We start from the raw sequence: 54,928 nt of genomic DNA on the forward strand, positions 1-54,928 counted from the left end.
GGGCGTTGGGTCAGCGGGTGGGGGTGCGGACGCCTTCGGCGAGTTCGGTGCTGAGCGCGCGCAGGGCGGCCAGCCCGGACGCCTCGTCCGGCGCGTCGAGCAGGCACCGGATCAGCGCGCTGCCGACGATGACGCCGTCGGCGTACCCGGCGACCGTGCCGGCCTGCGCGCCCGTGCCGACGCCCAGCCCGACGCCGACCGGCAGGTCGGTGACCTCCCGCACCCGGTCGACCAGGATCGGCGCCGCGTCGGAGGTCCGCGCCCGGGCGCCGGTGACGCCCATGATCGCGGTGGCGTAGACGAAGCCCCGGCAGTGGGCCGTGGTCATCGCCAGCCGCGCGTCGGTGGAGGACGGCGAGACCAGGAAGGTGCGGTCCAGCCCGTACGCGTCGGAGGCGGCGAGCCACTCGCCGGCCTCCTCGGGGATCAGGTCCGGCGTGATCAGGCCGGTGCCCCCGGCCGAGGCGAGGTCCCGGGCGAAGGCGTCCACCCCGTAGCGCTCCACCGGGTTCCAGTAGGTCATGGTGACCACGGGCGCCCCCGTGGCGGCGACCGCCTCGATGATGCGCAACGTGTCGGCGGTGCGTACGCCGCCGGCGAGGGCGATGTCGCTGGCCCGCTGGATCACCGGGCCGTCCATCACCGGGTCGGAGTACGGGATCTCCACCTCGATCACGTCCACGCCGGCCTCGACCATCGCGGTCATCGCGGCGATGCTGCCCTCGACGGTCGGGAACCCGGCCGGCATGCAGCCGACCAGCACCGCCCGTCCGTCGGCCCGCGCCTTGTCGAACGCCACCCCGATCCGGCTCACGTTCTCACTGCTCCCTGTCGAGGATGCCGAAGTAGTCGCCGGCGGTGTGCACGTCCTTGTCGCCCCGGCCGGAGAGGTTGACCACGATGGTGGGCTCCCGGCCCAGCTCGGCGGCGAGCTTCGGGGCGATCTTGATGGTGCCGGCGAGCGCGTGCGCGCTCTCGATCGCCGGGATGATGCCCTCGGTGCGGCAGAGCAGCTCGAACGCGGCCATCGCCTCGTCGTCGGTGACGGGCAGGTAGGTGGCCCGCCCGGTGTCGTGCAGCCAGGCGTGCTCCGGCCCGACGCCGGGGTAGTCCAGCCCGGCGGAGATCGAGTGCGACTCGCAGGTCTGCCCGTCGGAGTCCTGCAGGACGTAGGTGCGGGTGCCGTGCAGCACGCCGGCGGAGCCGCCGGTGATGCTGGCCGCGTGCCGGCCCGTCTCCACCCCGTCGCCGCCGGCCTCGAAGCCGTACAGCCGCACGTCGGCGTCGCCGACGAACGCGTGGAAGATGCCCAGCGCGTTGGAGCCGCCGCCGACGCAGGCGGTCACCGCGTCCGGCAGCGCGCCCGTGCGGTCGAGGCACTGCTGGCGCGCCTCGTCGCCGATGCCCCGGACGAAGTCGCGGACCATCGCCGGGAACGGGTGCGGGCCGGCGGCGGTGCCGATGAGGTAGTGCGTGTCGTCGACGTTGGCGACCCAGTCCCGCATCGCCTCGTTCATCGCGTCCTTGAGGGTGCGCGACCCGGTGGTGACCGGCACGACGGTGGCGCCGAGCATCCGCATCCGGGCCACGTTGAGCGCCTGCCGCTCGGTGTCGACCTGGCCCATGTAGACCACGCAGTCGAGGTCGAAGAGCGCGGCGGCGGTGGCGGTCGCGACGCCGTGCTGGCCGGCGCCGGTCTCCGCGATCACCCGCCGCTTGCCCATCCGCCGGGTCAGCAGGGCCTGGCCGAGCACGTTGCGCACCTTGTGCGCCCCCGTGTGGTTGAGGTCCTCCCGCTTGAGCAGCACGCGCGCGCCGACCTTGGCGGAGAACCGCTGGGCCGCGTAGAGCAGCGACGGGGTGCCGGCGTAGTCGCGCAGCAGGTTGGCGAACTCGGCCCGGAACGACTCGTCCGCCATCGCCGCGCGGTGCGCGGCGTCCAGCTCGTCCAGCGCCGCGACCAGTGCCTCCGGTACGAACCGACCGCCGAAGCGGCCGAAGTGACCCGCGGAGTCGGGCTGCGGACCGGCCGGGGCGGCCAGCGCGTCGGCGCTCATGCCGGCACTCCGTCTCGCTCCGTGCCCCCATCAGGCACCACCGCGCTGAGCCTGATGGTTCGCTCGCTGCGCTCACTCATCGGATCGTCCTCTCGGTGCTGGCGAACCGGCGCGGATCAGCGCACCGGGCGGGGCGTGGCCGGGTGGTTGCCGGCGTTGACCAGCTCGGCTACCGCCTCGCGGGGGCTCTTCTGGGTGACCAGGCCCTCGCCGACCAGGACCGCGTCGGCGCCCGCCGAGGCGTACCGGATGAGGTCGTGCGGGCCGCGCACCCCCGACTCGGCGATCTTGACGACGCTGCTGGGCAGGCCGGGCGCGATCCGCTCGAACACCGAGCGGTCGACCTCAAGGGTACGCAGGTTGCGGGCGTTGACCCCGATCACCTGGGCCCCGGCCTCCAGGGCCCGGTCGGCCTCCTCCTCGTCGTGCACCTCGACCAGCGCGGTCATGCCGAGGGACTCGATCCGCTCCAGCAGGCCGACGAGCGCGTTCTGCTCCAGGGCGGCGACGATCAGCAGCACCAGGTCGGCGCCGTGCGCGCGGGCCTCGTGCACCTGGTAGCTGGAGACGACGAAGTCCTTGCGCAGCACCGGGATGTTCACGGCGGCGCGGACGGCGGCCAGGTCGTCGAGCGAGCCGCCGAACCACCGCCCCTCGGTGAGCACGCTGATCGCCCGCGCGCCGCCGGCGGCGTAGTCGCCGGCCAGGTCGGCCGGGTCGGCGATCTCGGCCAGCCGGCCCTTGGACGGCGAGGAGCGCTTCACCTCGGCGATCACCGCGACGCCCGGCTTGCGCAGGGCCGCGTACGCGTCCAGCGGCGGCGGCGCGGCGGCGGCCAGTTCGCGGATCCGCTCCAGCGGAACCTGCTCCTGTCGCCGCGCGACGTCCTCGCGCACGCCGGCCAGGATCTCGTCGAGCACGCCTACGGACGCCGCCGGACCGGCCTCGTCCCCCTCCGCGTGCGCATGCTCAGCAGTCACCAACGGACTCCCCTCTCCGGGTGTCATGGGCCGATGCTAGGGGGCGCCACCTGGCGACGGGTGCCGGGGGTATGGCGTGCCTCACGAGATGGGCTGCGGCATAATGGCCGACTTCCGGTGAACGGGGTGTCACGCAGGGCGACCGACCCCATCGACGCTCGTCACCCGAACGCGCCACCCCCACCCCCCTCACGCATCGATCTGATCCTATCCGTCGCCGCCCGGCTCCGCGCGGTGGCGGGAAACCCGGCCGCTCCCTGTGACCTAGCTCAAGGACGAACGGCCCTTTCCCTGGTGGCGGCCCCGGAGGCAGAGTTGACGTGTCGGTCACCACGGCGAAACGTGAGCCAGCCAGCATCGTCCTCGGGCAGACTCGATGTCGCGCCCGACCCCACCGACACCGACGATCTCCGTGCGAGGCGATCATGAGCACTGTCGAGCCCCACCAGACCATCGGACTGACGACCCTCTCGCGTACCGTCGCGTCGCTCGCCGTCGGCGTGGTGCACACCCTCGAGCGCGCGGTCGTCGGCGAGGCGCGGATGCGGACCGCGCGCGGCAACGCCTGGGAGGCCGTCTGCGCCGACCGGGCCCGGGCCGAGCAGCGGGCCGAGCTCGACCGCCTGGTGGCGGAGCTGGCGGCGGCCCGCGCCGCCGCCCGGGCCCGCCAGCCCGTCAGCTGACCGTCGGGTCCTCGCCGCGGTCCAGCGCGTCCCACGCCTCGGTGGTGCGCCGGCCGGTGACCCGGCCGTCCGCGTCCCGGGCGACCGGCGCGCCGGCACCCCGGGCCGGCCGTTCGTAGCGGGCGCCCATCGCCGGCCAGCGCCGGCCCCGCAGCGCCGTCAGCAGCCCGCCCGCCACGGCGAGCACCCCGCCCACCAGGCACAGCGCCGGCCACTGCCGGCTGAGCTCACCGTCGAACGCGGCGACCAGGCCGTAGCCGCCACCGGCCGCCACCGCCGCGCCGAGCGCGGCGAGCAGCCCGCCCAGCAGTCGCCGCGCCCGCCCCCGGGTGGCGAGCACCGCGCCGCCGCCGGCCAGCCCGACCAGGGCCAGCGCCGGCAGCCAGGGCAGCAGGTCGGTGCCCGTGCGCGTGTCGCGCAGCGGCGGCAGCGGGGTGGGCCGGGCGGTCAGCTCGACCGCCCAGGTGCGCGTCGACGCCCACAGCGCCAGGCCCGCGCCGGCCACGCAGAGCAGCACCGCGTACGTCAGCTCGCGCCGGCCCGCGACCGTCCGGGCGCGCTCCTCGGCCTCGGCCGCCGCGGCCGTCGCCGGCTCGCCGCCGCGCGGCGCCGCGGCCGTCATCGGGCGGGCCGCAGGGTCTCGGCGGCGGCGATGGCCGCGAGCACGGCGGCGGCCTTGTTCCGGGTCTCCTGGTCCTCGGCGGCCGGGTCGGAGTCGGCCACCACCCCCGCTCCGGCCTGCACGTAGGCCCGCCCGTCGCGCATCAGCGCGGTCCGGATGGCGATCGCCATGTCCAGGTCGCCGCCGAAGCCGAAGTAGCCCACGGTGCCGCCGTAGAGGCCGCGGCGGACCGGCTCCAGCTCCTCGATGAGCTCCATGGCGCGCACCTTCGGGGCGCCGGAGAGCGTGCCGGCCGGAAAGGTCGCGGCGAGCGCGTCGAAGGCCGTGCGGTCCTCGCGCAGGGTGCCGACCACGGTCGAGACGATGTGCATGACGTGGCTGTAGCGCTCGATGGTGGCGAACTCCGGCACCTCCACCGTGCCCGGGCGGCACACCCGGCCCAGGTCGTTGCGGCCCAGGTCGACCAGCATCACGTGCTCGGCCCGCTCCTTCGGGTCGGTGAGCAGCTCCGCGGCGAGCCGGGCGTCGGCCTCCGGGGTGCCGCCGCGCGGCCGGGTGCCGGCGATCGGGTGCAGCAACGCGCGCCGCCGCCCGTCGGCGTCGGTGGTCACCTTCAGGTGCGCCTCCGGCGAGGAGCCGACGATGTCGAAACCGTCGAAGCGCAGCAGGTACATGTACGGGCTGGGATTCGTCGTGCGCAGCACCCGGTAGACGTCCAGCGGGTCGGCGTGCGTGTCCCGCTCGAACCGCTGGGCGAGCACGATCTGGAAGCACTCGCCGGCCCGGATCGCCTCCTTGGCCGCCTCCACGGCCTTCGGGTAGCCGCCCTCGGGGGTGCGGCTGCGCACCTCGCCGGCCGGCGGTCGGTCGACCGTGGAGACCATCGGCGGGATGGGCCGGGACAGCGCGGTGGTCATCGCGTCGAGCCGACCGACCGCGTGGTGGTACGCGGCCGCGACCCGGGCCTCGCGGTCGGGCTCGCCCAGCGGCGGCAGGATCGCGTTGGCGACCAGGATCGCCGAGCCGTCGTAGTGGTCCAGCACCACCAGGTCGGCGGCGAGCATCATGCCCAGCTCGGGCAGGCCCAGGTCGTCCTCGGTCAGCTCGGGCAGCCGCTCGAACCGGCGGATCAGCTCGTAGCCGAGGTAGCCGACCATGCCCCCGGTCAGCGGCGGCATCCCGCTGGCCGCGTCCCAGGCCGGGCCGGCGAGGGCGTCGACGGTCTCGCGCAGCACCCGGACCGGGTCGCCGGAGGTGGGCAGGCCGGCCGGCGGCTGCCCCGTCCACACCGCGGCGCCGTCCCGCTCGGTCAGCGTGGCGCTGCTGCGCACGCCGATGAACGAGTACCGCGACCAGGCCAGCCCGGCCGAGCCGACCCCCTGCTCGGCGGACTCGAGCAGGAAGGTCCCCGGTCCGCCGGCGAGCTTGCGGTAGACGCCGACCGGCGTCTCCGCGTCGGCGAGCAGCCGCCGGGTCACCGGGACGACCCGCCAGCGGGCGGCCAGCTCGGTGAAGGTGGCGACGTCCGGGCTGACCGCGCCGTCGGACCGGGATCCGGTCGCGGCGCCCGGCGCCGCCGCGCGCTGCGCGCTCACCGGGCCTGCGCCCCTTCCCCGCTGACCGGCAGTTCGGTGAAGAAGCAGGTGCGGTGCCCGGTGTGGCACGCCGCGCCGACCTGGTCGACGTCGACCAGCAGCGCGTCGCCGTCGCAGTCCAGGGCGACGGAGCGGACGTACTGGTGGTGCCCGGAGGTGGCGCCCTTGACCCAGTACTCGCGGCGGCTGCGCGACCAGTAGGTGGCCCGCCCGGTGGTCAGGGTGCGGTGCAGCGCCTCGTCGTCCATCCAGGCGACCATCAGCACCTCGCCGGAGTCGTGCTGGCGGACCACCGCGGCCACCAGGCCGTCGGGGGTGCGGCGCAGCCGGGCGGCGATGGCCGGGTCGAGCCGGGACGCACGGGCCGGGCCGGCCGCGGGCTCCTGCGGGCTGGGGTGGGCGCCGGTCACCGGCGCGTCAGGTACGGGCACAGTGACCCATTGTCCCGCACGCGGGGCGGGCACCGGCGACGGCTCCCGCCGGGGGCGCGGCGGCGCGCCGGCGGGCCGGGTCAACTGGTCGACGTGGCGGTCCAGCCGGCCGTCGACCAGGGCGTCGGCCAGCTCCGCGCCGGCGGTCGCGGCGATCTCGGCGGCGTACGGGCGGATCAGGGGCAGGGCGCCGGCGACCAGGCGGGCCGCCGCCGCGTAGACCTGCCCGACGGAGCCGGGGCGCAGCCCGAGGCAGAGCAGCATGTCCTCCCGGTAGTTCGGCGGCGCCACCGGCAGGTCGAGGGCGGCGGCGAAGGCCGCCCGGCGGGACACCACCCGCACCGTCGGGTTGGCCGGCCGCAGCACGGACGGGCAGAGCCGGGCCAGGTCGGCGGCGGCCAGCCGGACGCCGAGGTGGTCGTCGGCGTCCCGCGCGCCGGCCACCTTGCCGAGGGTGGCGATCAGCTCCTCCAACTGCGGCTCGCCGGCCGGCTGGCACAGCACCGGCAGGTCGATGCGGACCCGCCAGTGCGGGTCCGCCCAGAGCAGCCGGGCCGGCGCGGTCACCGGCAGCCCGAACGCCCAGTCCGCCGGCTCGCCGAGCCGGGTCAGCCAGGAGCGCACGTCGCGGGCGGCCACCGAGACGTGGGTCAGCCGCCCCGCGTGCTCCGTCAGGTAGGCGTGGCGGGCGGCGTACGGGGCGCCGCCGAGCAGCACGTCGACGTCGACGTCGCTGTGTGGGGTGGCGGCGCGCCGGGCGTGGCTGCCGCGCAGCATGATGCCGACCACGGGCTGCTCGGCGCCGGCCCGCAGCCGGGCGGTCCATGCGCGGAGGAACCCCTCGTCCGGTGACGGAGCGTGACCCACGGCGCCATCGTGCCGTACGCCCGATCGGCGCGCAATGCCCGTTGGCGGACCTGGTGTCCGGTCCGAAGGCTAATGCCCGACGAACCTCATCGACGCCTCGGGGTACCGTTCGCCCGCCACGGCGCCCGGCGGCACCGCCCCGCCCAGCCGGGACCGCTGCTCGGCGGTGAGCCGGATGTCGGCCGCCGCCGCGTTCTCCTCCAGCCGGTGCGCTCGCCGGGTGCCGGGGATCGGGAAGACGTCGTCACCCTGGGCGAGCAGCCAGGCCAGGGCGGCCTGGGCCGGCGTGCAGCCGATCTCGTCGGCCACCGCGCGCACCTCGCCGACCAGCTTCAGGTTGGCGTCGAGGTTGGCCTCGGCGAAGCGCGGCGCCGCGGCGCGCCAGTCGCCGGCGGCGAGCTGCTCCCGGCTCGTGATCGTCCCGGTCAGCAGCCCCCGCCCCACCGGCGAGTACGCGACCAGCGCCACCCCCAGCTCCCGGCAGGTGGCCAGCATCTCGGCCTCGACGTCCCGGCTGAACAGCGAGTACTCCATCTGCACCGCGGTCACGGGGTGTACCGCGTGCGCCGCGCGCAGGGTCGCCGGACTCACCTCGGACAGGCCGATGTGGCGCACCTTGCCGGCGGCGACCTGCTCGGCCATCGCGCCGACGGTGTCCTCGATCGGGGTGCCGGGGTCACGCCGGTGCAGGTACCACAGGTCGATGACGTCCACCCCGAGCCGGCGCAGGGAGGCGTCGCACGCCTCGCGCGCCCAGGCGGGGCTGCTGTCCACGTACGCGCCGGGGCCGGCGGTGCCGCCGGTGCCGTCGCCGTGCGTCCGGTTGCCGAACTTGGTGGCCAGGAAGACCTCGTCGCGGCGCGCCGTCACCACCGGCGAGAGCAGTTCCTCGTTGCGGCCCCAGCCGTACATGTCGGCGGTGTCCAGGTGGTTCACGCCGATGTCGAGCGCCCGGTGCAGGGTCCGGGTCGACTCGGCGTCGTCGGCCGCGCCGTAGGCGAAGCTCATCCCCATGCAGCCCAGCCCGATCGCCGAGACCTCTGGCCCGGTCGCGCCCAGTCGCCGGCGGATCATGAGCATCGCTCCGCGCGGCGGTAGTGGTCGATCTTGTAGTCCAGCACCTTCAGATCCTCCTCCAACTCGGCCATCCGGTTCAGCACGCGGGCGCGGTGCGCCTCGAAGAGCGCCCGTCTGGCCGCCAGGGTGCCGTCGCCCTGCCGAGCGAGTTCGGCGTAGCGGCGCATGTCCCGGACCGGCATGCCGGTGCGGCGCAGCCGGGTGAGCAGGAACAGCCAGTCGACGTCCCGCTCGGTGTAGCGGCGGCGCCCGGCCGAGTCGCGCCCGACCGGGGCGACCAGCCCTTCCTGCTCGTACCACCGCAGCGTGTAGGTGGTCAGGCCGACCCGCTCGGCCGCCTCGCCGACGGTGAGGGTCGTCTCCAGCGTGCTGATGTCCACGCCGTCCAGACTCCCAGTTCGAGTACACGCGAAGTCAACCGTTGCGCGCCGGGGAACATCTCATCTAGCGTTGAGTTCATCGAGTGTTGAGTTTCGCGGGGAGGTGGGCCATGGAGGAGGCGATCGCCGTCCGGGACCTGGTCGTCGACCGGGGCGGGCGGCGGGTGCTGCACGGCGTCACCGCGACCGTGCCGCGCGGCGAGGTCACCGGGTTGCTCGGGCCCAGCGGCAGCGGCAAGACCACCCTGATGCGCGCGGTCGTCGGGGTGCAGGTCGTCGGCGCCGGCTCCGTCACCGTGCTGGGGCGGCCCGCCGGGGCGCCGGAGCTGCGCCGCCGGGTCGGCTACCTCACCCAGGCGCCCAGCGTCTACGCCGACCTGACGGTGCGGGAGAACGCGCGCTACTTCGCCGCCCTGCACGGCCGGGGCCGGGCCGACGCCGACCGGGCGGTCGCCGACGTCGGGCTCGCCGGGGCGGCCGGCCAGCTGGTCGGCACCCTCTCCGGCGGGCAGCGCAGCCGCGCCTCGCTGGCCTGCGCGCTGGTCGGCGAGCCGGAACTGGTCGTCCTCGACGAGCCGACCGTCGGCCAGGACCCGGTCCTGCGGGCCGACCTCTGGGCCCGGTTCCACGCCATGGCCGCCGCCGGCACCACCCTGCTGGTCTCCAGCCACGTGATGGACGAGGCGGCCCGCTGCGACCGGCTGCTGCTGATCCGCGAGGGGCGGCTGATCGCCGACGACACCCCCGACGCGGTCCGCGCCGCCGCCGGCGTCGACGACCTGGACGAGGCGTTCCTGCGGCTGATCAGGGCGAGCGAGGCGGACACCGCCGGACGGGAGGCGTCGTGAACCCCCGGATCCTCGCCGCCACCACCGGCCGCATCCTGCGGCAGCTGCGGCACGACCGACGCACCGTGGCACTGCTGGTGGCGGTGCCGTCGGCGCTGCTCGCCCTGGTCTACTTCATGTACGTCGACCAGCCCGCCCCGCCGGGGCAGCCCTCGGTGTTCGACCGGGTCGCCCTGGTGATGCTCGGCTTCTTCCCCTTCGTGATCATGTTCCTGGTGACCAGCATCGCGATGCTGCGCGAGCGCACCACCGGGACGCTGGAGCGGCTGCTCACCACCCCGCTCGGCAAGCTCGACCTGCTCTTCGGCTACGGCATCGCGTTCGGGCTGGCGGCGGTCGTCCAGGCCGTCATCGCGGCCGCCGTGGCGTACGGGGTCTTCGACCTGGACACGGCCGGCAGCAGCGGTCTGGTGATCATGATCGCCGCGCTGAACGCGGTGCTCGCGGTCGCGCTCGGGCTCCTGTGCAGCGCCTTCGCCCGCACCGAGTTCCAGGCCGTACAGTTCATGCCGGTCGTGGTGGTGCCCCAGTTCCTGCTCTGCGGGCTGTTCGTGCCCCGGGGCGAGATGGCCGGCTGGTTGCAGGCGGTCAGCGACGCGCTCCCCCTGTCGTACGCCGTCGAGGCGCTGCAGGAGGTGGGCGCCAACGCCGAGCCGACCGGCACCATGTGGCGGGACGTGGCGGTGGTCGCCGGCGCGGCGGTCCTGGCGCTGGTGCTCGCGGCGGCCACCCTGCGGCGGCGCAGCGGCTGACGGCGCCGGAGACGACGGAGCGAAGGGCGGCGATGGCACGGCGGACCGGACGGCGACCCGGCAACCCGGACACCCGGCAGGCGATCCTCGGCGCGGCCCGCGCCGCCTTCGCCGAGCGCGGGTTCGACGCGGCCTCGATCCGCGCCATCGCCGCCGCCGCGCAGGTGGACCCGGCCCTGGTACACCACTACTTCGGCAGCAAGGACCAGCTCTTCCTGGCCGCGATGCAGGCGCCGGTCGACCCGGGCGAGCTGCTGCCCAAGGTGCTCGCCGGCGACCGGGAGGGCATCGGGGAGCGGCTGGTGCGCACCTTCCTCGGCGTCTGGGACTCCCCGGCCGGCACGGCCGGAGTGGCGCTGCTGCGCTCCGCGTTGAGCAACGAGTGGACCGCCCGGCTGCTGCGGGAGTTCCTGGTCAGCCAGGTGCTCCGCAGGGTCCTCGACCAGCTCGACGTCGACCCGGCCGAGCTGCCGCTGCGGGGCTCGCTGGTGGCCAGCCAGATGATCGGGCTGGCCATGATGCGGCACGTGGTCCGGCTGGAGCCGGTCGCCTCGGCCGCCCCGGAGACGCTCGTCGCGGCGGTCGGCCCGACGGTGCAGCGCTACCTGACCGGCGACCTCGCCGACGTCTTCCCGGGCTGACCCGCGCCCTCCCGAGGGCCCGCCGGGTCAGGCGTGGTCGGCGTGCCGGGCGGCGGCGTGGCGGCAGAGCAGCGGGTGCAGGAGACGGGCCAGCTCCTCCCGGCCGGCCAGCGGGCGCGGGAAGGCCAGGCGGGCGCGGCGGCGCGCGCCGGGCCGGCCGTGGGCGACCAGCAGGCCGTACCGGTCGATCCGGACCACCCGGGGCGCGCTGTCGGGGCCGGTCTCGGGCAGGCCGAGCTGCCGGCGCAGGTAGCCGGCCACCTCGGTGGCGTGGTGCTCGGCGAGGTCGGCCAGCAGCCCCGCCTCGACCGGGTGCAGGGGATCCGGCTCGGCCTCGGCGTACGCCGTGGGGTCGATCCGGCGGACGGCGTCGCCGCGCTCCCAGCGGGCCTCGACCACCTCGAAGCGGTGCAGCCGGAACCGGGTGCCGACGTCGAGCAGGTCGCCGGTCGGCTCCACCGCCGCGAAGTCCAGCGCGGCGCGACGCTCCTCCGCGCCGTCCAGGCGGGTCGCCCAGCCGGAGACCCAGGCCCGGCCGAGGCTCGGGGCGCCGGCGGCGGGTGGCAGGTCGAGCACGTCCAGCACCAGCGCGACGTCGGACTCGCCGTCGGCGGGCCGCAGGGCGGCGGCGAGGTCGCTGACCACCGGCACCAGCAGCAGCACCCGCCCGTCCGGGTCGGTCACGTGCCGCACCTGGTGCGGGCCGGGCCGGTGCGCGACGTGGGCCAGGCCGGGCAACCGGCCGGCGACGAGGGTACGGACGATCTCCGCCGGGCTGGGCCGCATGGCACGACCTCCTTAATAGGTTAGGCTTACCTAACTCGGAGACTAGAGCACCGGATCGGAGACGTCCAGCGTGAACCACCCCAGGCCCAAGGCCCGGCTCTCCCGCGCCCTCGGCATCCCGCTCACCCGCAAGTGCGTGCGGTACCTCGAACGGCGCCCCTTCCCACCCGGCGTGCACGGGCGGCAGCGCCGCAAGACCTCGGACTACCAGGTGCGGCTGCTGGAGAAGCAGCGCCTGCGCCACCAGTACAACGTCAGCGAGACCCAGCTGCGCCGCGCGTTCGACGAGGCCGCCCGGGGCGCGGGCAAGACCGGCGAGAGCCTGGTCGCCCTCCTGGAGCGGCGGCTCGACGCGGTGGTGCACCGGGCCGGGCTGGCCCGCAGCATCTACCAGGCCCGGCAACTGGTCGCGCACGGCCACTTCACCGTCGACGGGCGCAAGGTCGACCGCCCGTCGTACCGGCTGCGGCCGGGACAGGTGGTGGCCGTGCGCGAGCGCAGCCGCGCGTCGGCGCCGTTCCAGCTCGCCGCGGCCGGCGCCAACGCGGCCGAGGGCCCGGCCCGGCCGTACCTGTCGGTGGAGCTGCCCGAGCTGCGCGCCACGCTGCTGCGCGAGCCCGCCCGACACGAGGTCCCGGTGCTCTGCGACGAGCAGCTCGTGGTGGAGTTCTACTCCCGCTGACCGGCCGACGCCCCCGGCCGGGCCGCGGCGGGCGCCTCACGGCGCGCCGGCCGGGCCCGGCCGGGTCCGTTCAGCGGGTCTGCTCCAGCCAGGAGGCGTAGAGCAGGCCGTAGATGGACTCCGGGTCGCGGACCAGCTCGTCGTGCGGGCCGCGCTGCACGATCCGGCCCCGGTCCACCACGATCACCTCGTCGGCGGACTGCGCGGTGGAGAGCCGGTGCGCGATGGCGAGGGTGGTGCGCCCCCGGGTCACCGCGTCCAGGGTGCGTTGCAGCCGCACCTCGGTGGCCGGGTCGACCGCGCTGGTCGCCTCGTCCAGCACCAGCAGGTCCGGGTCGGCCACGTACGCGCGGGCCAGCGCGACCAGCTGCCGCTCCCCCACGCTCAGCGCCTCGCCCCGCTCCCCCACCGGGGTGTGCAGGCCCGACGGCAGCCCGTCCAGCCAGTCCGCCAGTCCCAGCTCGGTAAAGGCCGCGGCGAGCTGCTCGTCGGTCAGCTCGGGACGGGCGAAGCGGACGTTCTCCGCCACCGTGGCGTCGAAGAGGAAGCCGTCCTGCGGCACCATCACCACCCGGGAGCGCAACGAGGCGAACCGCACCTGCTCCAGCGGCACCCCGGAGAGCAGCACCTGGCCGGCCGTCGGGTCCATCAGCCGGGTGAGCAGCTTGGCGAACGTGGTCTTGCCGCTGCCGGTCTCGCCGACCACCGCCACCCGGCTCTTCGCCGGGATCTCCACGTCGATGTCGTGCAGCACGGGCGGGCCGCCCGGGTAGGCGAAGCCCACCCCGGCGAAGCGGATGTCCAGCGGGCCGGCCGGCAGCTCGCGCCCCTGCTCGCCCGGGTCGGCGACGTCCGGCGCGACGTCCAGCACGTCCAGCACCCGGCGCCAGCCGGCGATGGCGTTCTGCGCCTCGTTGAGCACCTCGGTGGCGATCTGCACCGGCTGGATGAAGAGCGTGACCAGGAAGAGGAAGGCGGTCACCTCGCCGACGCTCAGGGTGCGGTCGGCGCCGAGGACCACCCCCAGCACCACCACGCCGGCCAGGGCCAACCCGGCGGCCAGCTCGCCGACCGAGCTGCCCATGATGCTGATCCTGATCGCCCGCTGCTGGGCCCGCCGCTGTCCGTCGATCGCCTCGTCGAGCCGGCGGGCGGTCCGCCCGGCGATCCCGTACGCCCGGATCACCGGCGCGCCGACCACGCTCTCCCCGATCGCGCCGAGCAGCGCCCCGGTGCGCTGCCGGACCACCCCGTACGCACCGGCGAGGCGGCGCTGCAACAGCCGGATCACCAGCACGGCGGGCAGGAAGGCGGCGTAGACGACGAGGGTCAGTTGCCAGGAGTACGCCAGCATGACCAGCGTGGTGACCACCAGCTGGCCGAGGTTGATCACCAGGATCACGCCGCCCCACTGGAGGAACTGGGTGATCTGGTCGACGTCGCTGGTCACCCGGGACACCAGCGAACCGCGCCGCTCGGACTGCTGGTGGAGCATGGACAGGTCGTGCACGTGCCGGAACGCCCGCACCCGCACGTTGGCCAGCGCGGTCTCGCTGACCGTGAAGAGCCGGCGCATCATCAGGTAACCGCAGACGGTGGTCACCACCAGCACCGCGGCGGTGGCGGCGACCACCGTCCAGACCACGGTCAGGTCGAGGCCGCCGACGATGCCGTTGTCGATGCCCTGCTGCACGGCCACCGGCACGGCCGCCCGGCCGACCATGTAGACCAGGGCCAGGCCCAGCGTGCCGGCGAGGCCGACCCGCAGCTCCGGGGAGAGCGCCAGCCCCCGCCGCAGCGTCTGCCAGGTCGTCTCGGTCTCCTCGGCCGTCTCGGCCGACGCCGCCTTGCTCGTGGTCGTGGTCGCGCTCACCGGGCCCGCCTCTCGTTCGCGACTGCGGGGCTCCGCTCCGCTGCACTCCTCGCGCTCACCGGGCCCGCCTCTCGTTCGCGACTGCGGGGCTCCGCTCCGCTGCACTCCTCACGCTCACCGGTCCACCTCGATTTCCAGGCCCGAGCTCAGCGGGGCGACCTCGTCGTACGTCTCGTCCCCGGCGGGGTCGACCTCGGCCTGCTCGTAGGCCGTGACCAGGTCGGCGTAGCCGGGCACGGTGGCGAGCAGCTCGGCGTGCGTGCCGCGGGCGACCACCCGACCCTGCTCCAGGTAGACCACCTCGTCCGCCAACGCGATGGTGGCCTGCCGGTAGGCGACCACCAGGATCGACGCGGCGGGCGCGCCGGGCTCGCCGGCGGAGGAGCGCAGCCCGGCCAGGATGGCGGCCTCCACCCGCGGGTCGACGGCGCTGGTCGCGTCGTCGAGGACCAGCAGGCGGGGCCGGCCGGCGAGCGCGCGGGCCAGGGTGAGCCGCTGCCGCTGGCCGCCGGAGAGCGAGGTGCCCCGTTCGCCGACCCTCGTGTCGAGACCGTCGGGCAGGGCGGCGACGAAGCCGTCCGCCTCGGCCAGCCGCAGCGCGGCCCAGACGTCGTCGTCGCCGATGCCCGGCCGGTCCAGGGTGATGTTGGCCCGCACCGTGTCGTCGAAGACGAACGGCACCTGGGCGACGAGCGCGGCGGTGCCGGCCAGCGACGCGGCGGTGAGCCGGCGGACGTCGACCCCGTCCAGGCACACCGTGCCGGCGCGGGGGTCCACCAGCCGCACGGCCAGCGCGGCGATCGTGGACTTGCCGGCGCCGGTCGGCCCGACCAGGGCGACGGTCTTGCCGGCGGGCACGGTGAAGGAGACCTCGCCGAGCACCTCGGTGCCGGGCAGGTGCGCCTCGGCGGGCTCGTAGCCGAACCGGACGCCGGCGAAGGTGAGGGTGGCCGGGCGGGGGTCGTCGGGGTCGAGCGTCGTGTCGCCGTACGCCATCTCGCCGGTGGCGTCGAGCACCCGGCGGACCCGGTCCCAGCCGGCGACGCTGCGCGGCAGCTCGGCCAGCACCCAGCCGATGGCCCGGACGGGGAAGGCCAGCACGGTGAAGAGGAAGGCGACGCTGATCAGCTCGGCGACGCTGATCGCGCCCTGCCGCAGCCGGAAGGTGCCCACCACCAGCACGGCGAGGGTGCCGAGGCTGGGCAGCGTCTCCAGCACCGGGTCGAAGACGCCGCGCAGCCGGCCGACCGACACCAGCGCGTCGCGCAGCTCGCCGGCCCGGGCGGCGAACCGGTCGGTCTCCTGGGCCTCGCGGCCCATCGTCTTGACCACCAGGGCGCCGTCGAAGCTCTCGTGGGCGATGCCGCTGACCTCGGCGCGCAGCCGCTGGGCCCGGGCCTGGCGGGGGGCCATCCGGCGGGAGTAGGCGACGTTGAGCGCGAAGAGCGCCGGGAAGACGGCCAGGCCGACGAGGGCCAGCGCCCAGTCGGTGACGAAGAGCGAGGCCACCGCGCCGACCAGCATCACCAGCGTGCCGACCGCGAACGGCAGCGGCGCGATCGGGTGCCAGGCCGCCTCGACGTCGGAGTTGGCGTTCGACAGCAGCGTGCCGGTGGCGTTGCGGTGGTGCCAGGCCAGCGGCAGCTCCAGGTAACGCCGGGTGACCCGGCGCCGGTAGGCGGCCTGGAGGCGGTACTGCATGTAACCCGCGCCCAGCCGGCGGCCGAAGATGCCGGCCACCCGCAGCACGCTGATGCCGAACAGCGCGGCGGCGGCCAGGGCGAGCGCACCGACCCCGACCGAGCCCCGTTCGATCGCCGGGACCACCACGTCACCGACCACCGCGCCCACCACGAAGGCGCTGGCCACCGTCATGGCGCCGAAGAGCACGCTGCCGGTCACCGCGACCGCGAAGATCCGCGGTTGTTCCCGGATCGCCCTCCCGAGGACGGCCAACCCCCGCCAGAGCACGTCCCGACCTGCCTTGCTCGTCACACTCTCCCCCGCCGTAAGCCGCAATTATCTCCCTCATCCTTACCGGTCGGGGCCAGCTCCGCCGCCCCGGGCCGGTATGTCCGCCGTCACGGACGCGGCCCGCCCGCGTCGGGCGCGCCGACGGGTGCCTCCGCGCCTACGATCGGTGACATGCCGCGGTACGCCCGATCGGAGCGCGAGGCGCTCGCCGACCTGATGCTCTCGCTGGGACCGGACGCGCCGACGGTCAACGAGGGGTGGACGACCCGCGACCTCGCCGCCCACCTGGTGCTGCGGGAACGCCGCCCCGACGCCGCCGGCGGCATCCTGCTGCCGCCCCTGCGCGGCTACGCCGAGCGGGTGCGTCGGCGCATCGCGGCGCGCCCCTGGCCCCGCCTCGTCGAGCAGGTGCGCCGGCCACCGGTGTGGAGCCCGGTCAGCAACCCGGTGACCGACGAGCTGACCAACACGATGGAGTTCTTCATCCACCACGAGGACGTGCGCCGCGCCCGCCCGGGCTGGCTCCCGCGCGACCTGGCGGCCCGGCTCCAGGCGGCGCTGTGGCGGCGTGCCGCCGGGCTGGCCCGGCTGGCGCTGCGCCGGTTCCCGGCCGACGTCTTCGTGCAGGCGCCGGGCTACGGCGAGCTCTCCGTCGGCCGGGGCGGCGAGCCGGTGCGGGTGGTCGGCGCGCCCGGCGAGCTGGTCCTGTTCCTCTCCGGCCGCCAGCGGGTGGCCCGGGTGCAGATCGACGGGCCGGCGGCGTTGGCCGATCGGCTCCGCAACGCCCACCTGGGCATGTGACGGACTGCACGGAAACGGTCACAGACAGATCTGAACGGGCACTCCCCCAACGATCGCCGCCGATCCCCGCTCCCGTACGCTGTCCCGCGCCGTCCCGCCCGGGACGGGTGACAGGGGAAACCATGCGGACCTTTGCGGTCTCGGCGCTGCGGGAACCCCCTTTCCCCGCGCGCCGGCACGACGCCACCGATCAGGTGGCGCAGGAGAGCACCGACTGGGCACTCGGGCACGGCCTGATCACTAACGGGCACCGACTGCGCCGGCTGCGCCGGGCCGACGCCGCCGGGCTGGCGGGGCGGGCCTGCCCCGAGGGGCCGGTCGACCGGCTACGCCTGCTCACCGACCTCGTCTCCTGGCTGTTCGTGGTGGACGACGCGTGCGACGAGGACGGCCTCGGCGACGCCCCCACCCGGCTGGCGCCGACGGTCGCGGCCCTGCTGGACGTCCTGGACCGGCACGGCGAACCGGCCGGGGGGCCCGCCGCCGCGGGGCCGCTCGGCGAGGCGCTGGCCGACCTGTGCCGGCGGGTCCGCGCCGCCGGGACGCCCGCAGCGCTGCTGCGCTTCGTCAGCGAGGTGCGGGAGTACCTGCTGGCGCTGCTCTGGGAGGCCGCGAACCGGGAGCACGGCCGGGTGCCGGAGCTGGCCGAGTACGTCCAGATGCGCCGGCACACCGGCGCGGTGCGCCCCAGCTTCACCCTCACCGAACTGGCCTCCGGGGGGCAGCCGGGGGCGGCCGACCGCGCCGCGCCCGCGCTGGTCACGCTCGACCTGCTCGCCGCCGACCTGGTCTGCTGGTGCAACGACGTCTTCTCGTACGGCAAGGAGGCCGCCGCCCAGCCGGACGGGCACAACCTGGTCGCCGTCATCGCGGCCGGCAGCACCGGCGGCGACGAGTCGTCGGCCCTGCGGGCCGCGGCCGACCGCTTCAACGACGCCCTGGCGGCGTACCTGGCGACGGAGACGGCGCTGCTGGCGACCGGCGACGACAGCCTGCGGCCGGCGGTGACCGCGCGGCGCAACTGGATCCGGGCCACCTACGACTGGTCGCTGCGGGCCGCCCGGTACGCCTGACGGCGTTCCACGTCACGGGACGTGGCCCAGCCGTGATCGCCGGGGGCTGGCCGACGCCCCGGCGCAGGCAATACTCTTCGGTAACGAACACCGACGTGACGACCGTCACGCCTCCACCCCCGAAGGCGGCTACAGCGATGGCTCTCGATGTACCGTACCGCTCCATCCCTGACATGTTCCTCAAGCGCGTGGCGGCCTCCCCCGACCGCGACGCCTTCGCCCACCCGGCCCCCGACGACTCCGGGCCGGTCTGGCTGACCTGGGACCAGGTGGCCCGTCGCGCCAAGGCGATCGCCGCCGGGCTGCACGGGCTCGGGGTCGGCCAGGAGCATCCGGTGGCGATCCTCGCCAACACGCGGCTCGAATGGGTGCTCGCCGACCTCGGCATCATGTGTGCCGGCGGGGCGACCACCACCGTCTACCCCACCACCGAGCCGGAGGACGCGACCTACATCATCGCCGACTCGGGCTCCCGCGTGGTCTTCGCCGAGAACCCGACCCAGGCCGCCAAGCTCGCCGGGGCGGACCTGCCGGCCCTGACCCACGTGGTGCTCTTCGACGGCGCCGCCGACCCGTCCGCCGCCGTCCCGCAGCTCACCCTCGCCGAGCTGGAGGAGCGGGGCGCGCGGGCACTGGCCGCCGAGCCCGACCTGATCGAGATGCTGGTCGCCGGGATCGGCCCCGACCACCTGGCCACCCTGATCTACACCTCGGGCACCACCGGGCGGCCGAAGGGCGTGGAGCTGCTGCACGGCGGCTGGTGCTGGGAGGGCGTGGCGCAGGCCGAGCTCGGGCTCCTCCGCGACGACGACCTGCAGTACCTCTGGCTCCCGCTGTCCCACTCGTTCGGCAAGACGCTGCTCTGCGGGGCGATCCACGTGGGCCTGCCGACGTACGTCGACGGTCGGGTGGACAAGCTGGTCGAGCTGCTCGCGGTGATCAGGCCGACGCTGATGTGCGGCGCCCCCCGGGTGTTCGAGAAGGTCTACAACAAGGCGGTGACCACCGCGCAGGCCGGCGGCGGCGCGAAGGCGAAGATCTTCGCCTGGGGCGTGCGGGTCGGCAAGGAGAAGGTCGCCCTGGAGCAGGCCGGCAAGCCGGTCCCGGCGGGGCTGCGGCTCAAGTACGCGGTGGCCGAGAAGCTGGTCTTCAGCAAGCTGCAGGCCCGTCTCGGCGGCCGGATCCGGGTGCTCGTCTCCGGCGCCGCCCCGCTCAGTCCGGAGATCGCCACCTTCTTCGCCGCCGCGAACCTGCCGATCTCCGAGGGCTACGGCCTCACCGAGACCAGCGCCGGCAACTTCGTCAACCCACCGGACGGGCTGCGGATCGGCACCGTCGGCAAGGCGATGGGCGACCTGGAGTGCCGGATCGACACCGACGGCGAGATCCTGGTCCGCGGCCGGCCGGTGATGCGCGGTTACCACAACCTGCCCGAGGAGACCGCGGCCGCGTTCACCGAGGACGGCTTCTTCCGCACCGGTGACATCGGCACCCTGGACGCCGACGGCTACCTGAAGATCACCGACCGGAAGAAGGACCTGGTCAAGACCTCGGGCGGTAAGTACATCGCGCCCTCGCACATCGAGGGGATGTTCAAGGCGACCTGCCCGTACACGTCGCAGGCCGTGGTGATCGGCCAGGCCCGCAACTACTGCACCATGCTGGTCACGCTGGACCCGGACGCGATCAGGGGTTGGGCCGCCGGCACCCCGCTGGAGGGCCGCGACTACGCCGACATCGTCGCCTCGCCGGAGGCGCAGGCCATGGTCGAGGAGTACGTGGCGGAGCTCAACGCCAAGCTCAACCGCTGGGAGACGATCAAGAAGGTCGCGATCCTGCCGCGCGACCTGACCATCGAGGACGGCGAGATCACCCCGTCGCTGAAGATCAAGCGCCGCGGCGTGGAGAGCAACTTCGCCGCCGAGATCGAGAAGATGTACGCCGGCACGCTCGCCGAACTCTGAGCACGGCGCGCCGGTGGCCCGTGCCCGGTCGGGCACGGGCCACCGGCCGTCACAGGTGCTGTCCCCGCCACCTCGTCTGCTCGGCCTCGGAGGCGACCTGCTCCTCCAGTGCCACCTGGCGTACGTGCCGCCGGCGCGGGGTGTCGACGGCCGTCTGCGCCGCGACCGCCGCCACGATGGCCACCGCCAGCACGGCCAGCGCCACCAGCTCCGGCAGTCGACCGGCGATCGGGACCAGCGCGACGAGGAGCGCCACCCCGGCGGCCGACGGCCACCGGGGCGCGCCCAGCACCCGCCGCCCGAGCAGGATCAACGTGACCAGGTAGAGCGCGACCCCGCCGTAGAGGGCCAGCAGGTCGAACCCGGGCAGCGGCACCCCCCAGCTCGGGGTCGTCGGGTCGGCCCCCTCGTAGATCAGCCCCTTGAGCCCCAGGGCGAAGAGGATCACGCCCGCGATCAGCGGCAGGTGCAGGAACGTGTAGGCGTCCCGGGCCAACGCGGCGCGGGCACGGGGCTCCCGGGTGCGGTGCAGCGCCTGCTCCATGGCGAGGGCGAGGGTGTCGAAGTACGCCCACCACAGCGCCGCGACCACCGCCACGCCGAGGACCGCCGCGATGATCACCGGCCAGGTCAGCGGGAGCCCGGCGGTGGTACCGGGCCCGAGGCCGAGCGCGATGATCGACTCGCCGAGCGCCACCATGATGATCAGGGCGTGCCGTTCCGCCCAGTGTCCCGCCGAGAGCACCGTCCACCCGGCGCCGTGCAGGGTCGCGCCGGCGCCGTACTCGACGCCGAGGGCGACGAGCCACAACGCCAGCCGGAACAGCTGCTCGGCCGTGCCGTCGAGGAGCCGCTGCGGCAGGAGCGCGGCGGTGAGGAGAAGCGCCGTCGCCACCGGCACCGGGAGCACGAACGGCAGCGTCCGCCGGCGCACCTCCCGGTCGGCGCGGGCCAACCACAGGAAGATCGTCACCTCCGACGCGCGGACCAGGAAGTAGCAGATGGCGAAGACCACCGGGCCGGACAGCCCGCCGGGCCGGTCGACGAAGGCCTTCGGCAGGGTCAGCGCGAGCACGAAGACGGCGGCCGAGGCGGCGAAGCCGACCAGCGGCGCGACCCCCTGGTCGGTGCGGACCACGTTGCCCAGGGCCGCGAAGCCGCTCCAACACCACCAGAGCAGGGCGAGCACCACCAGGCACTGGACCAGCCCGCGGACGGTCGGGTTGCCGGCGGTCGCCGTGGTGACGTTGAGGAAGGCGAAGACGAAGACGAGGTCGTAGAAGAGTTCGAGCCGGGTGGTGCGGGAACCCGGCGCGCTCGGCCGGATCCCGCGCGGCCACCGGACGCCGCCCGTGCTCTCCACCAGGGCAGTGTTTCAGCCGACGCGGCGCCCGGGGACCGGATCGGCGGAGCCCGTCCGGCCCGGTCACCGAGGTGCCGGGCCGGCACCGCGGTGACCGCGCCGCGTCGGTGACCGGCCAGGTCGGGTGGCCGGCCGGGGTCGGCGGCCGGGCCCCGCGCCCAGGGCCGGTCAGTGGCCGGGTTCGGCCCCGGCGCCGTGCGAGGTCAGCGCCGCCTCCCGCAGGGCGCGCCGCGCCTCGCCGAAGAGCAGCGTCTCGGCCACCACCATGCCGACGCAGACGGCGGCGAGCATCGCGAGTGCGGCCAGCGCCGGCAGGCGGTCGGCCAGCGGCACGAGGCCGACCAGGAGCAGCACGGCCGCCGCCCGCGGCCAGTTGACCGAACCCATGCTGCGCAGCCGGAAGCCGAGGTGCGCGAGCAGGTAGAGCGCCACCCCGCCGTAGAGGGCGTAGAGGCCCAGGCCGTGCAGCGGGTCGGTGAGGTCGTGCTCGGCGCCGTCGCCGACGTACGACAGCACCTTCTTGAAGCCGAGTGCGAGCAGGATGATGCCGAGCACCATCGGCAGGTGCAAGTAGGTGTACGAGTCCCGGGCCAGCGCGGCGCGGGCCGCGCCCTCGGCCCGGTGCAGCACCTGCTCCGCCGCGATGGCGACCACGTCGAAGTACGCCCACCACAGCGCGGCGGTCACGGTGAGGGCAAGCGCGGACGCGACGATGATCGGCCAGGAGATCGGCAGGTGCGTGACGCCGACGCCGATGGCGATCAGCGACTCTCCCAGCGCCACGATGACGATCAGGCCGTGCCGCTCGGTCCAGTGCGCCGCCGAGAAGATCCGCCAGCCGTCCGCGCCGATCAGCATGATGCCGCCGTAGTCCACGGCCAGCGCGAGCACCCACAGCGCCGTACGGATGCCGGAGATCCGGGCCGGGTCGTCGCTGAGCTGCTGCGGCAGCAACGCGGCGGAGAAGAGCAGCACCGCCCCGCCCAGCATGGGCAGCGCCGCCCGCAGCAACTGTCGGCGCAACCCCTCGTCGCCGCGCGCGGCGTGCCAGTAGATGACCAGGTGCAGCACCCGGACGACGAGGTAGCAGGCGGCGAAGACCACCGGTCCGGAGAGCCCGCCGGGCAGGTCGTCGAAGGCTTCCGGGATGGTCACCGCCACCACGAACATGGCGGCCATGACCGCGAACAGGGCGACCCGGACGACGCCCTCGTCGGCCCGTGCGGTGTTGCCGAGCCACGCGTAGCAGCACCAGCACCACCAGAGCAGGGCCAGCAGCAGCAGGCCCCGCAGCATGCCACGCCCGGTGAGGTCGTCGGCCATCAGGGCGGTCACCTGGGTGAGCGCGTAGACGAAGACCAGATCGAAGAAGAGCTCGAGCGGGGTCACGGTGGACCCCTCCGTCATGACCCGAATGCGCGGCGCGCGCCGCGTCGTACCGCCGATTGCCACGGCGCACAGTCTGGCAGCCGACGACGGCGCCCGGCGTCCCGGGCGGGCCCGTCCCGGGGTCAGGCGATGACGGCCGGTTCCCGCCACTGCGGCCGGCCGCCGCGGTCCAGGTCGTACCGGACGGCGGCGATCCGGCCGACCGCCTCCACCAGGTCCGCGACGGGCAGGGTGAACGGCAGCCGCAGGAAGCGCTCCAGCGTGCCGTCCAGGCCGAACCGGGGGCCGGGCGCCAGCCGTACGCCGACCTCCTCGGTGGCCCGGGCGAGCGCGCTGGAGATCGGCCCGTCGAGCTCGGCCCACAGCGTCACGCCGCCGTGCGGCACGGTGACCCGCCACTCGGGCAGGCGCCGCGCGAGCTCGGCCAGCAGCGCGTCGCGCTGGGCGGTGAGCTGCGCCCGGCGCGCGGCGACGATGGCCGGGGCGTCGGCGAGCAGGTGGACCGCGACCAACTGGTCCAGCACCGGGCTGGCCATGTCGACCCCGACCCGGGCGGCGGCCAGCCGCTGCACCTGCGGGGCCGAGGCACGCACCCAGCCGATCCGCAGGCCGCCCCAGAACGGCTTGCTCATCCCGCCGATGGTGATCACCCGGGAGTGCCGGTCGAAGCTGGCGGTCGGCGGGGGCAGCACCGTCCCGTCCAGGGGCAGGTCGACGAAGGACTCGTCGACGACCAGGTCGGTGCCGACGGCGTGCGCGGTGGCGACCACCCGTTCGCGCAGCGGGGCCGGCATCAGGTGGCCGGTCGGGTTCTGGAAGTCCGGGATCAGGTACGCCAGCTTGGGGCGGGCCTGCCGGAGGCTGCCGAGCAGCAGGTCGGCGTCCCACCCGGGCTCCTCGACCGCCAGACCGTGGGTGGTGATCCGGGCCCGCCGGGCGGCCAGCGCGGCCAGCGCGTTCGGGTAGCTGGGCGACTCCACCAGCACGTTGCCGCCGGGCGCGAGGGCCAGGCGGAGCACCAGGTCCAGGGCGTGCTGGGTGCCGTTGGTGACCATGATCTGGTCGGGCGAGGTCGGCAGGCCACGCTCGGTGTACGCGCGGGCCACCGCCTCGCGCAGCTCGATGACGCCGGTCGGGTGGTAGCCGGCGCCGCCCAGGTAGCGCGGCAGATCCTCGGCCGCGGCCCGGGCGGCCGGCAGCAGCTCCGGCGGGGCGGCGAGCGCGGCCACCCCGAGATCGATCATGTCCCGGTCGTCCAGCGGGGTCCACAGGCCCGTGCTCGCCACCCGGTGGGTGCCCGGGAGCATGGTCCAGCTACCGGCGCCGCGCCGGCTGGCCAGGTGGCCGCTCTCCCGCAGCTCGCGGTACGCGGCGGTGACCGTCGTCCGGCTGATCTTCAGGGCCTCGGCGAGTTCCCGCTCGGCCGGCAGGCGTACGCCCAGCGGCAGCCGGCCGTCGGCGAGCAGGCCGCGGACGGCGCCGGCCAGGGCGGCGTAGTCGGGACTGCGGCGGCGGCCCGGGAGCGCGTGCCACTGCCCGAGGAGCCGCGCCAATTGGACACCCCGAACCTGACTCGTCATGGCCACTCCTCGGATATTGGCTCTTCAAGCCCGCCAATTGGCCTCTAGGGTGGCATGAGTGACAGCAATTGGCAATCTCCGGCATCGTCCCGTGCGGCGGCTGACCCAGCTCTACGCGGGGCTGGTCCTCTACGGCCTGAGCATGGCCCTGATGATCAGGTCAGGACTGGGGCTCGACCCGTGGGACGTGTTCCACCAGGGCCTGTCCGAGCGGACCGGCCTCTCCTTCGGCACGGTGACCATCGCGGTGGGTGCGCTGGTGCTGCTGCTCTGGATCCCGCTGCGGCAGCGTCCGGGGCTCGGCACGGTCAGCAACGTCCTGGTGATCGGGCTGGTGGTGGACGCCACCCTGGCCCTGCTGCCGGCCGGTGGGCCGCTCGGCGTACGGATCGGGCTGCTGGTCGCCGGCATCGTGGCCAACGGCGCGGCGACCGGCCTCTACATCGGCGCCCGCCTCGGCCCCGGCCCCCGTGACGGCCTGATGACCGGCTACGTCGCCCGGCGTCCCGGGCGGTCGATCCGGCTGGTCCGCACCGTCATCGAGGTGACCGTGCTGGCGCTGGGCTGGCTGCTCGGCGGCACGGTCGGCGTCGGCACGGTCGCCTACGCGCTCGCCATCGGCCCGCTGACCCAGGTCTTCCTGCCGCTGTTCACCGTCGCCCAACCGGCGGGGACGGCCCGGGGCCCGGTCGAGCCGCTCCCCGCGACCTGACCGGTCCCGGCGGGGGGGCGGCCGCTTCCGACGGTTTGCCCCGCCCGCGCGGAGCCGGAAGGAGGCGCTGCCCGCGAGCCCGGTCCGCCCGCGCCGGGTCGGGCCGCCCGACCCCTGTTCGTGGACGTCGGCCCGGCGTCGGTGTTCCCTTCGGCCGCGACGCCCGGCAGAATCCTGGCATGGGGGAGAACGGTTGGCGCCGGAGCGACGCCTGGATCTTCGTCTCGCTGGTGATCGCCAGCGGTGCCGGACGGCACCGCCGGGCGGCGTCCAGCCGGCGGCCCGAAGGCGTGCGCCTGGCCGACGTGCTCTCCACCGCCGACCACCTCAACCAGGCGATCCCCGAACGGCACGAGGTGGAGGCGGCGGTCCGCCGCCTCGTCGGGGCCGGGCTGGTCAGCGTCAGCGACGGCTGGTTCCGGATCACCGCCGACGGTGAGCGCCTCTGGCGCACCCGGCCGAGCGCCGGGCTGGCCACCACGGTGGACACGGTGCAGGGCGTGCTCAGCCGGCGGCACACCCCGGGCAGCGCGGAGTGGCACCTCGACGAGGAGGAGCACGCCGCGGCCGTCCAGGAATACGTGGTGCGGTCGATCCCGGCACCCCGGCGCTCCCCGGAGAACCGGCCCCGCCCGGACTGACCCGCCGGCCGAGAAGGGGCGGTCAGCGGACCGGGTGGCCCGCCCCGCGCAGCGCGTCCTTGACCTCGGCGACGGTCAGCTCGCCGAAGTGGAAGACGCTGGCGGCGAGCACCGCGTCCGCGCCGGCGCCGACCGCCGGCGCGAAGTGCCCGACCTCGCCCGCGCCGCCGCTGGCCACCACGGGCACGTCGACCACCCGGCGCACCGCGCCGATGAGTTCCAGGTCGAAACCCGCCTTGGTGCCGTCGGCGTCCATGGAGTTGAGCAGGATCTCCCCCGCGCCCAGCTCGGCGCCGCGACGGGCCCACTCGACCGCGTCCAGCCCGGTGCCGCGCCGGCCGCCGTGGGTGGTCACCTCGAAGCCGCTGGGCGTGCCGCCGGCCGGCGCGCGCCGCACGTCGAGCGAGAGCACCAGCACCTGCCGGCCGAACCGGTCGGCGATCTCGGCGATCAACTCGGGGCGGGCGATCGCGGCGGTGTTCACCCCGACCTTGTCCGCACCCGCCCGCAGCAGGGTGTCGACGTCGGCCACCTGCCGGATGCCGCCGCCGACGGTCAGCGGGATGAAGACCGACTCCGCCGTGCGGCGGACCACGTCGAGCATGGTGCCCCGGTCGCTGGAGGAGGCGGTGACGTCGAGGAAGGTCAGCTCGTCCGCGCCGGCCCGGTCGTACGCCGCGGCCAGCTCCACCGGGTCACCGGCGTCGCGCAGGTCGAGGAAGTTGACCCCCTTGACCACCCGCCCGGCGTCCACGTCCAGACAGGGGATCACCCGTACCGCCACCGTCATGCCGCGAGCCTATCCTCCCCGGCCACGCCGGCGGCCGGCCCTGTGAGGCCGACCACCGGCGTCGCCGAGGAGCGCCGCCGCACCGGAGGCGTCGGCGCTCACAGCCGGACGAGCATCTTGCCCAGGTTCTCGCCGCGCAGCAGGCCGAGGAACGCCTCCGGGGCGTTCTCGATGCCGTCGACGACCGTCTCGTCGTACGAGATCTTCCCGTCCCGCAGCCACCCGGACATCTCCCGCACGAACTCGTCGCGCAGGTGGCCGTGGTCGCCGACCAGGAAGCCGCGCAGGGTGATCCGCTTGCCGATCAGCAGCGCCAGGTTGCGCGGTGCGGCCGGCGGGGCGGTGTCGTTGTACTGCGCGATCATGCCGCAGATCGCGGCGCGCCCGTGCGGCCGCATCGCGGAGATCGCCGCCTCCAGGTGGTCGCCGCCGACGTTGTCGAAGTAGACGTCGATGCCGTCGGGCGCGGCGGCCTTGAGCGAGTCGCGCACCGGGCCGTCGTGGTAGTCGAACGCCGCGTCGAAGCCGAGCGCCCGCAGCCGCTCGACCTTGGCCGCCGAACCGGCGCTGCCGACCACGTGCGCGGCGCCCCGGAGCTTGGCGATCTGCCCGACCAGGCTGCCCACCGAACCGGCGGCGGCGGAGACGAAGACGCTCTCCCCCGGCTTCATCCCGGCCACCTCCAGCAGCCCGGCGTACGCGGTCAGGCCGGTCATGCCCAGCACGCTCAGGTAGGCGGAGACCGGGGCGAGGTCGGGGTCGACCTTACGGGCGGCCGTCGCGTCGAGCAGCGCGTACTCGCGCCAGCCGAGGCCGTGCAGCACGGTGTCGCCGGGCCGGACGCCCTCGGCCCCGCCGGCCACGACCTCGCCGACCGCCCCGCCGTCGAGCGGCGCGTCGAGCGCGAACGGCGGCAGGTACGACTTGACGTCGTTCATCCGCCCCCGCATGTACGGGTCGACCGACATGTACTGGTTGCGGACCACGATCTGGCCCGGGCCGGGGGTGGGCACCTCGGTCTCGACGAGGCGGAAGTTGTCGGCGGTCGGCCAGCCCTGCGGGCGGGCGGCCAGGTGGATCTCCCGGTTGCGGGTGCTCACCGCGCCTCCCGGACGGTGAGGGCGACCTCGACGTTGCCGCGCGTCGCGTTCGAGTAGGGGCAGACCTGGTGGGCCTGCGCGACGAGCTGCTCGGCGGCGGCCCGCTCCACCGCCGGGAGGTCGACCACGAGGGCGACGGTCAGCCCGAAGCCGCCGCTGCCGTTCGGGCCGATGCCCACCTCGGCCTCGACGACCGAGCCGGAGACGTCGGCCCGGGCCTTGCGGGCGACCAGGCGCAGCGCCGAGTGGAAGCAGGCGGCGTAGCCGGCGGCGAAGAGCTGCTCGGGGTTGGCGGCGTCACCGGCGCCACCCATCTCCTTCGGCACGGCCAGACCCAGGTCGAGGGTGCCGTCGGAGGTGCGGACGTGGCCGTCCCGACCGTCGCCGGTGGCCCGGGCGGACGCGGTGTAGAGCACCTGCATGGTGGTCACTGCTCCTTCTGTCGGTGGATCGTCTCGGTGACCCGGGTGAGGGTGTCGCGCAGGGCGACCAGCTCGGCCTCGGTGAGGCCGGTGGCGCGGGCGACCCGCAGCGGCACCTCGTCCATGCGCTGCCGCAGGGCCCGGCCGTCGCCGGTCAGGCCCACCTCCACCCGCCGCTCGTCGCGCGCCGACCGGGTCCGGACCACCAGGCCCGCCGCCTCCAGCCGCTTGAGCAGCGGGGAGAGCGTGCCGGAGTCCAGCCGCAGCGCCGCGCCGAGCTCGGAGACCGTGGGGGCGTCGTCGCCGTGCTCCCAGAGCACCAGCAGCACCAGGTACTGCGGGTAGGTCAGGCCGAACTCGTCGAGGATGGGCCGGTAGACGTCGGTGAGGGCGCGCGACGCGGCGTAGAGCGCGAAGCACACCTGCCGCCGCAGCACCAGATCATCGGTCACGCCGAAAACATAGCCCGCAATTCAATTGCGCACAACCGATCGGGGCGCGCTGTGTCCGTCCCCACCGCGCCCGGGACCGTCAGCGGTCGCCGAGGTACGCCTCCAGCTCCACCTCGACCAGGTGGTCCGGGTCGATCAGGCCGGCCACCACCACCATCGTGGCGGCCGGGCGGACGGCGCCGAAGACCGCGTTGTGCGCCCGGCCCACCTCGTCGGCGTACGCGCGGTCGGTGACGTACATCCGGGTGCGGACCACGTCGCCCGGCTCCGCGCCCACCTCGGCGAGCGCGTCCAGCCCGATCCGCAGGGCCTGCGCGGTCTGCGCCGCCGCGTCCCCGACGTGGGTCACCACCCCGTCCACCGTGGAGGTGCAGCCGGCGGTCCAGGCCAGGTCGCCGGCCCGCACCACCCGGCAGTAGCCGTACAGGGACTCCCAGGGGCCGCCGGAGCCGAGCCGGGTGACGGTCACGCCGCCGCCAGGGTGGCCAGCGCCTGCGCCACCGTGAAGGCGCCCGCGTACAGCGCCTTGCCGGCGATCACGCCCTCCACCCCGATCGGCTCCAGGGTCGCCAACGCCCGCAGGTCGTCCAGCGTGGAGACGCCGCCGGAGGCGATCACCGGGGCGTCGGTGCGGGAGCAGACCTCGCGCAGCAGGTCCAGGTTCGGCCCGCGCATCGTGCCGTCCTTGGTGATGTCGGTGACGACATACCGCGTCGCGCCGGCCTTGTCCAGCCGCTCCAGCACCTCGTAGAGGTCGCCGCCGTCGCGGGTCCAGCCCCGGGCGGAGAGGGTGCGGCCGCGCACGTCCAGCCCGATCGCCACCCGGTCGCCGTACTCGCCGCAGACCCGGTCGCACCAGACCGGATCCTCCAGCGCGGCGGTGCCGATGTTCACCCGGGCCGCGCCGGTGCCGAGCGCGGCCTGCAACGACTCGTCGTCCCGGATGCCGCCCGAGAGCTCCACCTTCACGTCGAGCTGGCGCACCACCTCGGCCAGCAGGTGCGCGTTGGAGCCCCGACCGAACGCCGCGTCGAGGTCGACCAGGTGGATCCACTCGGCGCCGTCCCGCTGCCAGGCCAGCGCGGCCTCCAGCGGGTCGCCGTACGTCGTCTCGCTGCCGGCGGCGCCCTGCACGAGGCGGACGGCCTGGCCGTCGGCGACGTCCACGGCGGGCAACAGGGTGAGGCTCACTGTGTTCTTCTCCTCGGTTCAGGTACGACGGTCCAGGGCGATCACCACGATCGCCGGCAGTACGAGCAGCAACAGCACGACCAGCGCGATCCGCAGCGCAAGATCGTCCACGAACGACCAGATCAGGACCATCGCCGCCAGGGTCAGCAGCACGATCGCGGCCCGCTCGCCGCGGCTGTGCCGGGGCAGCCGGCCCGTACGCCGCCGGCGCAGCGCGGGCGTGATCCGGCGGAGCAGCTCGCGCCGGCGCCGCCGCCGGGCCGTCCGCCGCTCCCGGGCGCGGCGTTGCCGGGCCGCCTCGGCCTCCCGGGCCGCCCGGCGACGCGCCCGCTCCTTGCTCACGGCGTGCCCCGCCGGCGGCCGGGGGCGCGGTCACCGGCGACGGGGCTGCCCGCCGCGCGGAGCGGGCGCTCAGTCACCGGTGGACAGCGTGGCGAGCCAGTTGCGCAGCAGCGCGGCACCGGTGTCGGCGGACTTCTCGGGGTGGAACTGGGCCGCGCAGAGCGCGCCCCGCTCCACGGCCGCCACGAAGTCGGTCTCGTGGCGGGCCGTGGTGACCGTGGCCCCGGCGGCGGCCAGCGCCCCCGGGTCCCCGACCGCGTAGGAGTGCACGAAGTAGAACCGGCTGTCGGCGGGCAACCCGGCGAAGAGCACCGACCCGGCCGGCGCCGCCACGGTGTTCCAGCCCATGTGCGGCAGCCGGGCGGCGGCCAGCTTCGTCACCCCGCCGGGGAGCAGCCCGAGACCCTTGGTCACCACGCCGTGCTCGTCGCCGTGCTCGAAGAGCACCTGCATGCCCACGCAGATGCCCAGCACCGGACGGCCGGCGGCGACGCGCTCCGCGATCACCGGCCCGGCGCCGAGCGCCTCGATCCCCGCCATGCACGCCGCGAAGGCGCCCACGCCCGGCACCACCAGGCCGTCCGCCTCGGCGGCGGCGGTCAGGTCGTCGGTCACCGTCACGTCCGCGCCGGCCCGGGCCAGTGCCCGCTCCGCCGACCGCAGGTTGCCCGATCCGTAGTCCAGCACCACGACGTTGCTCACGCCGCCACCTCCGTCCGCCCGCTCACGAGCCCTCCCCCGGCAGCAGCCAGAGCACGCCGCCGGCCGTGGCCAGCACGGCGAGCAGCGCGGTGACGACCACCGCGCCGCGCGGCGCGCCCTGCTTGTGCAGCGACCACGTGCCGCCCACGAGCACGCCGGCCAGGATCAGCAGCAACGTCGGCAGCACCTGGCCCATCAGCTCCGCCTTCCGTCCGCGACCGCGGGAGCCCGCCGCGCCGCGTTCCTCGCGCTCATCAGAGAGCACCCTTCGTGCTCGGGATCGCCCCCGCGGCACGCGGGTCGATCGCGGTGGCCTCGCGCAACGCGCGGGAGACGGCCTTGAACTGCGCCTCCACCACGTGGTGGGCGTCCGGGTGGCCGCCGGGACGGGCCGCCCGCAGCACGTCCACGTGCAGCGTGATCCGGGCGGCCTGGCCGAACGACTCCCAGATGTGCCGGGTCATGCTCGTCGGGTAGACCGGGCCGATGTACGGCGCGAGCGCCGGCTCGTCGTGCACGACGTACGGGCGGCCGGAGAGGTCGACCGCGGCCCGGACGAGGACCTCGTCCATCGGCACGGTGGCCGAGCCGTACCGCCGGATGCCGGCCTTGTCCCCGAGCGCCTGGTCGAACGCGGCGCCCAGGGCGAGCGCGGTGTCCTCCATCGTGTGGTGGGCGTCGATCTCCAGGTCGCCCACGGTGCGCACGGTCAGGTCGAAGCCGCCGTGCCGGGCGATCTGGTGCAGCATGTGGTCGTAGAAGCCGACGCCGGTGCCGATCTCGGCACGGCCCGTGCCGTCGAGGTCGATCTCGACGAGGACCTTCGTCTCCTTGGTGATCCGCTCCACCCGGGCGGTTCGGCTCATTGCTTACCTTTCGGTCGCCACTGCGGGGATCGCAAGCTCATTCCGCGCGCTCCCTCGGGAGCTTCGCCATCGCGGCGAGGAACGCGTCGGTCTCGGCGGGGGTGCCGGCGGTGACCCGCAGCCAGCCGGGCAGGCCGACGTCGCGGACCAGCACGCCCTGCTCCAGCAGGGTGCGCCACGCGGCGGCCTGGTCGCCCCCGACCTCGAACAGGGCGAAGTTGGCGTCGCTGTCGGCGACCCGGAACCCCCGGCCGCGCAGCTCCGCCACGATCCGGTCGCGCTGCTGCGAGATCGCGGCCACCGTGCCGAGCAGGGCGTCGCGGTGCGCCAGCGCCGCCCGGGCCGCGGCCTGGGTCAGCGCCGAGAGGTGGTACGGCAGCCGGACGAGCTGCACCGCCGCCACCACCGCCGGGTCGGCGGCCAGGTAGCCCAGCCGGCCGCCGGCGAACCCGAACGCCTTGCTCATCGTCCGCGTGACCACCAGCCGCGGGTGCCCGGGCAGCACCGCCAGGGCGCTGACCGTGCCGGGGCGGGCGAACTCGGCGTACGCCTCGTCCACGACCACCATGCCGGGCGCGGCGTCCAGCACGGCGGCGACCACGGCCGGGTCGAGCGCCGTGCCGGTGGGGTTGTTCGGCGAGCAGAGGAAGACCACGTCCGGGGCGTGCTCGCGGACCTGGTCGACCGCCTCCTCGGCGGTCAGCCCGAAGTCGACGCCGCGCCGGGCGGGCACCCACCGGGTGCCGGTGCCGAGCGCCAGCAGCGGGTGCATCGAGTACGCCGGGGTGAAGCCGAGCGCGGTGCGCCCCGGCCCGCCGAACGCCTGGAGCAGCTGCTGCTGGATCTCGTTGGAGCCGTTGGCCGCCCACACCTGCTCGGCGGTGAGGCCGTGGCCGAGGTAGCCCGCCAGGTCGGCGCGCAGCGCGACGGCGTCGCGGTCCGGGTAGCGGTTGAGGTCGCGCAGCTCCGCCGCGAGGGCCTTGCCGATGGCCTCGACGACCGGCTCGGGCACCGGGTGGGAGTTCTCGTTGGTGTTCAGCCGCACGGGCACGTCGAGCTGCGGCGCCCCGTACGGCGACAGCCCGCGCAGGTCGTCGCGGATCGGCAGGTCGTCGAGGGTGGTCATGCCGCCCCCTCGCCGCGCGAGGTGCCGGCCCGCGGGCCGAGGGTGCCGGCGCGCCCGCTCACGACGCGCTCCCGGGGAAACGCACGCTGACCGCCTGCCCGTGCGCCGGCAGGTCCTCCACGCCGGCGAGCGTGACCACGTGCGGGGCCACCTCGCGCAGCGCCTGCTCGGAGTACTCGACCAGGTGGATGCCGCGCAGGAAGGACTGCACCGACAGCCCCGAGGAGTGCCGGGCGCAGCCGCCGGTGGGCAGCACGTGGTTGGAGCCGGCGCAGTAGTCGCCCAGCGACACCGGCGACCAGGCGCCGACGAAGATCGCCCCGGCGTTGCGCACCCGCAGCGCCCACTCGCGGGCGTCCCGGGTCTGGATCTCCAGGTGCTCGGCCGCGTACGCGTCGACCACCCGCAGCCCGGCGTCGAGGTCGTCGACCAGGACGACGCCGCTCTGCTCGCCGGTCAGCGCGGTGGTGACCCGCTCGGCGTGCTTGGTCGCCGGCACCTGCCGGGCCAGCTCCCGCTCGACCGCGTCGACGAGCTCGACCGAGGGGGTGACCAGCACGCTGGCCGCGAGGGGGTCGTGCTCGGCCTGGCTGATCAGGTCGGCCGCGACGTGCGCCGGGTCGGCGGTGTCGTCGGCCAGGATGGCGATCTCGGTGGGACCGGCCTCGGCGTCGATGCCGACGACGCCGCGCAGCAGCCGCTTGGCGGCGGTCACCCAGATGTTGCCCGGGCCGGTGATCATGTCGACGGGGTCGCAGTGCGCGCTGCCGTCGGCGTCCACCGCCGCCCCGTACGCGAGCATCGCGACGGCCTGGGCGCCGCCGACGGCGTAGACCTCGTCGACGCCGAGCAGGGCGCAGGCGGCGAGCACCCGGGCGTCGGGCAGGCCGCCGTTGTCCTTCTGCGGCGGGCTGACCACGACCAGCGAGCGGACGCCGGCCGCCTGGGCCGGCACCACGTTCATCACCACTGTCGACGGATACATCGCCAGGCCGCCGGGGACGTAGAGGCCGACCCGGTCGACCGGCACCCAGCGCTCGGTCACCGTGCCGCCGGGCACCACCTGCGTGGTGTGGTCGGGACGCCGCTGGTCGGCGTGCACCTTCCGGGCCCGCGCGATCGACTCCAGCAGCGCGGCGCGCACCGCGGGGTCGAGGGTCCCCTCCGCCTCGGCGATCGCCTCGGCGGGCACCCGGAGCACCTCGGGCGACACCCCGTCGAACCGGACGCTCGCCTCCCGGATCGCCGGGTAACCATGCTCCCGGACCGCCTCCACGAGCGGGCGGATCCGCTCGACGGCCACGGAGACGTCGAGCTGGGCACGGGGCAGCAGGCGGCGCGGGTCACGGACACCGCCGCGCAGGTCGATCCGGTTCAACACCCTTGCGAGTCTAGGCGGCCCGTCCGGACGCCGGCCGCCACCGCCCGTACGCCGGGACGGTGAGCCGGGACACGCCGCCGCGCCGGGATCGGGCTACGCTCGACGCGTGACTGCGCGGCTGCCGGTGTTTCCGCTCGGGACGGTCCTCTTCCCCGGTCTGGTGCTGCCGCTGCACATATTCGAGGAGCGCTACCGCGCCCTGGTCCGGCACCTGGTCGGGCTCCCCGAGGGCGCCCCGCGCGAGTTCGGGGTGGTGGCCATCCAGGCGGGCTGGGAGGTCGCCCCGACCGCGCCCGACGGCCGGCCGCTGCCGGGCGGCGGCGACGTCACCCTGCACGAGGTCGGCTGCACCGCCGAGCTGCGCCAGGTCACCGAGCGTCCCGACGGCGGCTTCGACATCGTCACCGTCGGCCGGCGCAGGTTCCGCATCGCCGACGTCGACCGCGACGCGGCCCCCTACCTCACCGCGGCGGTGGAGTGGCTGCCCGAGCCCGGCGGGCCGGACGAGGTCGCCGACCTGCTCGCCGCCCGGGTCATCTCGGTGTTCCGGCAGTACCTGGGGCTGATCCGGGCCGACCAGGAGGAGCTGTCCGAGCAGTTGCCGGAGGACCCCACGGTGCTCTCGCACCTGGTGGCCGCGACGGCGGCGCTCACCGTGGCCGACCGGCAGCGGCTGCTCGCCATCGACGACACCGCCGCCCGGCTCCGGGCCGAGCTGCGGCTGCTCAACCGCGAGGCGGCGCTGCTTCGCCAGGTGCGGGCGGTTCCGGTGCCGCTGGCGGAGCTGGCGTCCCCGCCGACTCCCAACTGAGCCCGGCCGCGCCGGGCGCCGGCTCCGGGCGCAGCGACGGCCAGCGGGACCAGCCCGCCAGCAGGGTGTACGCCACGGCCGCGCCGAACGCGGGCAGCAGCAGGTTGCCGTGCGGCACCGGCAGCACGCCGAGCACCATGTCGATCCCGCCGGCGCGCAGGTCCGCGGGCTTGCCGAAGGCCCGGCCGTCCGGGGCGGTCTCCAGCAGCCGCTGGTACCCGGCCAGCCCGATGCGCCGGCCGACCTGCCAGGCGACCAGCGCCGCGCCGAACGCGCCGAGCACGGCGGTGAGCAGGCCGACGGGTCCCCGCACGCGGCGCAGCAGGAACCACAGCGCGAGCGCGGCGAGCACCCCGAAGCCCAGCCCGAGCAGGCTGAACCAGCCGTCGGCGGCGACCGGCTGCTCCGGCTGCGGCTCGGCGTAGATCGCGCCGTCGGGGACCTTGAGCACGGGGGTGTCCGGGGCGAGCGCGGCCCAGAGCAGCCCGAGCGGCACCCCCAGCACGGTCAGCGCGAGCACCCCGCCCGCCGCCAGCCGCGCCGCCCGGCCGCGGGGCAGCTCCGGCTCGGCCGGCGGCACCGGGTAACCGACCCCGTAGGCCGGGCCGGGGCCGTCGTGCGGGACGGCATCGGGGTCGCCGTACGGGCTGGCGCCGGCCTGCCACGGTGCGCTGGGGCCGGCGTAGGGGCCGGCCTCGGACGGGGCGTACCGGCCGGCGGGTGCTGCGCTCGGAGACGGCGCGACGGGCTCCGCCGGGGCCGCCGGCGCGGGAGCACCCGGCTCGTCGGGTCGGCGGCCGGTCCGGTCGGGTTCGGGGGTGTCCGCGCTCACCCGGTGATCCTCTCAGGCCGGGCTGCGGCGCGGGTGGCCGGTGGCGGCACACCCGCTCACCGGGCGAACGGTTCCAGCATCACCGCGGCGGCCTTCAGCCACGCCTCTCGGGTCTCCTGCTGGAGCTGGTGGTACTCGATCGAGGAGCCCGTCTCCAGCGCCGGGTCGTACGGCACCACGGCGACCGCGCGGGTGCGGGTGGCGAAATGCCGCTCCAGGTCGTCCTGCAACGGCGAGCGGCCCGGCGTGGGACAGGAGATCAGGGTGACCGCGTTGTCGGCCAGCTCACCCATGCCCACCTCGTGCAGCAGGTCCAGCATCCAGTCGGCGCTGAACGCCGCGTCCTCGCGCGGCACCGTGGTCACCACGAGCTGGTCGGCCGCCTGCATGACCGTGCGCCAGTTGGCGCTCTCCACGTTGTTGCCGGTGTCCACGCAGACCACGTCGTGGGTGCGGCGCAGCAGCTCCAGCACCCGCCGGACGGTGAACTGGTCGAGCCGCTGGGCGAACCGGGGGCTCTCCTCGCCGGCCAGCACGTCGTACGAGCCGTCGGAGGCGTGCCGCAGGTAGTCGTCCAGGTGCTCCAGCAGCTCCGGCCCCTCCTTGATCTCGATGTGCGCGAGATCGCTGACGAGGTGCCGGATGGTGCGGGCGTGCCGGGCGCTGCCGGCGCGCAGCCCGAGGGTGCCGCGCAGCTCGTTGTCGTCCCAGGCCAGCACGCCCCGCCCGCGCACGCTGCCGACGGTCGCCGCGGCCAGCACGGTGGCGGTGGTCTTGTGAACGCCGCCCTTGGGATTGGCGAACGCGAGCACCCGGGGGGTGCCCAGGTCGCGGCGGAGCACGCCGGCGGCGCGCTCCTGCTCGCTCTCCGCGCTCCGCGGGCGCCACTCGACCCGGGCCGGGTAGCCCGGCTCGGCGACCACGGGCGGGGCGGGCGGCGGCGTCGGGGGCGGCGGCTGGTAGGAGGACTCGGGACGGTAGCCGCCGTCCAGCAGCGGCGCGTACCGGGACTCGACCGGGGGCGGCTCGTGCCGGTAGCCGTTGTCCAGCAGCGCGTAGCGCGACTCGACCGGCTCGTGCCCGCGCCGCTGCGTCGGCACGACCTGGGAGGGCCCGGCCTGGTGGGCCGGCGCGTGGTAGTCCGGCTCGGCCGGATAGCCCGGGTCGGCCCGGTAGGCGGGTTCGGCGGGATCGGCCCGGTAGGCGGGCTCGGACCGGTAGACCGGCTCGGCGGGCTCGGACCGGTAGACCGGCTCGGCGGGCTCGGAACGGTAGACCGGCTCGGCGGGGTCGGCCCGGTAGGCCGGCTCGACCCGGTAGGTGGCCTCGGCCCGGTAGCCCGGGTCGACCGGACGGCCGTACTCCGCGCCGTAACTCGGCGGGCCGGGCTCCGGGGCGTATCCCCCGGGATCGGCGGCGTATCCCCGGGGCTCCGCGGCGTACGGCGGCTCGGGGGCCCGGCCGATGGCCGGCACCCGCGCGGCGTAGCCGTTGCCCGACGAACGACGGGGCAGCGGCTCGGGCGGGGCCGGCGGCGGCGCGGCGTGCCGGTCGGCCTCGGCCGGCTCGACGGGGCGGCCGCCGTGCCGGGCACGGTCGAGCAGCGCCCGCCACCGCGGTGCTGGTTCGGCCGGCCGTGCCCAGCCGGTCTCGCTGCCCTCCACGGCTCGCCCTCCCAGCGCCATCGACGTCCGCCTGACAGGCTACGAACGAAACCCTATTCGGACCACACCCGTCCGCGCACCTCCGGTCCTGCCCACCGTCACCCGGAGGGCTCCCCGGTGCCGCCGGCGGTGGCGTCTGCCGAGGTGGGCGGGGTTTGCGACGGGATTCGCCCAGGCGCCGGGCGGACGGGAACGGGTGACGAATCCGTCACCTGGGGTGCGGGTTCCGACGTTTCGCCCACCGTCGGGGCCGGCGTCGCGGCGCCCGGCGTGCCGTGGTCCGGGCCCCCGGCCATCGGCTCCGGGGCGAGACCTGCGTCGGCGGGCGGGTGCGCGACCTCCCGCTGCTCGGGCAGTGGCGGCGTGAAGACGGTCCGGTCGAGCCGGCTGACCTCGGGTGCCGGGTCGACCGCCCGAACCTCGGGCCGGGCGGCCACGCCGCGCAGCGCCACCGGCTCGGCGCGGACCACCGCGGCGTAGAGGCAGGCGCAGCCGGTGCGGTACGCGGCCGCCTCCGCCGCCGCCACCTCGGCGCCGCTGTCGTACACCCGCCGCAGCTCGCGGTCGGCCTGCCCACCGCCGGCCAGCGCGGCGGCCCGGGCGCGGTAGTCGGCGGCCTCCCCCTCCTTGCGGACGGCGAGCTCGGCCATCCCGGCGACGACGTCGTCGGGGACCCGCTGCGCGGGAATGCGGACGATCTCGGTCTGCCGGTCGGCGAGCGGCACCCGCCCGAACACGGCGGCGAGCGGCACGTCGCCGAAGACCGCCGCCGCCCGCTGCGGGGTCAGGTAGGACGAGAGGGACACCAGGGCGTACGTCCCGTCGCCGGCCGCCGGGGCGGCGGGCCGCAGCGCGGCCAGGTCGGCGGCGGCGGCGCGCACGTAGCCGGGGATCGAGTCGCCGTCGGCGACCCCGACCCGGGTCACCTCGCCGACCGTCCGGTCGCCGACCGGCCGGTCGTCGGCGGCCCAGACGGCGGCGAGCAGCACGGCGGCGCAGGAGAGCAGCGCGGCCGTGGTGAGCACCCGCGGCCGGCTCGGGCCGTCGCCGAGCCGGGTCACGGTGCCGGCCAGCCGGGGCAGCAGTCCCTCGTCCCACCGCCGCAGCAGGTCACCGGCGCGCACGGGTGCGGCCCTCCTCGTCGAATCGTCTCGCCGGGACGACGCTCAGTCGCGGAGGATCTCGAGCGCCCGGCCCAGGTCGTCAGGGTAGTCGCTGACGAAGCGCACCTCGTCCCCCGACCGGGGGTGCAGGAAGCTCAACGAGCGGGCGTGCAGCCACTGTCTGGTCAGGCCCAGGCGGGCGGAGAGGGTGGGGTCCGCCCCGTACGTCAGGTCGCCGACGCACGGGTGCCGCAGCGTGGAGAAGTGCACCCGGATCTGGTGGGTGCGGCCGGTCTCCAGCCGGACGTCGACCAGGCTCGCCGCCGGGAACGCCTCCACCGTGTCGTAGTGCGTGATGCTCGGCTTGCCACCGGAGACCACCGCCCAGCGGTAGTCGTGGGTCGGGTGCCGGTCGATCGGGGCGTCGATGGTGCCGCGCAGCGGATCGAGGTGCCCCTGCACCACGGCGTGGTAGCGCTTCTCCACCTCGCGGTACTTGAACGCCCGCTTCAACGAGGTGTACGCCTGCTCGCTCTTGGCCACCACCATGATGCCGGTGGTGCCCACGTCGAGCCGGTGCACCACGCCCTGCCGCTCGGCGGCGCCGCTGGTGGAGATGCGGTGCCCGACGGCGGCCAACGCGCCGATCACGGTGGGACCGGTCCAGCCGGGGCTCGGGTGGGCGGCGACCCCGACCGGCTTGTCCACCACCACGATGTCGTCGTCGGCGTACACCACCCGCAGCCCGGGCACCGCCTGCGGCACCACTGCGGGCGGGGCGACCGGCGCGGGCAGGGTCACCTCCAGCCAGGAACCCGCCTTGACCTTGTAGGAGTTGGCGCGGGCGACCCCGTCGACCAGCGCGTCGCCGGCGTCGACCAGGGCCGCGGCGGCGGTGCGGGAGAGCCCGAAGAGCCGCGACACGGCCTGGTCGAGCCGGGTGCCGTCGAGGCCGTCGGGCACGGGCAGGGAGCGGTGGTCGCCGCCGGCGGCGAAGGCGGAGGTCATGCCCGCCCCCGCTGCCCCGCGCCGGCCTGCGCCGCCGACTTCGCCGCCTCGTCCCTGCCGATCCGGCTGCCGTCGCGCTGGCGGCCCGTCAGCTCGAGCGCGACGGCGAGCACCACGCCGCAGACCAGGGCGCTGTCGGCCAGGTTGAACACCGGCCAGACCCGCCCGTACGGGTCGAAGAGGCTGACCATGTCCACCACGTGCCCGACGAACCAGCCCGGGGCGCGGAAGATCCGGTCGGTGAGGTTGCCCAGCGCCCCGCCCAGCACCAGCCCCAACGAGACCGCCCACGGCAGCGAGCGCAGCCGCAGGGCCATCCAGAGGATCCAGCCGACCACGCCGATGGTGATCAGCGGGAAGACCCAGGTGTGGTCGGCGCCGATGCTCCAGGCCGCGCCGCTGTTGCGGGTGAGGCTGAGGTAGACCGCGCCGCCGAGCAGCTCGACCGGTTCCCGGTCCTCCAGGGCGGCCAGGGCGAGGTGCTTGGTGACCAGGTCGGCCGCCAGGGCGGTCAGCGCGACCCCGAGCAGGATGGTGACGGCCCGGCGGCGCGGCGTGCCGCCTCCCGGCTCAGCGTCGCCGGACCCGGCGGACGGTGCTTCGGACATCTGCTCCCCATCGACGCTCGCGGCGGCGCTGGCGCGCCGCCTCCCATGGCCGCCGGGGAGTGGGCCTCAGCGCCGCTCCTCCAGCTGCTTGCACGTCACGCAGAGGGTGGCCGACGGGAAGGCGGCGAGCCGCTCCACCGGGATCGGGTTGCCGCACCGCGCGCACCAACCGTATCCACCCTCGTCGAGCCGCTCCAACGCCCGCTCGACCTGCGTGATCCGTTCCAGGATGTTGTTGGCGAGGGAGATCTCCTGCTCCCGCTCGAACGTCTTGGTCCCGGTGTCGGCCTGGTCGTCCCCGGCCGAGTCGGTCAGCCGGTCGCGCTGCAGCTCGGTGATCTCGCTCAGCGTCTGATCGTACTCGGCGCGCAACTCGTCGCGCCGCGCCGCCAGGGCCGCCCGGATCTTCTCGGTCTCCGCCGCGCTGCGGGTGGCCTTCGCCACCGGCTTGCGGCCGGCGGTCCTGGTCTCGGCTGGCTTCGCCATCGTCGCTCCCTCGGCCGCGGAGCCGCGGGGGTCCGCGGCGCCTGGACAGGGGCCGCCGGCATCGGCGGCACCCCAGGTACAAAAGGGGCGCGCGGCGACGTGGCCGCGCACTCCGGAGATTCGCAAGAATACGGAACGTACAGGCGTCCGACAATGTGCCGCACCGACGCACCGCCGCTCGGCCCCGAGTTATGACTTATCGGGACAAAGGGAACGCTAGCAGATCAACCGGTGCGATCCTCGCCGTACTCGCCAAACCAGCGGGCCAGCCGGCCGCGCCGGCTCACCGCCCGCAGCCGCCGCTCCGCCTCGTCGCGCACCCCGGCGGTCGCCACGATCAGGAAACTGTCGCCGGTCTTCAGCCGGAAGTCCGGGCCGGGCACGACGCCCACCCCGTCCCGCAGCACCAGCGTCACCGACGCCCCCAGCGGCAGCCGCAGCTCGTCGACGTGCACCCCGGCCAGCCGCGAACCGGGCGGCACCTCGACCTGGAGCAGGTCGGCGCGCATCCGCTCCAGCGGGGCGGTCTCCACCCGGATCTCCGCCGCCTCGGCCGGGGCGGTGACCCGCAGCCAGCGGGCCACCGGGTCGAGGGTGCCCGCCTGCAACAGCGTGAAGATCACCACCAGGACGAAGACCGAGTCGAAGAGGCGGTCGGCGCCGGGCACCCGCTCCGACAGCGGGATGGTGGCGAGCACGATCGGCACCGCCCCGCGCAGCCCCGCCCAGGACAGGAACGCCTGCTCGCGCAGGCCGAACCGGAAGGGCAGCGCGGAGGCCGCCACCGACAGCGGCCGGGCCAGCAGCACCAGCGCCAGCCCGGCGACCACCGCCGGCAGCACCGCCGAGCCCAGCCGGCTCGGCGTGACGAGCAACCCGAGCAGCACGAACAGCCCGATCTGCGCCAGCCAGGCCAGCCCGTCGGCGAAGCCCAGGATCGCCTGCCGGTGCGGCAGCCGGGCGTTGCCGAGGATCACCCCCGCCACGTAGACGGCGAGGAAGCCCGAGGCGTGCAGCACCGCGCCCGCGGCGTAGGCGAGCACGGTCAGCCCGACCGCCGCGATCGGGTAGAGCCCCGCCGACGGCAGGGCGGCGTGCCGCAGCGCCCACCGCCCGCCGACGCCGGCCGCGAAGCCGACGGCGGCGCCGACGCCCAGCTCGTAGCTGACCAGGGCGGTCTCGTACCACCACGGGTGGGCGACCCCCTCCCGGGACAACAGCACCACCAGCAGCACGACCGGGGCGTCGTTCATCCCCGACTCGGCCTCCAGGGTGGCCACCAGGCGGGGCGGCAGGCGCAGCCGGCGCAGCGTGGCGAAGACCGCCGCGGCGTCGGTGGAGGAGAGCACCGCGCCGTAGAGCAGGGCCAGCCGCCAGTCCAGCCCGAGCAGCAGGTGCACGGCGAGGCCGACGACCAGGATGCTGACCACCACGCCGACCGTGGAGAGCAGGGCGGCGAGCCCGAGCACCGGGCGCAGCGTGCTCCACCGGGCGGTCAGCCCGCCCTCGGCGATGATCACGATGAGCGCGCAGAAGCCGAGGGTGCGGGTCAGCTCGGCGTCGTCGAAGCGGATGCCCAGCCCGGCCTCGCCGATCGCCACCCCGAGCGCCAGGTAGACCAGGAGGCTCGGCACGCCGAGCCGCGTGGAGAGCCGCACCGCCCCGACCGCCACCAGCAGTACCGCCGCGCCGAGCAGGAGCGCGAGATCGAGCCCCGGCGTCACGGCCGCCTGGCCCGGGCGTGCGTCACCCGGCGGCCCCGTCGCGCAGCCGGCGCAGCGCCTCGGTCAGCTCCGGGGCGGAACCGTCTACGGTGAAGAGCTTGTCGCGGCTGGCCGCGCCGGCCCGCAGCGACACCGCGGCGGGTCGTACGCCCAACGCCCCGGCCAACGCCCGCCGGGCCGCCTCGGTGGCCCGGCCGTCCACGGCCGGCGCGTTCACCGCGACGACCAGGGCGGGCCCGTGCGGGCCGTCGAAGCAGCCCCCGACGCGGGCGCGGGCGGAGCCGGGCTTCACCCGTACCGCCACGGTCAGCGAGTCGTGCATCGGGACCGGCCGCTCAGATCCGGCCGGCGTCGGCGAGCAGGGCGGTGTCGGGCGCGCAGTGGGCGCACGGAGTGAAGCCCAGCTCGACGGCCTCGGCGACCGGCAGCGGCTCGTGCTCGCGACCCACGAGGTGGGCGCAGTCGGCGAGGTGGTAGCGGGGGCGCCCGTCCACCACCCGCACCTCGGCGTCGAGGCGGGCCACCCGGGCGGCCTCGGCCGGCGTGACGTCCTGCGCGGCCGGTTCGTCGTCGCCCGGCACCCCGACCATCCCGGGCCCGGCGGTTCGGGCTCCGACGTCGGCCACCGGCGGCTCGGGTGGTTGCCGCCACCCGGGACCGCCGGCGTCGACCGTCGGAGGAACGTGCTGGACGGGGATCTCCGGCTCCACCGGCGACCCGTACGCGAGGGCCGGGTCGGCCGGTCGGGCCGCCGTGCGGGACGGCCGTCGTGGCTGCTCCGCCGCCACCCGGTCGGCGGCCGCCTGGCGGGCGCCCACGACCAACGCGACGGCGGCCAGCAGGCTGGCCGCGATGGACACGACGAGAAGAACGCTGGAGCCGCCGGCAAGGCCGGCCACCAACAGCACCACCGCGACGAGGATGAGCAGGAGACTCGCGACTATCACGGCTCACCCCCGCCGCGTCGAACCGATGAGGGGAGGTCGGCGACCGTCACGGTGCGGACGGCCGCCGACCGGTGATCAGCGACCGGCTTCGAGGGCGCCGGAACGACCGCTGCCGTAGGAGCCGGCGAGACCGGCGGCGGCGAGGCCGTTGCCGCCGGTTGCCCGGCTGCCCTCGCCGCGGGTGATCTCCGCCTCCAGACCCTGGCCGCGGCCGTCGAGGTCGCGCAGCTGGCTCTCCAGGTAGGCCTTGAGGCGGGTGCGGTACTCGCGCTCGAACTGCTTGAGCTCCTCGATGTGCTTCTGCAGCGCGGTGCGCTTGGCGTCCAGGCCGCCCATGGCCTCCTGGTGCCGCTGGCGCGCGTCACGCTCGAGGGCGTCGGCCTTGGCGCGGGCCTCGCGGGTGACCTCCTCGGCCTTGGAACGGGCCTCGGAGAGCAGCTGGTCGGCCTCGCGACGGGCGTCGGAGACGTGGTCGTCGGCGGTCCGCTGGGCCATCATCAGCACCCGCAGCGCCTGCTGCTCGCCGTCACCGGCGACCGCCGGCCCACCGGCCGAACGAACCTGCTCCAGCTCCGCCTGCATCGCCCGGGCGGCCTGCTCGGCCGCCGCCTTGTCGCGCTGCACCCGGTCGAGCTGGGCCTTGACGTCGTTGAGCTCCGCCGCGAGACGGGCGTCGCCGCCGGGGCCGGCGGGGGCGCCACCACGGCCGCCGCGCTCCACCTGGGCGCGCAGCTCGTTGTTCTCCTCGATGAGACGGGCAAGCTCGCGCTCGACCTCGTCCAGGAAGGCGTCGACCTCCTCCTCGTCATACCCCCGCTTGCCGATCGGCGGCTTTTTGAAGGCGACGTTGTGGACGTCGGCCGGGGTCAGCGGCATCGAAACTCCTCGGGTCAGTTGCGGCCGCGAAAGCGCGTCGGTCATCAGACAAGGCTCATGATCGACCGCCTCAACACGAACTCCATCAGCACGAACAGGATAACCAGGAGCACAAGTGAGGCCAGGTCGATGCTCACGGTACCAATTCGCAACGGAGGGATCACACGCCTCAACGCGTTGAGGGGGGGATCAGTGACGCTCCACACGATTTCCAGCCCCACCGATGCGCCGCGCCCCGGCTGCCAGCGCCGGCCGTACTGCAGGACGGCGCTCAGGACGAAGCGGGCGAGCAGGGTGATGAGGAAGACATAGAGCACCAGATACAGCACTTGCAGCACGATCGACAACACGACAGGCGACGTCCCTCGGGTCGGGCGGGGCTAGCTCAGGCTGAAGAAGCCGCCCTCGGCGATCTTGGCCTTGTCCTCCGCGGTGACCTGGACGTTGGCCGGTGAGAGCAGGAACACCCGATTGGTCACGCGCTCGATCGTACCGCGCAGGCCGAACGCGAGGCCGGCGGCGAAGTCGACAAGTCGACGCGCGTCCGCCTCGTCCATCTCGGTGAGGTTGATGATCACCGGGACGCCGTCGCGGAAGTGCTCGCCGATGGTGCGCGCCTCGCGGTAGGTGGTCGGGTGCAGCGTGGTGATCTGGTAACGCTGCTCCTCCTCGGCGACCACCGCCCGCTCCCGCGGCTGCGTCTGCGGCGCCAGGGCCAGGTTGTCGCGGGTGTGGTAGGTCAGCGCCCCGGAGGTCTCGCCGGCGGTCGGCCGGGTGATGGAGCGGACGCTGGACCGCTCCGCCCGCTCCGCGCGGTCGGCGTCGGCCCGCTCGGCCTCCGCCGCGCGGGAGGCGGCCCGCTCGGAGAGCCGACCACGGTCGCCGAGCCGGGACCGGGGCGCCGGCGGCTCCTCGGAGTCGTCCTCGTCGTCGTCCGCGAACTCCTCCGAGTACCGGCTCTGCCGGTAACGCGAATCGCGGTAGCCACCCTTGTCGTAGCCACCGTCGTCGTAGGCCCGCTCGTCGTCCTCTTCGACCAGACCGAGCCAGACCCCCGCCTTGCGCAGTGCACCCATCCCGCGCCCTTCCCGTCCGCCGTGCGGCACGCGCCCCCGTGCCGTGTCGCTTGTCGCGAGTGGACCACTTCTGCCCACCGGACCGGTGCGGCAATCCCCTGGCGCGCGATTCGCGTCGCGCGCCACGACCCCCGACAACGGGATGCCGCACCTACCAAACAACACAGATGTAATTTGCTTCTCTCGCGGTCAGGCTACCGCAGCGTGGGACGCATTCCGAGCAACGCGCTGCCCACGCGGACATGTGTCGCGCCGTACCGGATGGCGATCTCGAGGTCGCCGCTCATGCCGGCGGAGAGCGCGACGGCTCCCGGGTGGACCGTCCGGAACCCGGCGGCCACCTCGGCCAGCCGGGCGAACGCCCGCTCCGGCTCCCAGCCCAGCGGCGCCACCGCCATCAGGCCGACCAGCCGCAGGGCGTCCGCGCCGGCGACCGCCTCGGCCACCGGGTCGAGCCCGGCGTCCGGGTCGGCCGAGCCCGGCAGCGCTCCGCCCCGGGCCGCGTCACCGTCGATGCTGACCTGGACCAGCACGTCCAGCGGCCGGTCCCGCGCGGCCGCCGACGCCGTGTCCAGCGCCCGCGCCAGCCGTACGCTGTCGACGGAGTGGACCACGTCGGCGTAGCGGGCCACCGACCGGGCCTTGTTGCGCTGCAACTGCCCGATGAAGTGCCACCGGGGCGTCACCCCGGCCGCGGCCACCTCGGCCGCCTTGGGCGCCGCCTCCTGGTCGCGGTTCTCCCCCACGTCGGTCACGCCGAGCCCGGCCAGGGCCACCACGTCCCCGGCCGGATAGGTCTTGGTCACCGCGACCATGGTGACCTCGGAGGTGTCCCGTCCGGCGTCGGCGCAGGCCTGCGCGATCCGGGACCGTACGCGGGCCAGGCCGGCCGCGAGTTCGGCACGCCGGTCGGGGCGTACCGTGGCTGGGCTGTCGGTCATCGGCGGGGCTCAGGAACCGTTCTTGAGGAAGTCGGGCACGTCGACGTCGTCGAAGAGCACCCGGCGGGGCGACTGCTGCGGGGCCGGCATGGTGGCCGGCGGCGCGACCGGCGGGTTGGGCTGCGCCGGCTGGTTCTGGTTGGTCTTGCGGGCCGCCGGCTCGGCCGCCTTGTACGCCGGCGCGCCGCCGTCGAAGCCCGCCGCGATGACGGTGACCCGCACCTCGTCGCCGAGGGCGTCGTCGATGACCGCGCCGAAGATGATGTTGGCGTCCGGGTGGGCCGCGTCGGTGACGAGCTGGGCCGCGTCGTTGATCTCGAACAGGCCCAGGTCCGACCCTCCGGCGATGGAGAGCAGCACGCCGCGCGCGCCGTCCATGCTCTGCTCCAGCAGCGGGCTGGAGATGGCCGCCTCGGCCGCCTCGACGGCCCGGTTCTCGCCCCGGGCGCTGCCGATGCCCATCAGCGCGCTGCCCGCCCCGCTCATCACGCTCTTGACGTCGGCGAAGTCCAGGTTGATCAGACCCGGCGTGGTGATCAGGTCGGTGATGCCCTGGACACCGGAGAGGAGCACCTGGTCGGCGGTGCGGAACGCGTCCATCATGCTGATGTTGCGGTCGCCCAGCGCCAGCAGCCGGTCGTTGGGGATGACGATCAGCGTGTCGCACTGGTTGCGCAGCTCGTCTATCCCGGACTCGGCCTGCACCTGACGGCGCTTGCCCTCGAAGGAGAACGGTCGGGTCACCACGCCGATGGTCAGCGCGCCGAGCTTGCGCGCGATGTTCGCCACCACGGGCGCGCCGCCGGTGCCGGTGCCGCCGCCCTCGCCGCAGGTCACGAAGACCATGTCGGCGCCCTTGAGCACCTCCTCGATCTCGTCGCGGTGGTCCTCGGCGGCGTTCTTGCCGACGTCGGGGTTGGCGCCCGCGCCGAGCCCGCGGGTCAGCTCGCGGCCGACGTCGAGCTTGACGTCGGCGTCGCTCATCAGCAGCGCCTGCGCGTCGGTGTTGATCGCGATGAACTCGACGCCCTTGAGCCCAACCTCGATCATCCGGTTGACGGCGTTGACGCCGCCGCCACCGATGCCGACGACCTTGATGACCGCCAGGTAGTTGTGCGGAGGTGTCATCCTCGGTCCTTTCCCTTCGAGATTGGCATGGGCCGACCGGGTACGGCTTGGCCAGACCAGCGGCCGACGACAGCTGTCACCAGCGAGGATCAGGATTAAACCCTCACCCTCTACTAGAGGCTTACAGTTATGTCAACCACTGATCCCCTTCGGGGCAACGTAAGCGCCCCCACGCCGTAGGCCAAGGACCCGCCCGGCGTGTCGCCCGCGGAGCGGGACGGGTCACGTCGCGCGGGTGGGACCAGGTCACCGCTCACCGCAGGGTCACGACGTCCGGCGCGCTCACGTCGATGGTGTCGGCCTCGCGGTCGAGCAGGGCGCTGGCGACCCGCGCCTTGTCCGCGCCCCGGGTCGCGTCGCCCCAGACCACCACCCGGTCGTCGCGCAGCCGGAGCTTGATCCGGGCCAGCCCCTCGACGGTCACGTCCACCAGTTCGGCGCGCAACTGCGGGGTGAGCACGGCGAGGACCTCCAGGGCGGCCCGGGTCGCCCCGTCGTCCGGCCCCGGCTCGGCGAGCCGGACCACCGGCAGGCCGTCCGGCTGCCGGGGCAGGGTCCGGAACACCACGCCCGCCCGGTCGATCACCACGAACTGCTCCCCGCGTGGCACCGCCGCCACGCCGGTGCGCTCGGTCACCCGGACCACCAGCGCGTCCGGCCAGTCCCGCGTCACCACCGCCCGCTCCACCGCCGGCAGCCCGCCGACCCGCCGCGCCGTGGCGGCCAGGTCCACCCGGGCCAGTGGGGCGCCGTCGGGCACCGCGGCCGCGTCGCGCACCTGTACCGCGCTGACCAGCTCGGCGCCCTCGACCCGGACCTCGCGCACCCCGAACAGGCCGGTGCCGAGCAGCGTCCAGGCGACCAGCCCGGCCAGGCCGAGCACGCCCGCGGCGACCGCCCACGGCAGCGCGGCGCGCATCCGGCGCTGCCGGGCCCGGGCCATGAACCGCCGGGTCGAGGCGGGGACGGCGTCGCTGCCGGCCCGGACGAGCTGCCATCGGCGCACCGGTCCGCGCCGGCCGGCCCCGTCCGCGCCGGTGGTGCGCCCGCGCGCCGGACCGGGGCTCATCCGGCCGCGGGCGCCGCGCCGTCCGGAACCGCGCCGCCGACGGTCCCGACGCCGGGAACGGTGCCGCCGATGGTGGTCGCCCCGCCGGCCTCACCGCCGGGCGTCGTGCCCGCCGGCGCCGCCGGATCGGCGGTACGCGCCGACAGCGCGTCCAGCAGCTGGTCCCCCATCAGGGAGATCGGCGGGGCGCCCATGGTCACCACGACGTCACCGGGCCGGGCCCGCCGGGCGACCTCGGCCGGCGCGGCCTCCCACGAGTCCACGAAGACCTTGCGCTCCGCCGGCAGCGGCACCGCCTCGACGAGCGCCGCCGAGCCCTCGCCGGGCTGGCGCAGCTCACCCGGGCCGAAGACCTCCAGCAGCACCAGCTCGTCGGCGATGCCCAGCGCCTCGGCGATCTCCGCCTGCAGGTCGCGGGTGCGGTAGAGCCGGTAGGGCTGGAACACCACGATCAGCCGGCCGTCGCCGGCCACCTCGCGCAGCGTCTGCAACGCCAGCGTCATCGAGGTCGGGTGGTAGGCGTACTCGTCGTAGACGAGCACGTCGTCCGCGACGCCCTTGCGCTCGAAGCGCCGCCGCACGCCGGGAAACGCCGCGAGCGCGGCCTCGGCCGCCTCCAGCGGCAGCTCCAGCAGGTACGCGGCGAGCACCGCCGAGGCGCTGTTGAGCCCCATGTGCCGCCCCGGCACGGGGAGGCGGAACTCGCCCAGCGACCGGCCGTCGATGCTCGCCAGGTAGCGGACCCCGCGGGCCGAGGACGCGATCTCGGTCAGTCGCAGGTCGGCGTCGGCGGCCTCGCCGTACGTGTGCACGCGCCGGCCCTCCGCGCGCAGCGTCTCGGCCAGCCGCCGCCCGCCGGCGTCGTCGGCGCAGGTGATGATGAAGCCGTCCGGGTCGGTGAGCCGGGCGAACTCGGCGAAGGCCGCCTCCAGGTTGGCGAGGTCGCCGTAGGTGTTGAGGTGGTCGGCCTCGACGTTGGTGATGATCGAGACGTACGGGCGGTAGATGAGGAAGGAGCGGTCGCTCTCGTCCGCCTCGACCACGAAGTACTCGCCCGTGCCGTGGTGGGCGCCCGAGCCGACCTCGGAGATCTCCCCGCCGATCACGAAGGACGGATCCTGCCCGGCCTGCTGGAGCACCATGGTGACCATCGAGGTGGTGGTGGTCTTGCCGTGGGTGCCGGCGACCGCCACCGTCCGGCGGCCCGTCATCGCCGCGGCCAGTGCCTCCGAGCGGTGCAGCACGCGCAGGCCGCGCCGGCGCGCCTCCACCATCTCCAGGTGGTCCTGCGGGATCGCCGAGGAGTAGACGACCGTGTCGACGCCGTCGAGGTTGGACGCCTCGTGGCTCATGTGGATCGTGCCGCCGAGGGCGCGCATGCCGGCCAGGGAGGGCCACTCCCGCAGCTCGCTGCCGGAGACCCGGATGCCCCGGGTCAGGAAGAGCCGGGCCAGCCCGCTCATGCCGACCCCGCCGACGCCGATCAGGTGGATCGTGCCCAGGTCCTCCGCGGTGAGCGTGCCTGCCGGGGTGAACTGTGCGGTGTTCATGCCGAGTACCTTCCCGTCGCGGTGCGCCCACTCATCGGGCCACCGCCTCGTAGACGAAGTTGAGCAGCGCCTCGTCGCCGTCGCGGCGCCCGTACGCGGCCGCGGCGGCGCCCATCGCGGCGAGCCGGTGCGGGTCGCGGATCAGCGGGATGACGGTCCGCTCGACCCAGTCGGGGGTCAGCTCGGCGTCGTCGACGAGCAGCCCGCCGCCGGCCTCCACCACGGGCAGCGCGTTGCGCTTCTGCTCCTGGTTGCTGTGCGGGTAGGGCACGTAGATGGTGGGCAGCCCGATCGCGGCCACCTCCGCGCAGGTCATCGCCCCGCCGCGGCCCAGCATCAGGTCGGCGGCGGCGTAGCCGGCCTCCATCTCGGACAGGTACGGCAGCGTCACGTACGGGACCGGCAGGTCGGTGGGGACGGGCACCGGCTCGTTGCGGGCGCCGATGACGTGCAGCACCTGCACCCCGTTGCGGGCGAGTTCCTTCGCCGCCCCGGCCACCGCCAGGTTGATCGAGCGGGCGCCCTGCGAGCCCCCGGCGACGAAGAGCACCGGCAGGTCGGGGCGGAGCCCGAAGTGGGCGCGCGCCGCGTTGCGCGTGGCGACCCGGTCCAGCCCGGCGATGCCCCGGCGCAGCGGCACGCCGACCACCCGGGCGTCGCGCAGCGCCTCCGCCTGGGCCGGCTGGTGCGGGAAGCCGACCGCCACGTGCCGGGTGAACTTCATCCCGAGGCGGTTGGCCACGCCCGGCGGCACGTTCACCTCGTGGATCACGATCGGCAGCTCGCGCCGCCAGGCGGCCAGGTAGGCCGGCACCGAGACGTACCCGCCGAAGCCCACGACCACGTCGGCGCGCACCTCGTCGATCACCTTGCCCGCGGCGCGGGCCGCGGTCCACATCCGGCCCGGGGTCTTGACCAGGTTCATGTTGACCGACCGGGGCAGCTGGTAGGCCGGGATCTGCCGCAGGTCGTAGCCCTGCGGCGGGATCAGCTCGTTCTCCAGGCCCTTCGGTGTGCCCAGGCAGGTGATCCGGACGCCGGGGTCGTGTCGGCGCAGGCAGTCGGCGAAGGCGAGCAGCGGGTAGATGTGCCCCCCGGTGCCACCTCCCGCGAGCACCACCGAACGCAGCGGACCCATCAACGTCTCCTCTCGTCCGCCGACCCGCGGCGGGTCCGGGCGAGCCGGACCCCGCGCGGTGCGGCCTGGTCGTCGGGCCGCCGCTCCCGCGCCCGGGGCACGGACCCACGGGCAGCCGGGGGCGACGCCGGGCGGCGACGCCGCCCGGGAAGCGGCGGCAACGGGGCCCAGAGTAGTCGGACCCATCGGGCCGGCGGACGGGCATGCAGCGCTCTGGCGGCGTCGGGTTCCGCGCGGGCGAACGAGGCCAGCATCCCGATCGCGGCGAGCGTGACGACCAGGGCGCTGCCGCCGTCGGAGATGAACGGCAGCGGCAGGCCGGTGATCGGCAGCAGCCCGACCACGCCGCCGATGTTGATCACGGCCTGGCTGACCAGCCAGGTGGTCACCGCCGCGGCGGCGAGCCGGCGGAACGGGTCCTCGACCCGCCGGGCGATCCGCAGCCCGGTGTAGGCCAGCACGGCGAACAGGCTGAGCACCACCACGCAGCCGACCACGCCCAGTTCCTCGGCGATGATCGCGAAGATGAAGTCGTTGTGCGCCTCCGGCAGCCAGCCGAACTTCAGGCTGGACTTGCCGAGCCCGACGCCGAACCAGCCGCCGTGCTCGATCGCGAGTCGCCCCTGGTAGATCTGGAAGCAGCCGTCGAGCTTGCACTCGTCCGGCGCCGGCGGGTTGAAGAACGACATCAGCCGGGCGAAGCGGTAGTTCTCCTCGCCGCGCTCCCCGGAGCCCGCGCCCAGCGAGGCGACGGCGATCAGCAGGCCGACCCCGATCAGCCCGAGCACGGTGAGGGTGCCGAAGACGCGCATCCGCACCCCGGCCGCCCAGAGCAGCCCCACCACCACGGCGAGCAGGCAGAGCATCGTGCCGAGGTCGTTGTAGCCGACCAGGACGAAGAGCAGGCCGACGACGGGGAAGAGCGGGGTGGCCAGCTCGCGCCACCAGCCCAGGGCGGCGCCCTTGCGGGCGATCACGTGCGCCCCCCAGAGCACCAGGGCGAACTTCGCCAGCTCGGAGGGCTGCAGCTGGATGCCGCCGACGAAGAGCCACAGCAGCCGGGCCTCGATCGGGCCGATCCGGGCCGACTCCTGGCCGGTCAGCCGGGCGTACGCCAGCAGCAGGTTGAGCACCAGCAGCAGGCCGACGGCGGTGAACAGCAGCGGCCGGCCCAGCACCCGGTAGGTCTTGGCCGGCAGCCGCTGGCAGGCCCAGAACGCGACGATGCCGATCACCGCGAAGATCGCCTGCTTGGTGAGCGCGGCGAAGGCGTTGCCGCCCTCGGCGTACTCGCGGACGCTGGTCGCGGAGAAGACCATCGTCAGGCCGATCAGCAGCAGCAGCCCGGCGCTGGACAGCAGCAGGTAGTAGGAGGCCAGCGGGCGGTCCAGCAGGCCGCGCAGCGCGGCCAGCCCGCCCACGGCGTCCACCCCGCGCGCCGCCCGGCCGCCGGCCTCGTCCGGCCCTCGCGTGGCGGCGGGCGCGTCGCGCGTACGCGTGGCCCCGGCCGACCGCCGGGGCGTCGCCTCTGTCGTGACCTCGATGCCTCTTGCCTCCCCCACCGGACCATCATCGCGGTTTCCCGGGGCCGCCACCGGCGCAACCGGCCGGTCGGCGTGTCGGGCTTGCGCGCGGCGCCGTTCTCCGTCCCGCCGCCGGACGCGCCGCGGGGCGGACCGGTCGGCTCAGGTCATGTTCGCGAGGAACTCGCTGTAGAAGAGGCCGAGCGCGATGGCCACGCCGATGCCGGCGATGATCCAGAACCGGACCACGATGTTGACCTCGCTCCAGCCGGCGAGCTCGAAGTGGTGCTGCAGCGGCGACATCCGGAACACCCGCTTGCCGGTGGTCCGGAACGAGATGATCTGGATCACCACGGACATCGTGATGATCACGAAGAGGCCGCCGATGATCGGCAGCAGCAGGATCGTCCGGGTGGACATCGCCATGCCGGCGATCAGGCCGCCGAGGCCCAGCGCTCCCGTGTCGCCCATGAAGATCCGCGCCGGCGAGGTGTTCCACCACAGGAAGCCGACGCAGGCCCCGGCCGCGGCGCCGGCGATCAGGGCGATCTCCAGCGGGTCCCGGACGGTGTAGCAGTAGTCCTGGGTGTAGTCCGGGTCGGCGCACCAGTGCCGGTACTGCCAGAACGCGATCAGCGCGTACGCCGCGAGGACCATCACCGAGGCGCCGGTGGCCAGGCCGTCGAGGCCGTCGGTGAGGTTGACGCCGTTGGTGGCGGCCATCACCACGAAGATGAAGATGACCACCGCGCCGATCTTGCTGACGTCCAGCGCCGGGATGTCCCGGATGAAGCTCAGCGTGGTGCTGCCCACGGTCTCGGTGTTGGTCACCGCGCCCGAGGCGTCGGTCATGGTGCTCGGGAAGTAGAGCGCCACCACCCCGAAGACCGCGCCGACCAGGATCTGGCCGAGCAGCTTGCCGCGCTTGTTGAGCCCGCCGCTGTGCCGCTTGCGCACCTTCAGGAAGTCGTCGATGAAGCCGACGGCGCCGGAGAAGACCATCAGCCCCAGCAGCACCAGCGCGGTGATCGTCGGCTCGACCTGGGCGATCTGCGCGTCCGGCAGGGTGGTCAGGGCCAGGTGCCCGGCGACGTACGCGATGACCGTGGCGAGGATGAACACCACGCCGCCCATCGTCGGCGTGCCCTTCTTGCCCTCGTTGCTGGCGAGCCCGAGGTTTGATCGGATCGGCTGGCCGGCCTTCAGCCGGGCGAACACCTTGATCGCGATCGGGGTGCAGAAGAGCGAGATCAGGAAGGCCACCCCGACGGCGACGATGACCGCCCTCATGCGGTGCCGCCCCCCGTCGCCGTCCCGTTGGCCCCGCTGCCGGCGGCGTCGGCGCGCAGCGCGTCGGCCACCTCCCACGTGCGGTACCGGGAGCCCTTCACCAGGACGACGTCGCCCGGCCGTAACTCGCTCCGCAGCACCTCGACGGCCGCCGCCTGATCGGTGAGCAGCACCGACTCTCCTCCCCAGTCACCTACCGATGTCGCGCCTTCGTGGATCGGCGCGGCCGGCTCGCCCACCACGAGCAGCCGGTCGACGCCCAGCTCGGCCGCGAGCCGGCCGACCTCGGCGTGCCCGTCGCGTTCGAACGGGCCCAGCTCGGCCATGTAGCCGAGCACCGCGACGGTGCGCCGCTCCCGCCCGATGCCGGCCAGCGCGCGCAGCGCGACCGCCATCGACGCGGGGTTGGCGTTGTACGAGTCGTCGATCACGGTCACCCCGTCGGCGCGCTCGAAGACGTCCATCCGACGGGTCGAGACCAGCCCCAGCGCGCCCAGCGCGGTGGCCAGCTCGGCCAGCGGCATGCCCAGCTCGCGGGCCACCGCCGCGGCGGCGAGGGTGTTGCCGACCTGGTGCCGGCCGGTCAGCCCGAGCCGCACCGGCGCGGACCCCTCCGGGGTGATGAGGGTGTACGCGGGCCGACCCCGGTCGTCCAGCGTCACGTCCTCGGCCCGCACGTCGGCGTGCGCCGCCTCGCCGTAGCGGATCACCCGGGCGACGGTACGCGAGGCCATCGCGTCGACCAGCGGGTCGTCGGCGTTCAGCACGGCCAGGCCGTCGGCGGGCAGCGCCTCGACCAGCTCGCCCTTCGCCAGCGCGATGGTCTCCACCGAGCCGAACTCGCCGATGTGCGCGACCCCGACGTTGAGCACCACGGAGATCCGCGGCGGCACCACGTCGCACAGGTAGCGCACGTGCCCCACCCCGCGGGCGCCCTTCTCCATCACCAGGTAGCGGGTCTCCGGGCCGGCCTGCAGCGCCGTGTACGGGTGCCCCAGCTCGTTGTTGAAC

57 protein-coding genes and 1 pseudogene (1 of these 58 cut by a window edge) are annotated in these 54,928 nt (G+C 75.0%); 11 read left to right on the forward strand and 47 right to left on the reverse strand.

The window, feature by feature from the left end; all coding sequences use genetic code 11:
• Positions 1-10 precede the first annotated feature (10 nt).
• From trpA to trpC, 3 genes are all read right to left on the reverse strand, one after another.
• Positions 11-814, reverse strand: a complete 804-nt coding sequence (gene trpA, locus ACSNOB_RS05135) for a tryptophan synthase subunit alpha (RefSeq protein ID WP_436685414.1) — start codon at positions 812-814, stop codon at positions 11-13.
• Positions 815-818: 4 nt separating this feature from the next.
• Positions 819-2,057, reverse strand: a complete 1,239-nt coding sequence (gene trpB / locus ACSNOB_RS05140) for a tryptophan synthase subunit beta (RefSeq protein WP_436685415.1) — start codon at positions 2,055-2,057, stop codon at positions 819-821.
• Positions 2,058-2,173: 116 nt separating this feature from the next.
• Positions 2,174-2,977: an indole-3-glycerol phosphate synthase TrpC gene (gene trpC, locus ACSNOB_RS05145; RefSeq protein ID WP_350681602.1), complete on the reverse strand. Its 804-nt coding sequence runs from the start codon at positions 2,975-2,977 to the stop codon at positions 2,174-2,176.
• A 485-nt stretch (positions 2,978-3,462) separates the two neighbouring features.
• On the opposite strand from trpC, the gene ACSNOB_RS05150 reads away from it, so the two are divergent.
• A complete protein-coding gene (locus ACSNOB_RS05150) occupies positions 3,463-3,720 on the forward strand; it encodes a hypothetical protein (RefSeq protein WP_393103587.1) in 258 nt (85 codons plus the stop codon).
• Here the strand turns inward: ACSNOB_RS05150 and ACSNOB_RS05155 are convergent.
• The 6 genes and pseudogenes from ACSNOB_RS05155 to ACSNOB_RS05180 form a co-directional block, all read right to left on the reverse strand.
• Positions 3,713-4,342, reverse strand: a complete 630-nt coding sequence (locus ACSNOB_RS05155) for a Trp biosynthesis-associated membrane protein (protein WP_436685417.1) — start codon at positions 4,340-4,342, stop codon at positions 3,713-3,715. The two genes, ACSNOB_RS05150 and ACSNOB_RS05155, sit on opposite strands and share 8 nt — an antisense overlap.
• Complete coding sequence (locus ACSNOB_RS05160) at positions 4,339-5,937, reverse strand: anthranilate synthase component I (RefSeq protein WP_436685418.1); 1,599 nt, start codon at positions 5,935-5,937, stop codon at positions 4,339-4,341. The genes ACSNOB_RS05155 and ACSNOB_RS05160 overlap by 4 nt, the downstream gene beginning before the upstream one ends.
• Positions 5,934-6,368 (reverse strand): phosphoribosyl-AMP cyclohydrolase, encoded by a 435-nt coding sequence (gene hisI / locus ACSNOB_RS05165; protein ID WP_436685530.1) that lies wholly within the window; start codon positions 6,366-6,368, stop codon positions 5,934-5,936. The genes ACSNOB_RS05160 and hisI overlap by 4 nt, the downstream gene beginning before the upstream one ends.
• Positions 6,369-6,548: 180 nt before the next feature.
• Positions 6,549-7,145, reverse strand: a pseudogene (locus ACSNOB_RS05170) (phosphoribosyl-AMP cyclohydrolase); the annotation flags it as partial.
• 159 nt (positions 7,146-7,304) lie between these two features.
• Complete coding sequence (locus ACSNOB_RS05175) at positions 7,305-8,309, reverse strand: aldo/keto reductase (protein ID WP_436685420.1); 1,005 nt, start codon at positions 8,307-8,309, stop codon at positions 7,305-7,307.
• Positions 8,306-8,692, reverse strand: a complete 387-nt coding sequence (locus ACSNOB_RS05180; protein ID WP_393103579.1) for a MerR family transcriptional regulator — start codon at positions 8,690-8,692, stop codon at positions 8,306-8,308. The genes ACSNOB_RS05175 and ACSNOB_RS05180 overlap by 4 nt, the downstream gene beginning before the upstream one ends.
• A 110-nt stretch (positions 8,693-8,802) precedes the next feature.
• Between ACSNOB_RS05180 and ACSNOB_RS05185 the strand changes: the two genes are divergently transcribed.
• From ACSNOB_RS05185 to ACSNOB_RS05195, 3 genes are read left to right on the forward strand one after another with little or no spacing between them, the layout of a single operon-like run.
• Positions 8,803-9,540 (forward strand): ABC transporter ATP-binding protein, encoded by a 738-nt coding sequence (locus ACSNOB_RS05185; protein ID WP_436685421.1) that lies wholly within the window; start codon positions 8,803-8,805, stop codon positions 9,538-9,540.
• Positions 9,537-10,292: an ABC transporter permease gene (locus ACSNOB_RS05190; RefSeq protein WP_393103575.1), complete on the forward strand. Its 756-nt coding sequence runs from the start codon at positions 9,537-9,539 to the stop codon at positions 10,290-10,292. Before ACSNOB_RS05185 ends, ACSNOB_RS05190 begins: the two co-directional genes overlap by 4 nt.
• A 32-nt stretch (positions 10,293-10,324) precedes the next feature.
• A complete protein-coding gene (locus ACSNOB_RS05195) occupies positions 10,325-10,933 on the forward strand; it encodes a TetR family transcriptional regulator (RefSeq protein WP_436685423.1) in 609 nt (202 codons plus the stop codon).
• A gap of 27 nt (positions 10,934-10,960) precedes the next feature.
• Here the strand turns inward: ACSNOB_RS05195 and ACSNOB_RS05200 are convergent, their stop codons facing one another.
• Positions 10,961-11,719 carry a DUF2470 domain-containing protein gene (locus tag ACSNOB_RS05200; RefSeq protein ID WP_436685425.1) on the reverse strand — a complete coding sequence of 253 codons (759 nt, stop codon included), beginning with the start codon at positions 11,717-11,719 and terminating at the stop codon, positions 10,961-10,963.
• A 70-nt stretch (positions 11,720-11,789) separates the two neighbouring features.
• Here ACSNOB_RS05200 and rpsD point away from each other — a divergent pair, with 70 nt between their 5' ends.
• Positions 11,790-12,401 (forward strand): 30S ribosomal protein S4, encoded by a 612-nt coding sequence (rpsD, locus tag ACSNOB_RS05205; protein ID WP_436685426.1) that lies wholly within the window; start codon positions 11,790-11,792, stop codon positions 12,399-12,401.
• 70 nt (positions 12,402-12,471) lie between these two features.
• Here rpsD and ACSNOB_RS05210 read toward each other — a convergent pair whose 3' ends face one another.
• Both ACSNOB_RS05210 and ACSNOB_RS05215 read right to left on the reverse strand, forming a co-directional pair.
• The gene (locus ACSNOB_RS05210) at positions 12,472-14,274 is read right to left on the reverse strand and encodes an ABC transporter ATP-binding protein (protein ID WP_436685428.1); all 1,803 of its coding nucleotides are present in this window, start codon (positions 14,272-14,274) and stop codon (positions 12,472-12,474) included.
• 114 nt (positions 14,275-14,388) lie between these two features.
• On the reverse strand, positions 14,389-16,245 hold the full coding sequence (locus ACSNOB_RS05215) for an ABC transporter ATP-binding protein (RefSeq protein WP_436685532.1): 1,857 nt from the start codon (positions 16,243-16,245) through the stop codon (positions 14,389-14,391).
• A 174-nt stretch (positions 16,246-16,419) separates the two neighbouring features.
• Between ACSNOB_RS05215 and ACSNOB_RS05220 the strand changes: the two genes are divergently transcribed.
• From ACSNOB_RS05220 to ACSNOB_RS05230, 3 genes are all read left to right on the forward strand, one after another.
• The gene (locus ACSNOB_RS05220) at positions 16,420-17,049 is read left to right on the forward strand and encodes a TIGR03085 family metal-binding protein (RefSeq protein ID WP_436685430.1); all 630 of its coding nucleotides are present in this window, start codon (positions 16,420-16,422) and stop codon (positions 17,047-17,049) included.
• 122 nt (positions 17,050-17,171) lie between these two features.
• A complete protein-coding gene (locus ACSNOB_RS05225) occupies positions 17,172-18,122 on the forward strand; it encodes a terpene synthase family protein (RefSeq protein WP_436685431.1) in 951 nt (316 codons plus the stop codon).
• 137 nt (positions 18,123-18,259) lie between these two features.
• Positions 18,260-20,086: an AMP-dependent synthetase/ligase gene (locus ACSNOB_RS05230; RefSeq protein WP_436685432.1), complete on the forward strand. Its 1,827-nt coding sequence runs from the start codon at positions 18,260-18,262 to the stop codon at positions 20,084-20,086.
• Between the two features lie 49 nt (positions 20,087-20,135).
• Here the strand turns inward: ACSNOB_RS05230 and ACSNOB_RS05235 are convergent, their stop codons facing one another.
• The 3 genes from ACSNOB_RS05235 to ACSNOB_RS05245 all read right to left on the reverse strand — a co-directional run bounded on the left by ACSNOB_RS05235 (position 20,136) and on the right by ACSNOB_RS05245 (position 24,418).
• Positions 20,136-21,449 carry a low temperature requirement protein A gene (locus ACSNOB_RS05235; protein ID WP_436685433.1) on the reverse strand — a complete coding sequence of 438 codons (1,314 nt, stop codon included), beginning with the start codon at positions 21,447-21,449 and terminating at the stop codon, positions 20,136-20,138.
• A 168-nt stretch (positions 21,450-21,617) separates the two neighbouring features.
• Entirely contained in the window at positions 21,618-22,838 is a 1,221-nt protein-coding gene (locus ACSNOB_RS05240; protein WP_436685435.1) for a low temperature requirement protein A, read from the reverse strand.
• Positions 22,839-22,960: 122 nt separating this feature from the next.
• Complete coding sequence (locus ACSNOB_RS05245) at positions 22,961-24,418, reverse strand: PLP-dependent aminotransferase family protein (RefSeq protein ID WP_393103557.1); 1,458 nt, start codon at positions 24,416-24,418, stop codon at positions 22,961-22,963.
• A 58-nt stretch (positions 24,419-24,476) separates the two neighbouring features.
• Here ACSNOB_RS05245 and ACSNOB_RS05250 point away from each other — a divergent pair, with 58 nt between their 5' ends.
• Positions 24,477-25,130 (forward strand): YczE/YyaS/YitT family protein, encoded by a 654-nt coding sequence (locus ACSNOB_RS05250; protein ID WP_436685437.1) that lies wholly within the window; start codon positions 24,477-24,479, stop codon positions 25,128-25,130.
• Between the two features lie 179 nt (positions 25,131-25,309).
• Positions 25,310-25,771: a hypothetical protein gene (locus tag ACSNOB_RS05255; protein WP_393103553.1), complete on the forward strand. Its 462-nt coding sequence runs from the start codon at positions 25,310-25,312 to the stop codon at positions 25,769-25,771.
• A 22-nt stretch (positions 25,772-25,793) separates the two neighbouring features.
• On the opposite strand, the gene hisF is transcribed toward ACSNOB_RS05255, so the two are convergent.
• The 12 genes from hisF to hisD all read right to left on the reverse strand — a co-directional run bounded on the left by hisF (position 25,794) and on the right by hisD (position 34,143).
• Positions 25,794-26,561 (reverse strand): imidazole glycerol phosphate synthase subunit HisF, encoded by a 768-nt coding sequence (hisF, locus tag ACSNOB_RS05260; RefSeq protein ID WP_436685438.1) that lies wholly within the window; start codon positions 26,559-26,561, stop codon positions 25,794-25,796.
• Positions 26,562-26,659: 98 nt separating this feature from the next.
• Positions 26,660-27,661: an NADP-dependent oxidoreductase gene (locus ACSNOB_RS05265; protein WP_436685440.1), complete on the reverse strand. Its 1,002-nt coding sequence runs from the start codon at positions 27,659-27,661 to the stop codon at positions 26,660-26,662.
• Entirely contained in the window at positions 27,658-28,083 is a 426-nt protein-coding gene (locus tag ACSNOB_RS05270) for an organic hydroperoxide resistance protein (RefSeq protein WP_436685534.1), read from the reverse strand. The genes ACSNOB_RS05265 and ACSNOB_RS05270 overlap by 4 nt, the downstream gene beginning before the upstream one ends.
• A 5-nt stretch (positions 28,084-28,088) precedes the next feature.
• Positions 28,089-28,535, reverse strand: coding sequence for a MarR family winged helix-turn-helix transcriptional regulator (locus tag ACSNOB_RS05275; RefSeq protein WP_436685442.1), 447 nt, complete (start codon positions 28,533-28,535; stop codon positions 28,089-28,091).
• A 79-nt stretch (positions 28,536-28,614) separates the two neighbouring features.
• Complete coding sequence (locus ACSNOB_RS05280) at positions 28,615-29,004, reverse strand: RidA family protein (protein WP_436685444.1); 390 nt, start codon at positions 29,002-29,004, stop codon at positions 28,615-28,617.
• Complete coding sequence (gene priA / locus ACSNOB_RS05285; protein WP_436685445.1) at positions 29,001-29,726, reverse strand: bifunctional 1-(5-phosphoribosyl)-5-((5-phosphoribosylamino)methylideneamino)imidazole-4-carboxamide isomerase/phosphoribosylanthranilate isomerase PriA; 726 nt, start codon at positions 29,724-29,726, stop codon at positions 29,001-29,003. The genes ACSNOB_RS05280 and priA overlap by 4 nt, the downstream gene beginning before the upstream one ends.
• Before the next feature lie 18 nt (positions 29,727-29,744).
• Positions 29,745-30,068, reverse strand: a complete 324-nt coding sequence (locus tag ACSNOB_RS05290; RefSeq protein ID WP_436685447.1) for a hypothetical protein — start codon at positions 30,066-30,068, stop codon at positions 29,745-29,747.
• A 69-nt stretch (positions 30,069-30,137) separates the two neighbouring features.
• On the reverse strand, positions 30,138-30,770 hold the full coding sequence (hisH, locus tag ACSNOB_RS05295; protein ID WP_436685449.1) for an imidazole glycerol phosphate synthase subunit HisH: 633 nt from the start codon (positions 30,768-30,770) through the stop codon (positions 30,138-30,140).
• Positions 30,771-30,792: 22 nt separating this feature from the next.
• A complete protein-coding gene (locus ACSNOB_RS05300) occupies positions 30,793-30,966 on the reverse strand; it encodes a hypothetical protein (RefSeq protein ID WP_393103538.1) in 174 nt (57 codons plus the stop codon).
• A 58-nt stretch (positions 30,967-31,024) separates the two neighbouring features.
• Positions 31,025-31,636, reverse strand: a complete 612-nt coding sequence (gene hisB / locus ACSNOB_RS05305) for an imidazoleglycerol-phosphate dehydratase HisB (protein ID WP_088999256.1) — start codon at positions 31,634-31,636, stop codon at positions 31,025-31,027.
• A gap of 37 nt (positions 31,637-31,673) precedes the next feature.
• Positions 31,674-32,762 (reverse strand): histidinol-phosphate transaminase, encoded by a 1,089-nt coding sequence (locus tag ACSNOB_RS05310; protein WP_436685450.1) that lies wholly within the window; start codon positions 32,760-32,762, stop codon positions 31,674-31,676.
• Between the two features lie 58 nt (positions 32,763-32,820).
• On the reverse strand, positions 32,821-34,143 hold the full coding sequence (hisD, locus tag ACSNOB_RS05315; RefSeq protein ID WP_436685451.1) for a histidinol dehydrogenase: 1,323 nt from the start codon (positions 34,141-34,143) through the stop codon (positions 32,821-32,823).
• Positions 34,144-34,249: 106 nt separating this feature from the next.
• Between hisD and ACSNOB_RS05320 the strand changes: the two genes are divergently transcribed.
• Positions 34,250-34,954: an LON peptidase substrate-binding domain-containing protein gene (locus ACSNOB_RS05320; protein ID WP_393103532.1), complete on the forward strand. Its 705-nt coding sequence runs from the start codon at positions 34,250-34,252 to the stop codon at positions 34,952-34,954.
• Here the strand turns inward: ACSNOB_RS05320 and ACSNOB_RS05325 are convergent.
• The 20 genes from ACSNOB_RS05325 to ACSNOB_RS05420 all read right to left on the reverse strand — a co-directional run.
• Positions 34,869-35,786, reverse strand: a complete 918-nt coding sequence (locus tag ACSNOB_RS05325) for a DUF2567 domain-containing protein (protein ID WP_436685453.1) — start codon at positions 35,784-35,786, stop codon at positions 34,869-34,871. The genes ACSNOB_RS05320 and ACSNOB_RS05325 overlap by 86 nt on opposite strands.
• Positions 35,787-35,842: 56 nt before the next feature.
• Positions 35,843-37,471, reverse strand: a complete 1,629-nt coding sequence (locus tag ACSNOB_RS05330; RefSeq protein WP_436685455.1) for an AAA family ATPase — start codon at positions 37,469-37,471, stop codon at positions 35,843-35,845.
• Between the two features lie 77 nt (positions 37,472-37,548).
• Complete coding sequence (locus tag ACSNOB_RS05335) at positions 37,549-38,574, reverse strand: hypothetical protein (RefSeq protein WP_436685457.1); 1,026 nt, start codon at positions 38,572-38,574, stop codon at positions 37,549-37,551.
• Between the two features lie 42 nt (positions 38,575-38,616).
• Positions 38,617-39,561, reverse strand: coding sequence for an RluA family pseudouridine synthase (locus tag ACSNOB_RS05340; protein ID WP_436685458.1), 945 nt, complete (start codon positions 39,559-39,561; stop codon positions 38,617-38,619).
• Positions 39,558-40,169 (reverse strand): signal peptidase II, encoded by a 612-nt coding sequence (gene lspA / locus ACSNOB_RS05345; protein WP_393103522.1) that lies wholly within the window; start codon positions 40,167-40,169, stop codon positions 39,558-39,560. The genes ACSNOB_RS05340 and lspA overlap by 4 nt, the downstream gene beginning before the upstream one ends.
• 66 nt (positions 40,170-40,235) lie before the next feature.
• Positions 40,236-40,655 carry a TraR/DksA family transcriptional regulator gene (locus tag ACSNOB_RS05350; protein WP_393103520.1) on the reverse strand — a complete coding sequence of 140 codons (420 nt, stop codon included), beginning with the start codon at positions 40,653-40,655 and terminating at the stop codon, positions 40,236-40,238.
• A 224-nt stretch (positions 40,656-40,879) separates the two neighbouring features.
• Positions 40,880-42,379 carry a potassium/proton antiporter gene (locus tag ACSNOB_RS05355; RefSeq protein WP_436685460.1) on the reverse strand — a complete coding sequence of 500 codons (1,500 nt, stop codon included), beginning with the start codon at positions 42,377-42,379 and terminating at the stop codon, positions 40,880-40,882.
• A 22-nt stretch (positions 42,380-42,401) separates the two neighbouring features.
• Positions 42,402-42,701 carry a DUF167 domain-containing protein gene (locus ACSNOB_RS05360; protein WP_436685462.1) on the reverse strand — a complete coding sequence of 100 codons (300 nt, stop codon included), beginning with the start codon at positions 42,699-42,701 and terminating at the stop codon, positions 42,402-42,404.
• Positions 42,702-42,714: 13 nt separating this feature from the next.
• Positions 42,715-43,326 (reverse strand): hypothetical protein, encoded by a 612-nt coding sequence (locus ACSNOB_RS05365; RefSeq protein WP_436685464.1) that lies wholly within the window; start codon positions 43,324-43,326, stop codon positions 42,715-42,717.
• Positions 43,327-43,401: 75 nt separating this feature from the next.
• The gene (locus ACSNOB_RS05370; protein ID WP_436685465.1) at positions 43,402-44,202 is read right to left on the reverse strand and encodes a DivIVA domain-containing protein; all 801 of its coding nucleotides are present in this window, start codon (positions 44,200-44,202) and stop codon (positions 43,402-43,404) included.
• A 44-nt stretch (positions 44,203-44,246) separates the two neighbouring features.
• Positions 44,247-44,552, reverse strand: a complete 306-nt coding sequence (locus tag ACSNOB_RS05375) for a YggT family protein (RefSeq protein WP_393103510.1) — start codon at positions 44,550-44,552, stop codon at positions 44,247-44,249.
• Between the two features lie 30 nt (positions 44,553-44,582).
• A complete protein-coding gene (locus ACSNOB_RS05380) occupies positions 44,583-45,278 on the reverse strand; it encodes a cell division protein SepF (RefSeq protein WP_393103508.1) in 696 nt (231 codons plus the stop codon).
• Between the two features lie 194 nt (positions 45,279-45,472).
• Entirely contained in the window at positions 45,473-46,219 is a 747-nt protein-coding gene (locus ACSNOB_RS05385) for a YggS family pyridoxal phosphate-dependent enzyme (RefSeq protein WP_436685467.1), read from the reverse strand.
• Positions 46,220-46,228: 9 nt separating this feature from the next.
• Complete coding sequence (gene ftsZ / locus ACSNOB_RS05390) at positions 46,229-47,347, reverse strand: cell division protein FtsZ (protein WP_393103504.1); 1,119 nt, start codon at positions 47,345-47,347, stop codon at positions 46,229-46,231.
• A 253-nt stretch (positions 47,348-47,600) separates the two neighbouring features.
• Entirely contained in the window at positions 47,601-48,416 is an 816-nt protein-coding gene (locus ACSNOB_RS05395; protein ID WP_393103502.1) for a cell division protein FtsQ/DivIB, read from the reverse strand.
• On the reverse strand, positions 48,413-49,966 hold the full coding sequence (gene murC, locus ACSNOB_RS05400; RefSeq protein WP_436685469.1) for a UDP-N-acetylmuramate--L-alanine ligase: 1,554 nt from the start codon (positions 49,964-49,966) through the stop codon (positions 48,413-48,415). Before murC ends, ACSNOB_RS05395 begins: the two co-directional genes overlap by 4 nt.
• Positions 49,967-49,997: 31 nt before the next feature.
• Positions 49,998-51,104: an undecaprenyldiphospho-muramoylpentapeptide beta-N-acetylglucosaminyltransferase gene (murG, locus tag ACSNOB_RS05405; protein WP_436685471.1), complete on the reverse strand. Its 1,107-nt coding sequence runs from the start codon at positions 51,102-51,104 to the stop codon at positions 49,998-50,000.
• Positions 51,104-52,516: an FtsW/RodA/SpoVE family cell cycle protein gene (locus tag ACSNOB_RS05410; protein WP_393104137.1), complete on the reverse strand. Its 1,413-nt coding sequence runs from the start codon at positions 52,514-52,516 to the stop codon at positions 51,104-51,106. The genes murG and ACSNOB_RS05410 overlap by 1 nt, the downstream gene beginning before the upstream one ends.
• A gap of 273 nt (positions 52,517-52,789) precedes the next feature.
• Positions 52,790-53,917 (reverse strand): phospho-N-acetylmuramoyl-pentapeptide-transferase, encoded by a 1,128-nt coding sequence (gene mraY / locus ACSNOB_RS05415; RefSeq protein ID WP_436685473.1) that lies wholly within the window; start codon positions 53,915-53,917, stop codon positions 52,790-52,792.
• Positions 53,914-54,928, reverse strand: partial view of a UDP-N-acetylmuramoyl-tripeptide--D-alanyl-D-alanine ligase gene (locus ACSNOB_RS05420; protein ID WP_436685475.1) — the 3' portion only. The gene runs 410 nt beyond the window's last position; the window shows 1,015 of its 1,425 coding nt (coding positions 411-1,425); its start codon lies beyond the right edge, outside the window; it ends in the stop codon at positions 53,914-53,916. The genes mraY and ACSNOB_RS05420 overlap by 4 nt, the downstream gene beginning before the upstream one ends.

Source organism: Micromonospora sp. URMC 106 (assembly GCF_051386395.1).
Taxonomy (GTDB): domain Bacteria; phylum Actinomycetota; class Actinomycetes; order Mycobacteriales; family Micromonosporaceae; genus Micromonospora.

Excerpts from the sequence above, each read along its gene's own strand:
- ACSNOB_RS05255 (WP_393103553.1), top strand. The coding sequence starts at position 25,310 with ATGGGGGAGAACGGTTGGCGCCGGAGCGACGCCTGGATCTTCGTCTCG.
- trpB (WP_436685415.1), bottom strand. The coding sequence starts at position 2,057 with ATGAGCGCCGACGCGCTGGCCGCCCCGGCCGGTCCGCAGCCCGACTCC.
- ACSNOB_RS05310 (WP_436685450.1), bottom strand. The coding sequence starts at position 32,762 with ATGACCACCCTCGACGACCTGCCGATCCGCGACGACCTGCGCGGGCTG.
- mraY (WP_436685473.1), bottom strand. The coding sequence starts at position 53,917 with ATGAGGGCGGTCATCGTCGCCGTCGGGGTGGCCTTCCTGATCTCGCTC.
- hisF (WP_436685438.1), bottom strand. The coding sequence starts at position 26,561 with ATGACGGTGGCGGTACGGGTGATCCCCTGTCTGGACGTGGACGCCGGG.
- ACSNOB_RS05175 (WP_436685420.1), bottom strand. The coding sequence starts at position 8,309 with ATGATCCGCCGGCGACTGGGCGCGACCGGGCCAGAGGTCTCGGCGATC.
- lspA (WP_393103522.1), bottom strand. The coding sequence starts at position 40,169 with ATGTCCGAAGCACCGTCCGCCGGGTCCGGCGACGCTGAGCCGGGAGGC.
- ACSNOB_RS05380 (WP_393103508.1), bottom strand. The coding sequence starts at position 45,278 with ATGGGTGCACTGCGCAAGGCGGGGGTCTGGCTCGGTCTGGTCGAAGAG.
- ACSNOB_RS05200 (WP_436685425.1), bottom strand. The coding sequence starts at position 11,719 with ATGCGGCCCAGCCCGGCGGAGATCGTCCGTACCCTCGTCGCCGGCCGG.
- ACSNOB_RS05330 (WP_436685455.1), bottom strand. The coding sequence starts at position 37,471 with ATGGCGCTGGGAGGGCGAGCCGTGGAGGGCAGCGAGACCGGCTGGGCA.
- murC (WP_436685469.1), bottom strand. The coding sequence starts at position 49,966 with ATGAACACCGCACAGTTCACCCCGGCAGGCACGCTCACCGCGGAGGAC.
- ACSNOB_RS05195 (WP_436685423.1), top strand. The coding sequence starts at position 10,325 with ATGGCACGGCGGACCGGACGGCGACCCGGCAACCCGGACACCCGGCAG.
- ACSNOB_RS05155 (WP_436685417.1), bottom strand. The coding sequence starts at position 4,342 with ATGACGGCCGCGGCGCCGCGCGGCGGCGAGCCGGCGACGGCCGCGGCG.
- ACSNOB_RS05150 (WP_393103587.1), top strand. The coding sequence starts at position 3,463 with ATGAGCACTGTCGAGCCCCACCAGACCATCGGACTGACGACCCTCTCG.
- ACSNOB_RS05270 (WP_436685534.1), bottom strand. The coding sequence starts at position 28,083 with ATGCAGGTGCTCTACACCGCGTCCGCCCGGGCCACCGGCGACGGTCGG.
- ACSNOB_RS05245 (WP_393103557.1), bottom strand. The coding sequence starts at position 24,418 with ATGACGAGTCAGGTTCGGGGTGTCCAATTGGCGCGGCTCCTCGGGCAG.
- ACSNOB_RS05185 (WP_436685421.1), top strand. The coding sequence starts at position 8,803 with ATGGAGGAGGCGATCGCCGTCCGGGACCTGGTCGTCGACCGGGGCGGG.
- ACSNOB_RS05385 (WP_436685467.1), bottom strand. The coding sequence starts at position 46,219 with ATGACCGACAGCCCAGCCACGGTACGCCCCGACCGGCGTGCCGAACTC.
- ACSNOB_RS05220 (WP_436685430.1), top strand. The coding sequence starts at position 16,420 with ATGCCGCGGTACGCCCGATCGGAGCGCGAGGCGCTCGCCGACCTGATG.
- ACSNOB_RS05300 (WP_393103538.1), bottom strand. The coding sequence starts at position 30,966 with ATGGGCCAGGTGCTGCCGACGTTGCTGCTGATCCTGGCCGGCGTGCTC.
- ACSNOB_RS05340 (WP_436685458.1), bottom strand. The coding sequence starts at position 39,561 with ATGACCTCCGCCTTCGCCGCCGGCGGCGACCACCGCTCCCTGCCCGTG.
- ACSNOB_RS05360 (WP_436685462.1), bottom strand. The coding sequence starts at position 42,701 with ATGCACGACTCGCTGACCGTGGCGGTACGGGTGAAGCCCGGCTCCGCC.
- murG (WP_436685471.1), bottom strand. The coding sequence starts at position 51,104 with ATGGGTCCGCTGCGTTCGGTGGTGCTCGCGGGAGGTGGCACCGGGGGG.
- ACSNOB_RS05230 (WP_436685432.1), top strand. The coding sequence starts at position 18,260 with ATGGCTCTCGATGTACCGTACCGCTCCATCCCTGACATGTTCCTCAAG.
- ACSNOB_RS05350 (WP_393103520.1), bottom strand. The coding sequence starts at position 40,655 with ATGGCGAAGCCAGCCGAGACCAGGACCGCCGGCCGCAAGCCGGTGGCG.
- ACSNOB_RS05370 (WP_436685465.1), bottom strand. The coding sequence starts at position 44,202 with ATGCCGCTGACCCCGGCCGACGTCCACAACGTCGCCTTCAAAAAGCCG.
- hisB (WP_088999256.1), bottom strand. The coding sequence starts at position 31,636 with ATGAGCCGAACCGCCCGGGTGGAGCGGATCACCAAGGAGACGAAGGTC.
- ACSNOB_RS05395 (WP_393103502.1), bottom strand. The coding sequence starts at position 48,416 with ATGAGCCCCGGTCCGGCGCGCGGGCGCACCACCGGCGCGGACGGGGCC.
- ftsZ (WP_393103504.1), bottom strand. The coding sequence starts at position 47,347 with ATGACACCTCCGCACAACTACCTGGCGGTCATCAAGGTCGTCGGCATC.
- ACSNOB_RS05225 (WP_436685431.1), top strand. The coding sequence starts at position 17,172 with ATGCGGACCTTTGCGGTCTCGGCGCTGCGGGAACCCCCTTTCCCCGCG.